Origin of the sequence: Aerococcus sp. UMB1112A (assembly GCF_030230715.1) — a bacterium.
GTDB lineage: Bacteria > Bacillota > Bacilli > Lactobacillales > Aerococcaceae > Aerococcus.
This window is the reverse complement of record NZ_JASPDS010000016.1, coordinates 1-41,799: the sequence shown is the minus strand read 5'-3', so window position 1 is coordinate 41,799 and position 41,799 is coordinate 1. Positions and strand designations below refer to the sequence as shown.

Sequence of the window (41,799 nt, the reverse complement as noted above, 5' to 3'; positions counted from 1 at the left end):
GTTAAGTCTTTGACTTGTACCTTAGCAGGAACTTCATCCGTAGAACCGTCTGGGTAGGTTACAACAACAGTAGCTGGCTTGTCGCCTGGTGTCTTGGTGTCGACTGGTTCCTTGTAGGCTACCTTGGTACCTTGTGGAAGGTCTTTCAAGTTCGCGATGGAATCTTCGGCCTTAGGTGTTTCGCCAACTTTGACGGTTTGATCCTTAGCTTGTGGATTGTTCTTTTCTGCGTCAGTTAAGTCTTTGACTTGTACTTTAGCAGGAACTTCTTCACTTGAACCGTCTGGGTAGGTTACCACTACTGTCGCTGGTTTGTCACCTGGCGTCTTGGTATCAACTGGTTCCTTGTAAGCTACCTTAGTACCTTGTGGAAGGTCTTTCAAGTTCGCGATGGAATCTTCGGCCTTAGGTGTTTCGCCAACTTTGACGGTTTGATCCTTAGCTTGTGGATTGTTCTTTTCTGCGTCAGTTAAGTCTTTGACTTGTACCTTAGCAGGAACTTCATCCGTAGAACCGTCTGGGTAGGTTACGACAACTGTGGCTGGTTTTTCACCTGGCGTCTTGGTATCAACTGGTTCCTTGTAAGCTACCTTAGTACCTTGTGGAAGGTCTTTCAAGTTCGCAATGGATTCTTCGGCCTTAGGTGTTTCCCCTACTTTGACGGTTTGGTCCTTAGCTTGAGGCGTATTCTTCTCTGCATCGGTCTTCTTAGTAGCATTAGCTACAATAACCTCATCTTTGGTGATTGGGGTATTAGCTGCAACAGACCAGGTGATTGGTTCTTTGTAGTCCTTAGCCTTGGCTGGGTCGATGGTGGCAGCTGGGTACTTGTCGGCTGGAATGCCCTTGCCGTCTCTGACGTGGAGGACTTTTTCTGGAACTTGGGTGCCTTCGCCAGCCTTGAGGGTTACCTTGTGATAGCCTTGTGGCACTTCTGCGTTGGGATCAGTCGCTTCGATCACGTCAGGACGTTGGCCTACGTTGAAGGTAGCTTCTGCTTGGTCAGTGGTCTTGTCGCCGTAAGTGACAACGACTGGGACTTTAACCGCCTTGCCTTCGTCAGCAGCTGCAGGTGTGTAAGTCACAACCCCTGTCTTAGGATCGATCTTAGCGCCCTTAGGAGCACCCTTAGCTAAAGCGAAAGTTACGCCAGCTGGTGTGTCTACTGCTTTATTGGCGCTATCTTTAAATGTTGGTGCTTTCGAAGCAGCTTCTTGACCAACATTGGCTTCAGTTGGGGCATAGCTTGGTTCCAAAGCATCCTTATCTTGTTGTTTAACTGTGATTGGGGCCTTGGATTCCGCCTTGAGTTCGCCATTCTTACCTGGAACAGTGACTTCAACCTTCTTACCGTCATGGTCTTTCTTGGTTAAAGGTGTTTCTGGCGTGTAGTTTGGTACGTCTTTGAGGCCAAGTTTAATGCCATACTTGCCGAATTCTTCTGGGCCAACAACTTTTTCCACGCCATTAGCATCGGTTAATTTCACCTGGGTGCCGGCTGGGTCGAGCTTGTTGTCGCCTTCCTTGCCTTCAGTGTAGGCCTTCTTGGTTGGGTCTTGGACGATTTCAACCTTAGCGATTCCAACATTGGCTTCGTTGAAGGCTTTATCTTCGTAAACAGAGTGATATTCGCGGGTGTCGCCTTTAAGCCCTTGTTCGATTGGGGTATCCTTGGCTAATTCATTGTCAAAGATTGGTTCCCATGATGACCATTTCTTAGCTGGGTTGTCTGCAACTGGGTTAGTAGGTACAACCGCATCAAATTTCTCTTGGATAGCTGGGTCATTGAACTTGGTGCCCTTAAGAACGTCGAAGGCTTTCACCTTAGCGTTGTCCGCAAATTTACCAGTCACTGAACCATCTTTAGTATCCGCATTGAATTTCAGACGCACATAGCCTTCTGGAACTGGGGCGTTTGGATCAGTCACGTCCTTGATCTTGTCTTGGGCAGCTACATGGATTGGTGCAGTAGTATTATCCTTTGAGCCATCCTTGTAGGTGACAACGACTGGAACATCAACTGTCTTATCAGCGTCGCCGGCCTTAGGTGTGTATTTCACAACCCCTGTGTCAGGATCAATTGTTGCACCTGCTGGAGCGTTGTCGCCTAGAGCAAATTTAGCCCCGGCTGGTTTGGCGGTGTCCTTACCCGCCTTGTCGGTGAATTTAGGTGTTGAAGATGCTTCTTCGCCGACTTTGCCTGGGACTTCGGTGTAGACTGGGTCAAAATTGTCTTTTTCTTCAACTTTGTCGTACTCAGCTACGAAAGTCACAGGTTTACCAGCTTCAAGCGGTGTAGTGTAGTCTGCTAAATCTTTAGCGTAAACTTTAGTATTTTCGTTGTTTGAATTTTCCTTCCAACCCTTGAATGGTTTAGCTGGGTCATTTGGCGTCACATTTGGAACGACTAATGGCGCAGCAGAACCCTTAGAGTCTGCAATAGCTTCTTGGATGGTCTTGCCTTCCAAGATGTCATAGTAAACTTCTTGGTTATTGCCATCGAATTTACCACCATTACCTGGCAAGAAGCTGACACGAACGTAGCCTCTCTTCACTTCGTCATCTTTGTTTACTTTCTTAACTGGTGGACGGGCCATGAAGGAATCCGCATAAAGGGCTTCGGTCAACTTATTGGCCTGGTTGTTAGAAGCGAAAATAGCTGATGTATAGATCACATCATCTTCTAAATCATTTGGCACGGTAATTGGAATTGAACCGTATTCACCTTTCTCATCAGTAGTGAATTCTGTTGCAGTTCCGACTGGCTTACCGTTTCTAAACCATCTTTGCTTGTAAGGTTGGCTTGGGTGAAGGCCCTTAGTGGATGATTGAGCAGTGTCACCAGGACGAGCAAATTTCGCATTAGTATCGTAATTTGTTACATCATGAACTGGTTGAGCAGCCAACAGGGCAAATTGAATCCCGCTAATATCAGTCCCCGCATTTAATTGACCCCCGATAGAGTATGATGTTTGGAACATATTGTCTTCATACATCTTCATCCAGGTGTCGCGGTTACCGGATAATGGGTAAACATAAGAGTAGTCGTAGTTGATATGGCGTGCCTTCAAGTTCACGATACCATCCCATGGCCGTGAATCTTTATGGGTCACTTCTTCATCTTTGACAACTGTTCCATATTCCTCATCGCTTACTCTATTGGCAACAGCAGCGATAGGATTTTGACGGTCTCTTGAAACGCCGTAAAGCCCCTTGAATGGAATACGGAAATTACCATCTTTATCAACCTTACCAACAACCGTTTCAGCAATGGCTGACCCCTTGCCATATTGTTGTTCATATTCAGCAATGATTTGTTGTTGGGCTGCCTTGAATTGGTCATGGGTATAACCCTTGTTGGCTGTCTTCCAAGCATCGAATTGGCGAGCAACATGGTCGTTAACATATGAACCGACAACTTCCATACCAGTAGCCCAGATATCCCCGTTACCAGGTTGGCCGAGGTATTCGTTGGTTACCCCACCGTTTGTTTCGTTAACTTCATACCAAACCTTACCGCGCATTACCCCATAGTTACCGTCTTCTGGCCAGTAACCTTCAGGGGTATTGGCTCTTACCCATTGGTCTTCAGGTTTAGCTAACCAACCTTCAACGTTTGGTTTTCTTTGGTATTGGATAACCCCGTTAACAATCCGGTTGATACCAGCAGTGAAGTCCCAGTTTTCTTGGGTCCGGTCCAAACGAGTTTGGAAACGTGCCCCGTACATATCCCCGGACTTAACTACAGAATAACCTTCCATAGGTGACGCCCAAGTTCTTACCCCGAAGTTCGCATCGCCAGCTAATTTATACTGGGTCACCGAACCATCGGCTAAGATAACTGGACGGGATAAGTCAAAGATAAAGGATCCATCTGGTTTAACTACTGTATAGAAGATAGGGGAAACAACGCCCTTACCATCTTTCCATTGAAGATAAACTTTTTGGCCAGCAGCAGGTACATCGCCCTTATCTTTATCACCAAATGCCGGTTCATTTTCGATCCAGGCTTGACCACGGTAAATTTGGGTGGCTTCTGGATTTTGACCAGTGGCATCAATGGCGTCCGCTTCACTGGTTCCACCACCTGTAATGAGTTCAGTCCCGTTTGCAGCTTCGGCAGGGACATTGTCTGGAGTGTTGATTGGCAAGGTTAAAATATCATAACTCTTATCAGGATAAGTTACTTTCACATGAGCTTCCTTATCCCCTTTTTGAGGTTTTTTAACCCATTCATAAGTGGTTCCTTTAGGCAAGCTTGCCTTGTTAGAAACAGCTTCTTCAGGCTTCTTCTCTTCAATAGCACCAGCTTTTAAGCTAAAAGTTAAATCAGCTGTTGGAGCCGGTTCATTGGTATCTTTGGCTTTTTTATCTTCAGCAGCGAAGAATTTCAATTCGCCAGCTTTTTCGTTTTCGTCTGCGGCATAGTGACCAGCACGAGCTTCAGAGTTCTTATCAGCCTTAGTTTCTTTCTCAGCTTTCTTCTCTTCAGCTTTTTCAGCTTTTTGGCGCTTCTTCAGCCTTCTTGTCAGCTTCTACCCTTTCAGCTTTTGGTGCTTCTTCAGCCTTCTTCTCAGCTTCTGCTGGTTTTTCAGCTGGGGCTTCTTCGGCCTTCTTCTCAGCTTCTGCAACAGGAGCTGCTGGCTCTGCTGGCGTTTCGGCTACAGGAGCGGCAGTTGTTTCAGCTGGTGCTTCAACTGCTGCTGTATTCTTCTCAGCTTCGAGGGCTGCGGCTGCAGCGGCAGCTCGGCGCGCTTTTTCCTCTTCTGTTTCTTCCGGTTGTGTGAGGGCACTTGTATTGCCAGTTTCTGCGGCGGCTACTTCAACCACGGCAGCATCACTGGTAAACAGCAAACCGGCTGCAACCGCAACCGAGGCCACCCCGACGCTTAGTCGTTTGATGGAATAGCGGTAGAACTTGTCTGCCTGCTTTTCCTTTTTGACCTGATAGTTATTCTTACCTACCATATGTCTCCTCCTTATAAAATAAACACAATGCAATAATGAAATATTTGTTTAAATGGATTATATAGTTCTTAATAAATGAATAAAAATAGCACAAACTTATTTCATGAAATCTATTTCTTGATACATGGACCAAAGATTGATTATACAGGCTTTCATATCGGTTACAGAAATTGGCTTTTATGATGAATTAATATAAGACCAGTTTTTGTCCTTAATCAGAACACTATTGTACTTTTGTTTGTCATTTATTGCCTTCCTGATTCAATCTTTGAATCACCATTGATCAATAAGCCTTGTCTATCAAGGTTTTCGCTTTCCATCACTGGGGTTCTCTATTAAACAATCGAACATTATTGTGTTTTGTTATTATGCGGACCTATAATAAGCAAAAATCCGATTAAACTTTCCTCCTCTTCCTAAGCCCAACTAGCACTAGCCCCGATCCCGCATTATCGCTTGCCTTAATGCCGGTGGTCCAAGGGAAGCTGCATCTTCTCCTAGGTTAATGCAGTTTCTAGGCAAGATACTGCATCTTCTTCCGCGTTAATGCAGTTTCTAGGCGTGATACTGCATCTTCTCCTGCGTTAATTCAGTTTCTCTAGCCATTACTCCCTTTTTTTCTAACTTTTAGGATTTTTCATGATTCAAAAACTAAATCCTCACTATTTCACCTGAGAAAGTGACAGATTTTTGTGCTTATGTCGGTATCTCTCCCACTTACCGACAGAGCCCCTACCCTTATGTCAGTTTCTCCTTAAGATACGGACAAAACGCCTCTACTCTTGTCCGCTTCGCCACAAGATACGGACAAAACGCCATTTCGCTTGTCCGCACCACTACTCCTCTAGCTATCAGAGCCTCAACAATTGACCAATAAGCTACAAGACAGCCCCAGCCGTCTTGCTCCTCTTAATACACAAGGAAGGGAGGCACGCGCCTCCCCTCAACCCTATCAAAACAAAAAAGCACCCCGCTCCGTGCGAGGTGCTCAATCTGAAGGCTAGTCAGCAATCCCCATTGCGATTAGTCTTCTTTTTTCTTTTTGCCGAGGGCGAGTAAGCTGCCGACTCCGACGAGGGCGAGGGATAGGCCGCTCGTTAAACCTGCGATAGCGCCGGTTTGTGGGAGTTTGCTTTGGGCTTTGGCTGGAGCTTGTTGAGCTTTGCCTTGGTCCTTAGCGGCTGGCTTGAGTGCGACTTGACCTGGTTTAGCTGGGGTCTTGTCTTCTGTCTTACCAGGTTTTTCGACAGGGTCTTGAGCAGGTGCTGGCTCGTCCTTGGTTTCATCTTTGCCTTCTGGTTGAGGTTCAGGCGTTGGTCTTGGCGTAGGTGTCACGCCGCTGCCGCCCTTGCCTTCAACCGTCACAGTGACGGTGACGCTTTCGCTTGAACCATCAGGGTAGGTCACAATGATTGATTTTTCGATCGTGTCGCCTGGCTTGGCGTCGGCTGGGACTTCGACAACGACTGCGCCAGTTTCAGGGTCAACAGTGATGCCGGTTTCGCCTTGGCCTGGCTTGAAGCTGGTGCCGGCTGGTGGGTTCACGACTTTGCCGTCTTCATCTCTGAAAATTGGTTCGCCGACTTCCACCTTGGTGCCTGGTTGACCGGTACCTGGTTTGTATTCAGGCTCGTAGATGTCCTTGTCTTGCTTGGTCGCTGGGGTGTGTCCAGTAACCGTGGTTTCGACAGGGTCGCCGGTCCGAGTTTCCACACTGCCATCTGGATTGGTGTAGTCCTTAGATGGGATGATCGAAATCTTGTCGCCGCTGCCTTGGCGAGGAACTTCAATCGTGAAGTCGCCGTTTTCATCAGAAGTGCCGGTGCCGATGGTCTTGCCGTCCTTGTCTTTGACTTCAATAGTCGTGTTTGGAACGGTGGTCTTGCCGGTCACAGTGGTCTTGTCTGAACCAGGCTCGTTCTTGGCCCCTGGGTTAGTAATTTGTGGGGTTTCCTTAACGATGGTTTCAGCGCCACCACGCGGATTGCCTTGATCATCCTTGACTGGGGTAAAGTTGCCTTGGTCGTCCTTCTTGCCAGGAATGACAGTCACCTTGTCGCCAGGATTTTGCTTAGGTACGTCGACCTTAACATTACCCTTGTCATCGGAAGTGCCGGTGCCGATGGTATTTCCATCTTTATCCTTAACTTCGACTTCGGTGTTTGGCGTGGTCTTGCCAGTTACCGTGGTGGTGTCCTTGCCTGGTTCGTTTTCGGCGCCGGGCTCGGTCACACGTGGGAAGCTGTCTTGGTCTTTCGGATCGGTACCGCGGTCATTTTCCTCTTGGTCGGTCCAGCCGTCGTTGTCATCATCCTTGTCGCCTTGGTCGATGCCTGGGACGCTTGGATTGTTTGGATCTTGAGGCATGCCCGTATCCTTGTCAGGTTGACCGTCCTTGTCGGTATCGCGGTAAACAGTGATAGTCGATTCAGCTTTCACTGGGTTACCATCTGCATCGTTGACAGGCTTGCCGTCTTTATCTAGGACAGCAACTTCAACCGTAATGGTCCGGGTTTCTTCCTCTGGAGCCCAGTCGGTGATTTCAGGACGACCGGTCACTTGTCCGGATTCTGGGTCAACGGTCAGACCTGGATAAGTGTCTTGGCCATCGATGGTCACTTTGACGCTGCCGCCTTCTGGGACATTGTCCGCTTGAGGGGTCACTGGGGTAATGTCCTTACCTTCCAGGGCGTTTTGTGATTTTGGTGTGACTTCCACGCCGACAACGACTGGAGTATCTTCACTAACAGTGGTTTCGACAGGGTCACCGGTCCGAGTTTCTGTTGAGCCATCTGGATTGGTGTAGTCCTTAGATGGGATCACAGAAACCGTGTCTCCGCCTTCTTGACGAGGAACTTCAATGGTAAAGTCGCCATTCTCGTCCGAAGTGCCGGTGCCGATGGTCTTGCCGTCCTTGTCTTTGACTTCAATAGTCGTGTTTGGAACGGTGGTCTTGCCGGTCACAGTGGTCTTGTCTGAACCGGGTTCGTTCTTAGCCCCAGGATTGGTGATTTGTGGGGTTTCCTTGACGATGGTTTCAGCGCCACCACGAGGATTGCCTTGGTCATCCTTAATCGGAGTAAAGTTGCCTTGGTCGTCCTTCTTGCCTGGGGTAATAGTTACCTTATCACCAGGGTTTTGCTTAGGCACATCGATCTTAACATTACCCTTGTCATCGGAAGTGCCGGTACCGATAGTCTTGCCGTCTTTATCTTTGACTTCCACATCGGTGTTTGGCGTGGTCTTGCCGGTTACCGTGGTGGTGTCCTTGCCAGGTTCGTTTTCAGCGCCTGGTTCGGTCACTTCTGGGAAATCGTTTTGGTCTTTCGGATCGGTGCCGCGGTCTTTTTCATCCTGGTCAGTCCAGCCATCGTTGTCATCGTCCTTGTCACCTTGGTCGATGCCTGGGACGCTTGGATTGTTTGGATCTTGAGGCATGCCCGTATCCTTGTCAGGTTGGCCGTCCTTGTCGGTATCGCGGTAAACAGTAATAGTTGATTCAGCTTTCACTGGGTTACCGTCTGCGTCACGGACTGGATTACCGTCCTTGTCTTGGACTTCGGCCGTTACCGTAATGGTCCGGGTTTCTTCCTCAGGCGCCCAGTCGGTGATTTCCGGTTGGCCGGTCACTTGGCCGGTTTCTGGATCAACCGTCAGACCTGGATAGTTGTCTTGGCCATCGATGGTCACTTTGACGCTGCCGCCTTCTGGCAAGTTCTTAGCATCTGGTGTCACTGGGGTAATGTCCTTACCTTCCAGGGCGTTTTGTGATTTAGGGGTCACTTCCACGCTAGATTCTGCTGGTGTTTCAGCCGGATTTGGATTCGTTACGGTCACTTTAACGGTCCGTTGAACGGCTTCGTCAGTTGGTTGACCTTGATCATCTTTTTGTCCAGTACCAGTCGAAGTAATTTCAACAGGGATTTCCACAACTTTTTCGCTTTCGCCTGGTTGGAAGTCCACATTTGGTGTACCTACTAAATTACCGTCTTCATCAACAGAGAGACCGTCGACTGGAGCTGGTGTTGTTACCTTAGCACCTGGTTTGTTTGGTGTAACAACCTTGGTGTCAGCTGGGACTTCTTGACCGTTAGTGGCTGTGACGTCAGTCGTTTGCGCATCGAGGCCGTCCCATACTTTAGACGCGTCATCGTCGGTGTCTGGGATGCCGTCATTGTCGTCGTCTTTGTCGGTCTTATCCGCTTGGCCGTCACCGTCAGTGTCACGGAGAACGGTGACATTAATCGGCTCAGTCGCTTCATTGCCCGCTGGATCGACTGCCTTGACGGTCGCTGAGAAGTCACGGGACTCATCTTGGTCGTCTGCCCATTGAACCGTACCCGCTGGAACCGTCCCTTCGATCTGCTTGGTCTCAGGGTTGTAAGCCAAGCCCTCAGGTAGGCCGTCAACCGTCACTGTCGCTTCCGGATCATCGGTCGTTACAGAAACCGGGTCGATTGGCTGACCTTCTGTCGCTTGGATATCCTTGGCTGACACGGTGATGGATGGAGCGGTGGTGTCGGCTTCAGGGGCTGGACTTGCGCTCGCAGTGAAGCGTGATGGGCTATCAGCTGTTACGGTTTGAGCTGGATCATTGTCCCAGACAGGATTTTCATAGCCTGCTGCAGCGATAGGCGTTGGGATCTTATCAGCTGGAATGCTGGTGCCTTCCTTAACATGGTAAGTCTTGTCGCCGCCTTCAAAAGGTGTCACGCCTTGTCCTGCAAGGAGTTCAACCTTCTTGTAGCCTGCAGGAACAGGAGCATCTGGATCATTAGTCCGGTCGATAAATTCTGGGTCAGTCACATTGATGGTTGCATTGGCTTGGTCGGTTGATCCGTCTTGGTATTTCACCGTAACAGGAACCGTAATAGCCTTGCCAGGAACCTTGGCTGTTTCAGCCGGATCAACAGTTACCACACCTGTTTGTGGGTCCACATGAACCGCTACTTGTGTGCCATCCACATCCACTGTCTCAGGCGCGGTGTAGGCTGCATTAGAATCTAAGGCTGGTTGGGCAGCTTCATTCTTGGAATCGGTAAAGCTTGGGCTGGCGGTTTGAGCCTTGTCGCCTGGGACCACATCAACTGCTTCATAAGCTGGCGTATATTCAGAAGCCTGGCTATAAACGGTTACCGTAAAGGTCCGGTTGGTCGCATCCCCTGACTTGGCGTTCTTGGCATCCACGACAATGGTGTAGGTATGTTCTTCTTCACCTTCAGGCAAGATTGGGCTACCCGTCACTTGGCCAGTAGCAGGATCATAAGTTAAGCCTGCGCTCGCAAGATCTTGGTAAGTCACATTGCCTTGGTCATCCGTTGTTGCAATCCGAACACTCAATTCATTAGCGAGTGGTTCAGTTTCTGTTTGACCATCTGTATCGACAGTCGCGAAGTGAACTTGACCGTTCTCAACGCTAGCTGGGTTAGTTTGACCAGCGGCATCAACAAATTGATCAACCTTAACCCCTGTCATTTCTTGACCCTTGGCTACTCTTTGATCGCTGTCGATATCTTTGAGGTCAAGCACATCCACCTTAGCGGTAACTTCTGGGTTGCCTTCGCCGACTGTGGTGTAGTTGGCTGAGTGGGTCTTGCCCCCTGTGGTTAAAGTAATTAGAATTTCTTGGCCTTGAGTCAAGCTTTGGCCTTCAGGCATTGCGATCTTATATTCGCCGCTTTGTGGGTCAACTGCTGATGTTCCGAGTTCAGTCACACTACCGTCTGGGTTAACCAGTGCCGCTTGAACGCTTGGTGCATCCTCTTCGCTGAAGCCTGTGTTGACCACACCATGGATGCTAGTGTCTTTGTCGCGGGCAGATTGAACCAGGATATTGGCGTTGGTTCCTGTGAGCCCTTCATTGACGATCGCTTTCTCAACTGGAGAGAGGACTTGTTTTTCTTCTTCTGTTAAATTAGCCAAACGATCATTTTGGAATTCATCAGGACGGCCGTCGCCATCGATATCTGAAATCCGGTAGCCGACATTGGCGTTGGAGTTACGCACAACAGGACCTGAATCAAGGGTCAGATAACCTGTAAAGGCAAAGCTGGCATCTGGATAAGCCTTGAGGATATCTTCAGTCGTTACGCCATCACGGAGCTTGTAGACAATCCGAGCTGCCGCTGGGTCTAAGTGAGAGTTGTTAAAGTTGAAAATCCGGCTCACGGTATCGTTCTGTGGATCTAACTTGAAGACACCTTCACCCGTTTCACGGTTGAATTCGCTCTGGAAGTCATCATTCCGTGAGTCTAAACCATTGAAGAAGACTTTGGCTTGAGGAATATAGTTCTTGTCCAAGCCCACTGCTGAGTTGTTATAGAAGTCTTTTCCATTTGGCACATAGTAGAGTTCAGCTGACTCAATAAATGGTAGGAGTCGTTGGTCCACGGTGTAGTGGTAGTGGATTGGGTCGGTCGTCGCACCAGCTGTGTTCAGTGATGACCCACCTTGCTTAGCGAAGATTTGGTCAAAGACAAAGCCACGCATCTTGTCTCCGGTCAACCCTGTATATGGACTCACTTCGTCGCCTTCCTTGTAGCTGACTTCCCCACCAGAGAGACGGAACCAGTTATTGAAGGTTGGGTTCTTAGCCACATTATCGTTAGCCACTTTTTCGTCATATTGGGTTGGGTTAACCTTCATGAAGGTTGAAGAGTAAGAGCCTTCGATCATGGCCTTGTTGGCATTATTGTAGATGAAGGCTGTCGATCCAAAGTCCCCGTTAGTGACAGGACGTCCCAATTCTTGTTCAGCCTCATCAATAATGGACTTGATCGACGTATCTAAAGTTACCTTAGCGGGATAATTGTACTGGGCACCAACCGCCGTATTGGTCATCAAAGCTTCGCGGTCTGCTGCGCCACCCCAAGCACGCATTCTCCAAGAATTGGTCTTGTCGCCATTGCGGTTAACGATCCGTTCGAATTCAGTACCAGAACCATTCTCAACCTTGGTAATGTGCTTGGCCAAGTTATCAGAGAATTCAATGACATAGTCCCATTTTTTCAAGGTTTCTAATCTTGAACTTGGAATACCATGAAGCAAGCTAGAAATAGTCACATCAATTTCATTTTTGGCTTGAGCTTCTGGCGTAATGGCATCTGCTAATTGATGGACTAGGTTATTGAAGAAGCCTTCTGAATTCTCATTGCGAGAGTCTTCATTGCTTTGTGGGATGAAGCGTTCTTCAGAAACTTTTTGTCCGGATTCACCTGGACGCTTATTGACATCAACTAAACCAGAAATCAAGTTAGAAGTCGATGAACGTGGTAATTCAACAACCACTTTGACTTCTTTTTGGCCGACTTTAGAAGTATCTACGAAGAAGCCACGTGAAATCTTGTTGCCTTCAGCATCTAACTTATCATTGCCGTCTGCATCCTTCTCGAACAATTCCACCAAGGCAGCTTGGGTCGCTTCATCATCGGCGAAGCTAAACTTGGTACCTTCTGGAAGGTCTACAGCTTGGCCATCTGCTGTCTTGGTCAAGTTTTGGGCTAAATCTTTAGCTGTTACTTCTGTATTGAGCAGAACGGTCCGGTTTTGGCCCGCCAATTCATAGTTAATTTCAGGTTTAGCTGGTTTGGGTAGTTCATCCTCATTAGGATTAGTCCGTGAGCTATCATCCACACCAGGGTTGCCTTCGTTAGTGATTGGGCTTGGGTCGCCAGAAAAGTCACCGAAGTTATATCCAATGTTAGCTTCCGTGTTAGCGACATAGTTTCCCTTCTCGTCTAAGAAGAAACCGTTAAAGACATAGCGTTGGTCGAGGCTATTTGGCACAAGGTCCTTAATGTTCACGTCGTCTTTGAGATAGTAGACTACCCGAACAGATGAAGGGTTACCACCGGCTCCTTCGTTGAATTGAACCTTGTCGTTAGGATCTAAACGGAAACGTCCGGCACCAGTTCTTGGATTGTAATCTAAGAAGTATTGGTCAAATTTACCTTCTAGTCCGCCGCCATTAGCGATTGGTAGAGTCTTAGCTACCCCACCTTTTGCATGTAGGATTAGGCCATTATAGAAGACTTGAGACTTCGGATCGAATTCTCTTGACCTATCAGACAGTTGGTAAATCCCTACACCTTTAATATATGGCAGTAAACGTTCATCCGCTTGGAAATGGAAGCTTGCTGGTGAATTTGGGCTACTATTTGAAGATTTCTTGGTAAAGTATTGGTCAACCGCAATGCCTCGTATCTTGGCATTCTCATCGTATTGGCCAGTGTGAGGGTTGTAAGTGCCCCCTTCGACATACTGTCCCAAACCGTTAGAATTAGAATATTCGCCTTGAACTTCTTGGGCATGGCCAGCTGCTTGCAACTTATCTAAATTCGTGTCTTCAGTCTTAACGACTGCTGTATCTACAGTACCTTCAATAATTTTCTTCTCAACAGGATCGTAGATATAGGCATTGAAGAATAAGTTATTACGACGACGAGCATCTGGATAGGCACCAATAATATCAGCTAAGGATTTGTTAAACTTAATTTGAACCGTCGCTATTTTTGATAAGCCTGTTTGTGAAGAGGCAAAGATGGAATCATAGTTATTCCAGGCGTTCGGATTGCTTGAAGTCGATACCACATTAACATCAAAAGCATTCGCACGCCAAGTATTGGTTAACTTGCTTGGATCTTCGGCATCTTGCATCCGAGTGAAGGAGAAATCACGGTCAGATGTCTTATCGCTCTCAGAAGCAATATAACGAATATCGCTAATATGTTTAGCCAAACGTTCGTCAATTTCGTAACGAACTTCGTAACGGTCGACTGGCGGTACCGTTTCAAGGTAGACATGGTTTTCGATCTTAAGGGTGTCTTTAGATGTATTCTCTTCTTCAGTTAAGTCCTCAATATCAATCCCAAAGTCACGAATATTATTTTGCTTTAGGGTACCGTCAGGATTTTTTTGATCAAGAGCTGCATCTAAGTCATTTGAGTTCAAAGGTTGCCCTGTGCGTTCAGTCCCATCTTCATCTGTTGTGGGTGCGTTAGCAACTTCTGTCTGTTCTTCTAAAGCAGGTTTTTTAGGCGCTGGCTTCGTTGAAACTGCACCGTCAGAAGCCCCGTTATCTGATTGGCTTTCAATTTTTTCAGCAAGTTTAGGGTCTTGAACTTTCAAGTCCTTTTCCGTTTCGATGGTTTCAGCCACACCACCGTCTGCAGGAATCACTTGCTTGGTGACCGGGTCACTGGTCGTTTTTGGGTGTTTGGCTGATTTTCATTTTCTTTGGCTGTTTCATCAACCTTACCTTGTTCTTCAACAGTTAAGTTCAAATCGCCATTCACGGCGTCATTGGTCCCAGCAGCCCGAGCCACTTGGACATCCCCCGCAAAGAGCAGCCCCGCTGCCACCGCTACAGAAGCCACGCCGACACTCAAGCGCTTAATAGAATAACGATAGAACTTGTTACTCTGCTTCTCCTTCTTCACTTGATAGTTATTTTTTCCAACCATAGCTTTCCTCCTAATATTTAGTCAAAGCATAGAATCATTCACATCCAGTCATCTGTAACCTTCTCGCCTGAACAAAAACTTCCATGGTTTTAAAATTACCGATTCTTCAATACATATCCCTCAATCAATACTTTTTATAGATTTTGAATACATATAAAATTTCGATAGCGCTAGCGACTTGTTAGATTTTTCGTTCATCGGTCGATACAGCACAAATGACTACTGCTTTCCAAATGAAATCCATTTGATAAAACTATCGTACAGAAAAAATATTAAGATATCAACAAAAAAGACAAAGATGTATTGTTTTTAACTATTCCATTTAATTATTAAAACTATAAAACCAGAAAAAGCATCAAAAAGCCTGGTTTTGGCATGGTTTTACCGCTTTTCTCATCATTTCCTCACTAAACGGTAATACATATTTTGTTTATAATTATGCTTTTTATAATAAATAGAACAATTCAATAAACAAGCTTGCTTATTTTACTGAAGCTATCGTCAGCTAGTATAAGGGATTTAAAATAAGAAAAAAGCACCCCGCTTGTGCGAGGTGCTGAATTGGAAGGCTAACCGCTACTTACAAGGGATTAGTCTTCTTTTTTCTTTTTGCCGAGGGCGAGAACACTACCTGCGCCGATGAGGGCGAGGGCTAGGCCGCTAGTCAAACCTACGATAGCGCCGGTTTGTGGAAGAGCTGATTTCACAGTTTCCTTCTTAGCACTGGTACTTGGGGCTTGACTTGCTGCTTCAACAGTTGGCACTAAGTTCTTGATGACTTGGTGAGCGCCAGTCTGTTGATCTTTTTGACCTGCTGCTTGATCACGGCTTGGCTGTGTCGCTGGATCTTGGCCAGTGTCTTCGCGGCTTGGTGTTTGGTCTTGACCATCAGGACGAGTGTCTGGTGCTTGGCCATTCTGGTCTGAACCTGGACGACTTGGCGTGGTTGTTCCTGGTTTGTGGTCGCCTCCGTCTTGTCCTGGCTCTGTAGTACCTGGTTTTTGGCCACCGTCTCCTGGTTTATCGCTTGGCTCATCTCCTGGTTGGTGTGAAGGATCATTACCTGGTTCTGGCTTAACTTGGTCATTATCATCAATCTCAAGCACAGGAAGATTGACTTCATGTTTGCCACCTGGAAGATCAGGATCTTCGATTGTAACAGTAATTGGACCGACAATATCTTCAGTTGGGTGAAGGTGGATATCAGTGAAGCGGCCCTCTGTATGCAATGATACTTGTACAGGCTTGCCGTTTGCATCCTTTGCATCTATCTTGGTGTCTTCGTCTTGATTTACCACGATGATGCCGGTTGATTGTTGACCTGCTTTAGGATCGATTACATTGACAATACTGTCATCAACGCTCGTCCGTTCAGTCGCTGGTTTGTTATCCGATCCATTATCGTCATGATTCTTCGTATGGCCGTTAACCGTAACTGGAATGGTTGCCTTACCTCTAGGTAGATCTTCATCTTCGATGACTACCTTGATTGGACCGTCTACGTCAGTACCTGGGGTGACTTCAACTTCGCCGGTTTCTGGGTTGATTTCGGCTAGGATGTCCTTGCCGTCTTTGTCCTTGGCAGACACGCTTGTCTTGTCATCAGGGTTAGTGACGATGATGCCAGTCCCTTGTTTTTCGTCTGTTGGATCAACTGATCCTACAGATCCGCCAACTTCGGTCTTAGCTGCCGAATCGGTATCACCAGGGAAGTCCGTTCCATCTTTCGGATCAGTGCCGCGGTCTTTTTCCTCTTGGTCAGTCCAGCCGTCATTGTCGTCATCCTTGTCACCGGGAACGCCTGGTGCGAATGGATTGTTCGGATCCCTTGCATGCCAGAGTCCTTGTCTACATTGCCGTCACCATCGGTATCGCGGTAAACAGTGATGGTTGCTTGGGTCTTCACAGGATTTCCTTCTGCGTCAGTGACAGTTTTTCCGTCCTTGTCCACAACTTCAGCAGTTACCGTGATGACTTGGGTTTCTTGGTCCCCTTGCCAGCTTGCTTCGAGGTTGCCATAAACATTCCCGCTGAGGCCGTCATCTGAAGGGGAGAAGTAAAGGCCTTGAGTACCTGGTTGGTAGTCGAAGCTAACCTTCACCGAGCCGCCTTCTGGAACATTCTCAGAAGTCACCTTGATTGGGGTGATGTTGTCATGTTGCCAGTCCCCAATGTTTTGAGACTTCGGCGTCATTTCTACTCTGGTCTGTTCAGTCGCAGGTTTCTCATCAGATCCGTTGTCGTCATGATTTTTCGTGTGGCCGTTGACTTGAACTGGAATCGTAGCCTTACCATTTGGCAAGTCTTCGTCGCTGATAACTACATCGATTGGGCCGTCTACGTCTTCACCTGGAGTGACCTCGACTTCGCCTGTTTCTGGGTTGATTTCAGCAGGAATTTCCTTGCCGTCTTTGTCCTTGGCAGACACGCTTGTCTTGTCATCAGGGTTAGTGACGATGATGCCAGTCCCTTGTTTTTCGTCTGTTGGATCAACTGATCCTACAGATCCGCCAACCTCTGTCTTAGGTGTTTCTGGTTCATTAACAGTTACTGGAACTTTCACTGTATCTTTCGAACCATCGGGATAGGTGACGGTAACGTCAACCTGAGTCGCCCCTGGAGTTTGACCATCTGGTAATTGACTTGGGTTGTCCACTGTAACAGTTGGTTTGTCAGCGGTTGCTGGATAGTCTGGAACAGTGACTGCACCCTTCACATCGTCTTCACTTGCAGCTTGGCCATGTTCCTTGGTCACTTCTTCTGCACTTGGTTCATATTTATCTGCTACTGATTGTTCTTTAACAATTACTGGAACCTGAACCTTGTCTTCGGAGCCATCTGGATAAGTCACAGTAACATCGACGTCAGTTGTACCTGGGGTTTGACCATCTGGCAATTGACTTGGGTCATCTACTTTAACAGTTGGCTGGTCGCCTTCTGCTGGGAAGTCTGGAACGCTTACGGCATTCTTAATTTCTTCCTCTGAAGGAGCTTGACCATGTTCCTTAGTTACTGTCTCTGCAGTTGGATCGTACTTGTCTGCGTCCGTTTCTGTTGCTTCTTCAACCGTTACTGGAACCGTTAACTTGTCTTCGGAACCATCAGGATAGGTCACAGTTACAGGTACGTCTGTTGTGCTTGGCGTTTGACCATCTGGCAATTGACTTGGGTCATCTACTTTAACAGTTGGTTGGTCGCCTTCTGTTGGGAAGTCTGGGACAGTTACGGCGTTTGTAACGTCGTCCTCTGTCGCTGCTTCACCATTTGGCTTCGTGACGGTTTCTGCTGTTGGATCGTACTTGTCTGCGTCCGTTTCTGTTGCTTCTTCAACCGTTACTGGAACCGTTAACTTGTCTTCGGAACCATCAGGATAGGTCACAGTTACGGGTACGTCTGTTGTCCCTGGCGTTTGACCATTTGGCAATTGACTTGGGTCATCTACTTTAACAGTTGGCTGGTCGCCTTCTGTTGGGAAGTTTGGAACGCTTACGGCATTCTTAACTTCTTCTTCAGTAGGTGCTTGACCGTGGTCTTTAGTAACGGTTTCTGCCGTTGGATCGTACTTGTCTGCGTCGGTTGTTGTCTTTTCACGAACAACAACGGGGACATTGACAACTTCTGAGCTGCCATCTGCATAAGTGACTTTGACCCTTGCATTTTGAGGGATGTCGTTACCTTCTTCATCCTTAGCTGTAACTTGGCTCACATCGGGTTCTTCTTCCCATGAGAAGCTTGTGCCTTCAGGTAAATCAGCCTTGTTACTGATACCATCTTCTGCTGCTGGTACTGTGCCAACTTCAGTTTCGATTAATTGTGTTTCTGGATCATTCGTAGCAGCCAGGCTTAATTCATAATAGGCATCGAAGTAAGCATTCCCATAAGAACCGACTAAGCGCTTGGTAGCTTCCCCATTATCGGCATAAGGTGTTTGGCCATTTAGTGGACCACCTGGTGTATCCACAAAGTCTTGTTCTACCCAAGTTTCAAATAACAGTTTATTATTATTGTTTCGGGTATATTCGGCCATAGCTTGAGCAACATCACGAGTGGTATAACCTTCTGCCAACGGATAAACAATCGCATAGGTTCTCGGTTGGCCTAAAGTCCCTTCTAAAATTTTGTTATTAATGTTTTTACGAGCATTATTAAGTGCGTCAATTTGAGCTCTACGGTTGTTAGGATCTGCATGAGTTATCGAGATAGAAGGAGTTTTACGAGAATCTACCAGACCAGAATCATCCATAACCAATGGAATCGGATCGATTGGAGCATTAGTTGAGGTACGGAATAAGTTTGGATTTGAGACATCGTTCATTACCCCAATTTTCACACTATTCTTGTCGATATAAGGTACTAAGGCCTTAGGAATTTGTTCCATGAAGTAATGAACATTTGAGTAACTTGATTCACTAAAGTTCTGGTCAGGTTGAACTGTATGGCGTGAAACAATAGAATTAGTGGCTTCATCAAAGTATACGCTGTGACTCATCCCTTTTTCATAAAACTTACCATCCGCAAATCGAGACTCCCCGACCGCTCCAATTGTGCGATGCGGAGCAAAAAGCTCTGGATTTTCTTCAGGATCTGGATTATTCGGGTTGTTTCGTAGAATAAAGCCATTATCTAAAGTTCTACCCTCGATCAAATTAAAGTCATTACCAGCACCTTGACCAGTAACCATACCTACAGTAAATGGTAATGGAGTGTCAGCAAGACCTAGGTTTTCAAAGGTTGTACCTTCTTTAAGTGTAATACGAACATCGACATCTGAAATAGAACCAGTAATACCTGCTTGGAGGTTCGCATTGGTTAATGGCATTGTCCAATCACGGCCACTAGTCGCACTAGCCCAAGTTGTTGACCCAAGCGGTCCATTCCCCCGGGTTGTTTCCACAGAGGCAATGTTTTGATAGAAGTCTGGATTTTCAAAAGAAATCACATAACGGCCTGGATAAGTAGTCCCTTCTACAGCTCCCCAGCGGCTAGCCGCACTAGCGAAAGGCCAGAAGCGAATAGCCAAATCTGCAGTGTTTTCAGTTGTATCCATAACTTCTGCTGTATTATAACGGATAGGACCCGCATCGCCTGCCTCATATTCTGTCTTACCGAAAGTTTCTTCTTTGAATGGAATTTCTTGGTTAATGGCAGCATCTAAATTTTCTTTATTCGGTGCTGGATTATCAGCTGCCGCACGAGTAGATGTATCAGTTGCCTCTTCATCAGATGCCGCATAAGTTGTGACCTTGACTTCCTCATCATCTGGGGTCGTTTCGGCAACTGTTTCTTCGGCTACTGGTGCCTCTTCTTCAGCAGACACTTCTTCAGCTACAGGCGCAGTCTCTTCTGCAGGAGCTTCTTCCGCCACAGCAGTTTCTTCTTCAGTTATAGGCGCTGCTTCCTCCTCAGCCGGAACTTCTTCCTCTGGGAGAGCCTGCAATTCTTCGCTTGTGTTAGCTTCTTCTGCCGCCGCTGCCTCAACAACCACAGCATCTCCAGCAAAAAGAAGCCCGGCTGCTACAGCAACTGAGGCCACACCAACACTTAAGCGCTTAATGGAGTAGCGGTAAAATTTATTAGACTGCTTCTCCTTCTTCACTTGGTAGTTATTTTTTCCAACCATAGTCTTCCTCCTATAATTAGTTAAAACATAAAGCTACTTTCATAAAGCTTTATCTAAAAGTAAAATTCTTTAAACACAAGAAAGCATTCCATTTCAAAAAGCTTAATAAATAAAAACTGAACACTGGTTCGGTCCAACTATATAGCTTGTATTTATCTAGCAGTTCAATAAATATGCTATTAAAATTCATTGAAATCAGATTGTTCTCCTCTGTCTCAATTATTAACTTTTAGAAAAACTTTATCAAATGGTCATCATTTGACAAGTCTATCATATAAGAATTCTTTAAAGATAGCAAAGGAAAACTAAAAATGTATTAACAGCTTCTATTTTATTGTACTTATAAAGCCTATTAATAGACAAAGAGGAGTTTAATTCAACATTTCGCTCCTATCTCCATTTGTTTTCTAACCGTTTTATAATGTTAGCGTGTACATAAATTGCATTTATTTCGATAGGAGGGTCTCCTAGATTATAGGCATAGAGCAATCCTGACTCGAATAAAAACAAGATGATCTCCACAGTCAGCCCAGCTCTGAGCGAAAAAAATACCCCCAGGAGCTAGGAACTCCCGGGGGTATTGCCTTAGTTATAAACGCCATCATCGCATTCATGGACATGAAGAGATTCGACCTCTCCTCTTTTGACATTGGACTCATCGACTAATTGGTTGTGGACTTTCGAATATAGACTTAATTCAAGTGATTTTTCAGCTTTAATCTTGGTCAGGTCTAATAAATTTCAGGGTGTAGATAAGCACTTAATGAATATTTTAATCGTTGAGCCTTATTTATGATATCATTTGGTATGGGCTAACTCCCTAGAGGGGAGGTGTTAGTTATGTCAATTAATGCCATCATCGTGTTGATTGTCGCACCACTAATTGTGGGAATACTCATCGAGTTATTTTCTTGGTGGTTGAACAAGAAGTGACAATCGACTAGCCCAATTTCGACCACACACGCTTAGCCCACATCTGAGCGAAAAAAATACCCCCAGGAGCCACAACTCCCGGGGGTATTGTGTTAGTTATGAACGCCATCATCGCGTTCCACACATTTATTATAACACATAAACTCAAAAGAGGAAGCCATCAAGCTCCTCTTTTTTAATATTAATGTCATTCAGCTTGATGTACAGGAATGGAGCCTTGGAATTGGGTATCAGCATGGTGTGAGAAAATTTGGGACTTGTTCGCTAGCAATTTGCTTTTAACGGCTCTCTCTGCAAATAGAACATAACAATTTGCATACAGGAGCTCTGAACGCAAATAAGGAGTGGCTATTTGCATGTGGGAAGTCCGAGCGCAAATAGAAAATATCTATTTGCATGCAGGAAGCTCAAAAGCAAATAGAAGGCAGCAAATTGCACATAGGAGCTTTAAACGCAAATTGAAGCCGGCAATTTCCTGAAAGCAGTCCACAGCCTACAAATCCAACCCTAATTGAACCTCTAAATATTCAAGGCCCAAACTCAAAACGAAACGGATGCTCATCAGCATCACTCTAATCAAAAGCACAATAAAAACCAGGCACAAATACCTGGTCTTTATCTGAGCAGCAAGCCCATCCATTAGCATTGAGATAGCTAACTCAAATTCAATTGTCATGTGATTTAAATTCATGAGCGAAACGGATGCTCCCTAGCACCATTTACTCATCTTATCTCAGTCAGGCTGAGGCTAGCAAGCCACACTCAGAGGATCCGTTTGTGTGTTGGTTGCTGACAATCCACACTCGGAGTTTCCGCTTGTGGATTAGCTACTAACAAGCCACACTTGGGCTTTCTGTTTGTGTGTCGGCTGCTATCAACCCACACTTGAAGGGTCTGTTTGAGGGTTAGGGAACTGTTCGAACTTAACCGCGCTCCTTCACACCCTGTCTAGTCGGGTTCGACTTGGCAGGCTTGGCGTGATTTCACAAGTCAGAAACGAGCGAATGCTTCGCTCTTTTTCTGACTTGCTCCAATCATCCAAGCCTAAACGCCAAGTCTCACACCCTTTCTTAAAACCGATATTTCAATTCCGGCAGTCCATCATCCTCCGGCATCCGCTCTTTCAATTCATCCAGCACCTGGTCAAATTCGGTATTGATCTCCTGGCGCGGTGACTCTTCTACCTCGCGGACAAATTTCAGCTTGCGGATCTTTTGGATGGTGTCGTCAATCGATTCGATTGGGCTGTAGACGACAGCGTACTTGAGCTTATAGGAAATATAATAGACATAGCCATATTTCTGTAAAGGGCGGGTGTGCTTGGTGGAATGGAGCCAGACAATGAGTCCCGCCCGGTCTTGCCGTTGTTCATATTCTGCCATTGGCGTCACCTCCCTGCTGACTCGTCTAGGCTTTTTCAATTTCGATCAATAGGTCGTTGGAGTCTACCTGGTCGCCTGCTTGGACGTGGATGGCTTTGATTACCCCGTCGATTGGTGCCTTAACGGTGGTTTCCATCTTCATGGCTTCCGTTACCAGGATGGTTTGACCGACCTTGACGCTGTCCCCTTTTTCGCAGGACACTTTCACAATGGTCCCTGGCATGGTCGCACCGATGTGGCCGCGGTTGGATGGGTCGGCTTTTGGACGGAGGGCTACGGTGGACTTGATGGTCGTATCCTTAACCGTGATTTCCCGGCGTTGGCCGTTGAGGTCGAAGTAGACGATGCGCTCACCTAGGTGGTTAGGAGCGCCGACTTGGATGAGCTTAATCCGTAAGACCTTACCCTTTTGGATCTCAACCGAGACGGTTTCACCGGGCTGCATGCCGCGGAAGAAGGTTGGAGTATCAATGTTAGATAGGTCGGAGTAGTTGTCCAACTTCTTGCAGTAGTCGACGAAGACTTTTGGATACATGAGATAGGCCAGTAAGTCTTGGTTCGTGATCTCAATGTCCACTTGTTCGGCTAATTCTTCCCGCACAGCGTCGAAGTTCACAGGATCTAAGAGGGCACCGGGCCGTTCAGTCGTTGCTGGGGCGCCCTTGAGGATGATGTCTTGGACATCTTTAGGGAAGCCGCCCACGGGCTGGCCCAGGTCACCTTGGAAGAACTTGATAACGGAGTCTGGGAAGTCCAGGCTCTTGCCGCGTTCGAAGAAGTCGTCGATGGAGAGCTTGTTTTGGACCATGAAGAGGGCCATGTCGCCCACCACCTTAGAAGATGGGGTCACCTTGACAATATCGCCGAAGAGCATGTTGACATCGTGGTACATGACCTTGATTTCTTCCCAGCGGTCTTCCAGGCCGACCCCGATGGCTTGTTGCTGGAGGTTGGTGTATTGGCCACCTGGCATCTCGGTCTTGTAGATCTCGGTTTCTGGCACCTTGAGCCCGGAAGCAAAATCATTGTAGTAGGCCCGGACGCCTGACCAGTAGTGGTTCATCTTCTGGGCATTGCCCACGTTGAGTTCTGGACGGCGGTCGTCGTGTTCTAGGGCATAGTAGAGGGTGGTCATACTTGGCTGGCTAGTGGTGGAGGAGAAGGCGGAAGTGGCCACGTCCACAATATCGACACCCGCACGAGCTGCTTCAGCATAGGTGATAATCCCATTGCCTGCGGTGTCGTGGGTGTGGAGGTGGATAGGCACGTCCACTGCTGCCTTGAGTTCAGAGATCAGGGCATAGGCGGCTTGGGGTTTCAAGAGCCCAGCCATGTCCTTGATGGCGATAATATCGGCCCCAGCGCTGACCAGGTCCTTGGCGAAGTTGACATAGTAGTCGGTGGAATACTTCTGCCGGTCGGGATTGAGGACGTCGCCGGTATAGCACATGGCCGCTTCGGCGATCTTACCCGTGTCCTTGACGAACTGGAGCGGTTTTTCGATCTGTTTGATCCAGTTCAAGCTGTCGAAGATCCGGAAGACGTCGATGCCAGATTCCGCAGACTGCTTGATAAAGGCTTCCAGCACATTGTCCGGATAAGCCGTGTAACCCACCGCATTGGACCCTCTAAAGAGCATCTGCAGGAGGGTATTTGGCATAGCGGCCCGGAATTTCTCCAAGCGTTCCCAAGGGTCTTCGGTCAGGAAGCGGTAGGCCGTATCGAAGGTGGCTCCGCCCCAGACTTCCATGGAGAAGAAGTTTGGATTGGCTGCTTCCATGGCTTGGGCTGCCTTGACCATGTCCCGGGTCCGCATCCGGGTCGCAATCAGCGACTGGTGGGCATCCCGCATGGTGGTGTCGGTCAGGAGGAGTTCTTTCTTCTCCGTCACGAAATCTTGGACGGCCTTGACCCCGTCCTTATCTAAGATCTGCTTGGCAGTTGGGCCATGGCTGTCGACTGCTTCCAAGCTATTTGGCACTTGGGCCTTGGTGTAGTGGGGTTTTTCCCCACGTTTGAGGCCGGGGAAGCCGTTGATAGTTGTTTCTGCGATATAGCGGAGGATCTTGTTCCCTCTATCCCGGTTCTTTTCTTTAGGGAATTCGAAGAGGGATGGGGTGTTGTCGATGAAGAGGGTCGTCGCTTGGCCAGTCTGGAATTCCTCGTGGCGGACCACGTTCAAGAGGAAGGGAATATTGTTCTTGACGCCGCGGATCCGGTACTCACGCAGGGCCCGGGTCATCTTGGCCACAGTTTCCTCGAAGGTCATGGCATGGGCGATCAGCTTGGTCACCATGGAATCATAGTAAGGCGAGACTTCCGCATTCTGGTAGCCGTTCCCCGCATCCAGACGCAGGCCGAAACCACCTGGTGAACGATAGGTATTGATCTTACCCGTATCTGGGAAGAAGTTGTTGGCTGGGTCTTCGGTCGTGATCCGGCACTGGATGGCATAGCCCATCAGCGGCAGGTCTTCTTGCTTAGGCAGGCCAATCGCTTCAAAAGATTCCCCGTCCGCAATCCGGATCTGGGCCTTGACAATATCGACCCCAGTGATCTCTTCGGAAATGGTGTGTTCCACTTGGACCCGAGGATTGACTTCGATGAAGTAGAAGTCGTGGCCATCTAATAAGAATTCCACTGTCCCAGCATTCTGATAGCCAACATGGGACATGAGTCGGACCGCTTCATCGCAGACCTCGTGGCGGACTTCCATGGGCAGACCCACTGTTGGCGCCACTTCAACCACTTTTTGGTGGCGGCGTTGGACGGAGCAGTCACGTTCCCAGAGGTGCATAACATGGCCGTGCTGGTCGCCTAGGATTTGGACTTCGATGTGTTTAGGATTGGCAATGTATTTCTCGGCATACATGACGCCCGAGCCAAACGCCTTGAGCGCTTCGTTGGAGGCTGTTTCGAATTGTTCTTCCAGTTCATCTTCTGAGCGAACCACCCGCATGCCGCGGCCCCCGCCCCCATTGGCTGCCTTGACCATGATCGGATAGCCCGCTTCCTTGGCGAAAGCACGGACTTCTTCGACAGATTCCACTGGACCTGGTGTCCCTGGAATTTCGCGGATACCGGCATCACGGGCGGCAATTTTTGCCTTAACCTTGTCCCCAAACATATCCAGGGTTTCGACTTTCGGTCCGATGAAGATAATGCCTTCTTCCTGGCAGCGGCGGGCAAAGTCCACATTCTCAGACAGGAAGCCGTAGCCAGGGTGGATGGCGTCGGCGCCGGTGTCTTTGGCGATGCGGATAATGTCTTCAATGTCGAGATAGGCTTCAACTGGTTTCTTGCCTTCCCCAACCAGGTAGGATTCGTCCGCCTTGAAGCGGTGGACTGAATTCTCATCTTCCTTGGCAAAGATTGCGACCGTCTCGATGCCTAATTCAAAACAGGCCCGGAAGACACGGATAGCGATTTCGCCACGGTTGGCGACTAGGACTTTTTTAATCATAATTACACTCCCCTTTGATGACATGCAGTGGCTACTTGGATATAAACTTGGGATAATATGCTAAACTCTTTTTAAACAACAAATTTTTGCCAAAAACCTGTTCCAAAAGTCAGCCCTGACCTCCACTTCACAAACTATGTCTGATTGTTTACCAACAATCAGACATAGTTTGCTCCAGTGATTCAGGGCTAAACAACTTTTGTCACACTCTATTTTGATCGGCTCTTACGGCTGAGAGGGCCAGGCCCACCATGATGGCCGAGGTGAGGATGGAGGACCCGCCGTATGAGATGAAGGGGAAGGTAATCCCCGTGATCGGCAGGAGCCCCGTCACCCCGCCCAGGTTGATCACAGCCTGGATCAGGAAATAAGAGGCCAGCCCAATTAAGAGCATTTGGATATAGACGCTTCGGGCTTTCTGGGCCCGGTAGTAGAGGTAGAGGGTGAGGTAGAAGTAGAGGCCCAGGATAAAGATTAGGCCAACTAGCCCCAACTCCTCGCCCACGATGGCCATGATGAAGTCGTTGTGGGCTTCAGGCAGGTAGCCCAACTTCTGGACCGAATTCCCCAGGCCTCGGCCGAAGAGACCGCCCCCCTTGAGGGCATAGTAGGAATTGACCAATTGGTGGCCGATTCCCTGGGCCTCGGGGAAGGGATTCACGAAGCTGAGCAGGCGTTGGACTTGGTAGTTATCCGAGGTCCAGCCCAAGTGGTTGGCCAGGCGAGCGCCTAAAACCAAGACGGCATAGCCTGCGACCGCCAGACCGCTCAGCACTTTGACGACCTTAGACGATATCCCCGATCCCAGCACCATGAGACTGGCAATAACAAGCAGCAGGCCGAAGCCCCCGATATCAGGCAGGAGGACGGCAATGCCCAGCCAGAGCAGGATGGCGCCAGGTACTAAGGGATGGCGGCCGAGGACTCGGAAGAAGCCCTTCCAACCCGGGTTCTGGCCGAAGTCTTTTTGGTAGCGGCTGAAATAGTCCGCTAAGAGTAGGATCAAGACCGGCTTGGCGAATTCAATCGGTTGGATGGAGATCACATAGAGGTCGATCCAACCCTTGGCCCCGTTGATCTCTTCTCCAAAGAAGAGGACGAAGACCAAGGCCAGGCTGATAACCGCAATGGCCAGCTTCTTGAAAGCTTGGCTGCGAAAAACCGTCACCCGGAGCCGGTAGATCAGCATGGCGACGACGAAACCGACGCCCATGAAGACCAGCTGGCGGACCACATAGTAGGAGACATCATTGCCCTCCGAGATGGCCCGGTAGGATGAAGCCGTAAAGACCATGATCAAGCCGATAATCGAGAGCACCATATAGGGCAGGAAGATCGATAGATTCATCTCCCGGTAGGCCCTCCTCAGCGCCGAAGCGAGCTTTTGCGTCTTAGACTTAGGAGTCTTTTCTGTTGGCACGGTGGTCCCCCTCTACATGGTAGAACTGCCCCTCTTCGAAGATCTCCGTATAAACCTGGTTCAGGGTATTCTCCAATTCTTGAATAATTTGATGGCCCTTATCTTTCGAAAGTGCACCAATCGCAATCGCATAGGCGACTTGCTTGGAGAAGCCATACATCTGAGTATCCACAATCTCCTCAAAGGCCGGACACTGGGCAAAACATAAGTGTTCCTTTTGACTGAGGATTAAGTGAGAGATGCGTTGGGCTTCATGAAGCAAGATCTCTTCCGCTTGCTTCCGATCGATATCCATTCGCTATCCCCTCCTTCTTTATATTAAGCATATACACATGAAATTATACCATAACTTGATGAGAAGCTTGTTAGTTTTCGGGATTTTATTCGCTTGAGAATAAATGTGACTATCTATTAAGCCAGGATTTGGCTGCTGTGAGCGAGATAAGGACATATCCGGATCGTTTTGGCGCTTGCGAAAGGAGATACCGACATATCTCAAACGTTTTGGCGCTTGCGAAACGACTTACCGACATATCTCGAGGGTTTTGGCGCTTGCGAAACGAGATACCGACATATCTCGGACGTTTTGGCGCTTACGGAACGACTTACCGACATATCTCGGACGTTTTGGCGCTTACGGAACGACTTACCGACATATCTCAAACGTTTTGGCGCTTACGAAAGGAGATACCGACAAAAGATCCAGTGATTGTCCGTTATGGGCACCAGGATTGCCGTATCTTGGAGAAATTGCATCTTCTCGCACGACAATTCAGTTTCTCGGCGACTTACTGCATCTTCCTTCGAGACAATGCAGTTTCTAATCCCAGAATTCAGTCCCCCTCTAGTCCCAGAAGCCCTAGCCGTCTTGATCCTTCTAAAATTCAAAGATCGAATTCAACAGCGCAGCGCATGCTCACCAGCACAATTCCCAAATAAAAAGCAGGAAGTAGAGCTCATCCCTCCACTTCCTACCGGTTCTTGCTTAATTTTCTGCTTTTTTCTTACGTTTGTTGTAGCGGGCGCGTTCGCTCTTGTTAAGGATGCGTTTGCGGACGCGGACAGTTTCTGGGGTCACTTCACAGAGTTCGTCGTCATCCATGAATTCCAGCGATTGTTCCAAGTTCAGGACGCGCGGTTCCTTGATGGTCGCGGTTTGGTCCTTGGTGGCTGAACGCACGTTGGTCAGGTTCTTGGCCCGGACGATGTTGACGTCGATGTCTTCTTCCCGGGCATTTTCCCCGACAACCATGCCTTCGTAAACTTCAGTCCCTGGGTGGACGAAAATGGTCCCGCGGTCTTCCACGTTCATGATACCGTAAGTGGTAGCTTTGCCGGTTTCCGTAGAGACCAGAGAGCCATTGCGGCGGCCGCCGATTTCGGCATTAATCAGGGGTTGGTAGGAATCGAAGCTATGGTTCATGATCCCGTAACCGTGCGTCATGGTCACGAATTGGGTGCCATAGCCGATCATCCCCCGGGCAGGCACCAAGTAGTTCAAGCGCACCGTCCCGCGACCTTCGTTGACCATGTCCAACATTTGCCCCTTACGTTGGTTCAAGGAATCAATCACGCTCCCTTGGTATTCTTCAGGGGTGTCGATTTGTACCGATTCAAAAGGCTCTTGCTTGATGCCGTCGATCTCCCGGATAATGACTTCCGGACGTGACACTTGGAGTTCGAAACCTTCCCGGCGCATGTTTTCAATCAAGATGGACAGGTGGAGTTCCCCCCGGCCAGAAACGATCCATTGGTCAGGCTCAGGCGTATCTTCCACGCGCAGAGACACGTCGGTATGGAGCTCATACTTCAAGCGTTCTTCGATCTGACGGGCGGTCACAAATTTCCCTTCCCGACCCGCAAAAGGCGAGTTGTTGGTCATGAAGGTCATTTGTAGAGTAGGCTCATCGATCCGTAGTGGCGGGAAGGCTTCCTGTACCTCAGTATCCGTCACGGTTTCACCCACATAGATGTCTTCCATCCCGGATACCGCAATCAGGTCGCCAGCTTCGGCATGGTCGATTTCTACCCGGTCTAAACCAAGGAAGCCTAACAATTTCGTGACCCGGAAGTTCTTCTTGGTCCCGTCCAACTTGTTCAAGGTCACTTGGTCGCCCACACTGATGGAGCCGCGGAAGATCCGGCCAATCCCGATACGGCCTACATAGTCGTTATAGTCCAGCATGCAGACTTGGAATTGCAGGGGTTCATCCTTGTTATCTTCAGGGGCTGGCACGTTTTCGATGATGGCGTCAAAGATTGGTGCCATCGTCTTTTCTTGCTTAGCAGGGTCTGCCGAATAGCTAGACGTTCCGTTCATAGCTGAAGCGTAAACCACTGGGAATTCGATTTGGTCTTCGTCCGCACCAAGTTCGATAAAGAGGTCAAGAACTTCATCCACCACTTCCATTGGCCGAGCAGCTGGCTTGTCGATCTTGTTTACCACCACAATCGGGGTCTTGCCTGCTTCGAAGGCTTTTTGGAGGACAAAACGAGTCTGTGGCATGGTTCCTTCATAGGCATCCACAACCAGAACAACCCCGTCAACCATGGTCATGATCCGTTCCACTTCACCCCCGAAGTCCGCGTGCCCTGGGGTGTCCATGATATTCACTCGGGTACCCTTGTAGTTAACCGCTGTGTTCTTAGAGAGGATGGTAATCCCACGTTCCCGTTCCAGGTCATTGGAATCCATGGCCCGTTCATCTAAGTGGGCCCGCTCATCTAAGGTATCTGAATTTTCAAGTAGCTGGTTAACCAAGGTCGTTTTCCCGTGGTCAACGTGGGCTATAATGGCGACATTCCGAATATCTTCGCGTTTTGTCATTGATGTCTTAACTCCTTTTTCTTTTGCTTCTATTATTTAACTGGTCAAAAAATGTTTTATACTTTAATATTAGTGATTTAGGAAACTTTCTATGTAATCTACTCTTGAGCAGTAGTGGAGCGTTGAAATTGGTCGTTAGCCATGAAAAAGCAAGCGATGTGAATTAGGGATAGTAGGCGTTAGCCGTACTAGCCCTTTGAAGCTCGCTAGGTGAGGGACCCTGGCCCGAACCGGTGCCATGGCTTTTTAACGACCAAATTCAGAAGCGTAACGAATGCTCACTTGCACAATCATAATCACAAGTTCATAAAGCTCCAAAAAATCTGCTTTTTCATTTTATCACTATTACTAGGCCTTGCCTAGGAATTATTGGGGATTTTTACATTTTATCCCAGGCGGCTTCAACAGCTAGGTACTTGACAAATTGTTGGTAGGCGCTGGGGTAACCGATCACACCTGAGCCCTTGTGGAGAAGGTCTAACTTGCTGCCATCGAACTGACTAAAGCTAAGCCCTGCCTCGCGGGCAATAACAGCACCAGCGGCCACATCCCAGGGGGCTAGCTTAGGTGAGAAGTAGAGTAAAAGGTCCCCGCGCAGAACATAGAGAACCTGCAGGCCGGCCGAGCCGTAGATCCTAAAACCTAGCGCCTGGTCGATGAAGTCCTGGATGCGGTGGGTATTGTGGAGGGCGTAGCTGCCGTTGCCTGCAATCAGACCCTCGCGCAGGGGCTTGTCGTCAAAAGGCTTCTCGAAAGGCTGGCCATTCCAAGTCACCCCCTGCCCCTGCCAGGCAGACACATAGTCATCCGCCATCACATCATAGATCACGCCAAACTGGCCTTCCCCATCCACATAACGCCCCAGCATAATGGCGAAGTGGCGGCCTTGACCATAGAAATTCGCGGTCCCGTCGATAGGGTCAATAATCCACACGGTCCCCTCCAGGCTATCCGACTGCTGGCCCTCCCCCTCTTCGCCAATAATTCGATCATCCGGGAAATGGGACTGGATCTGCTCGCGCAAGTAGCGCTCCGTCTCCTGGTCCAGGTTAGTCACAATATCCTGGTGGCTGGACTTCTCATTTACTGTCAGCGGCTGGTCCATTGCCTGGCGGATATGGTCAGCCGCCGCCATCACCCAACTGTGAACTAATTCTTCAATTGCTTGTCTATCCATTCAACTTCCTCCTTAAGGCATGGTCACGCGGCCGGCCTCTGTTGCCCTAGCCTTCTGCATGGTCCGATACACACTATAAGACGACACCTTCTCGAAGGCATTGCCCAGCTGCTTCTCCTCCATCTTCGACGGCACCACTTCCTTGAAAGCCCGGTAAGCCGCCAGCAAGTTTGTGCGGTCAACGCCTCCCTCATAGGCCAATTCCACCGCATGGAAAAATTCCACCACTACCGTCATCTCCTCAGTCGACCAAGACATATCCAGTGGGTAAGCATAAGCCATCCTAATCGCCTCCTTCAGCGTTCACTTTGCTTCTATTATAGCAGAAAATAGACCCTGGTGGCAGCAAGCGGCTTAGTCTGGGAGGAGAAGAAGGTTTGGAACTTGGCTGGGGATAAAAATATAGTAGGCGCTAGCCGTACTAGCCCAAACCTGCTCCAAAAGTCAACCCTGACTCCACTTCACAAAATCTAGGCGAGCCTTTAGCAAGGCTCTTCTAGATTTTGCTCCAGTGGTTCAGGCTTAACCGACTTTTGTCGCACTCTAATTCTTTGAAGCTTGCTAGGTGAGAGACCTTGGCCCGAACCGGTGCTATGCTTTAGCCGTTGGAGCGCTAGCGACTTACGGATAAAGTACAAGACGGCTTTAGCCGTGTTGATCATCTGAACATTCAACGATCAAATTCAAGACGAAACGCATGCTGACAGTACAACCATAAGCCCCATTAAAAAAGAGCCCGAGATCAGGCTCTTTTTTGTGTATAGAATCAATTTTTTGTCTGCTTAATCGGATTAAGCGTGGATAGCTTGGCCTAAAAGACCTTCTGCACAGTCCTTGATCGCTTCATTCAAGGTTGGGTGACCGTGAACCGTCAAGGCAATATCTTCAGCTGTCATGCCAGATTCAATGGCTAAGCCAATTTCAGCAGCTGCATCCGATGCGTTAGGTCCAACCACTTGGCCACCAACGATAATGTTGTTGTCCTTAGTAGCGACTAAGCGAACGAAACCATCTGCGTTAGCCATAGATACGGCACGTCCGTTCCCACCGAATGGGAATTTGAAGGAGTGGACTTCCAAGCCTTTTTCTTTAGCGTCAGCTTCGGTTAAGCCGTAGCTAGCTAATTCAGGGTCAGTGTAAGCAATTGAAGGCATTGACTTGTAGTCAACAATTGCATTTTCCCCTGCGATAGCTTCTGCAGCTACGATCCCTTCGTAAGAAGCTTTGTGGGCAAGGGCTAGGCCTGGCACGATGTCACCAATAGCGTAAATGTTCTTCACGCTTGTGCGGCCTTGTTCATCAACCTTGACTAAGCCGCGGTCGTCCATTTCAACGCCTGCAGCTTGTAAGCCGATTTCAGCCGTATTTGGGCGACGACCAACAGATACGAGAACTTTAGAAACGGTAATTTCTTTTTCTTTACCTTTTTCTTCGTATTTAACGGTAACAGAGTCGCCGTTGTCTGTTGCTTCTTTAGCCATGCCATTAGTAATAACGGTCATGCCTTTTTTCTTCATGTCTTTTTGAACCACTTTCACCATGTCTTTTTCAAAACCTGGTAAGAGTTGTGGAGACCCTTCAAGGATGGTGACTTCAGAACCGAGGTTAGCGTAGGCAGAACCTAATTCAGAACCTACCACACCGCCACCGATCACTAAGAGTTTTTCTGGAACTTCTTCGAAGGCTAAAGCGCCTGTTGAGTCAACGATGTTACCGCCAAACTTGAAGCCTGGGATTTCGATTGGTGTTGACCCAGTAGCAACGATCAAGTTGTTGTAAGTGTACAATTGATGTTCGTCGCCTTCACCGGTAACGGTTAATTCTTTATCGTTGTTGATATAAGCTTCGCCCCATACAACGTCGATCTTGTTCTTCTTGAAGAGGAAGCCAATCCCGTCAGTCATTTTCTTAACGACTTGGTTGTCTTTCCAATCTTGAGTCTTAGTAAAGTCTAAGTTTGTTCCTTCAGTTGTCACACCGAAAACTTCTGCGCCTTCTAAGGCAGAATGGTAAGCATGACCTGCTTGGATCAAGGCTTTAGAAGGAATACAGCCGACGTTCAAGCAAACCCCACCGAGGAATTCGCGTTCAATTACTGTAACCTTTTGGCCTTTTTGGGCAGCACGGATTGCTGCCACATAGCCACCAGGGCCTGAACCGATAACGACTGTATCTAATTCAATTGCCATTGCTCCTACTACCATATTTTATCAACCTATCCTTCCATTAATAGCAATTCTGGTTCTGACAATAAGCGAGCGACTTCGTTCAAGCAGCGTTGACCGACAGCCCCATCGACAATACGGTGGTCGAAGGTTAATGACAGTTTCAGAACGCAGCCAACTACTAATTCGCCTTCATCGTTGACAACAGGTTCTTGCTTGATGGCACCGAAACCTAAGATGGCAACTTCTGGGAAGTTAAGGATTGGAGTGAAGAATTCACCACCAGCTGAACCGATGTTAGAAATTGTAATGGTACCGTCGCCCATTTCTTCGTTGGTTAATTCGCCAGCATGAGCTTTGGCAGCTTTTTCGTTGATTTCGTTAGCAATTTCAAACATTGATTTTTGGTTAGCATTCTTAACGTTTGGAACGAATAGGCCATTGTCAGTGTCTGTTGCGATCCCTACGTTATAGTATTTCTTAAGGATATATTCGCGGTTTTCTTCGTCGATTGATGCGTTAAGCATTGGGTATTTCTTAACAGCAGCAACTAAGGCTTTAACCACATATGGTAAGAAGGTTAACTTCACATCACGTTCTGCAGCGATGCCCTTGAATTTCTTACGGTGATCCCAAAGTTTAGACACTTCAACGTCCATGAAGAGGGATACTTGAGGTGCGGTAAACTTAGAAGTGGTCATGGATTCAGAGATAATCCGACGCATTGGTGAGATCTTCACGCGTTCAACTAAGTCTTCGTTAGAAACAGTTGGAGCTGGAGCTGGTGATTTCTTAGCTGCTTTTTCTTCTTGAGCTGGAGCGGCTTCTTGGCCAGCTTCTTGGCTGCTTGAAGCTTGAGCGTTTGGATCGAAGTTGTCAATATCATCACGGGTAATTTGACCGTTCTTGCCGCTGCCGTTCACTAAGCTGATGTCAACGCCTTTTTCGCGTGCATATTTACGAACAGAAGGCATGGCTTGGATCACGCGGTTTGGATCAGCTGTAGCTGGTGCTGAAGCTGCGCCACCTGTTGCGTCATCATTACCTTCGTCAGCCTTAGCTTCTTGAGCAGGTTGTGAAGGTGTTGAAGTATCTTCTGCGCCATCATCTTCGCCATTGTGTTCTGGTGAGTCGATTTCAGCTAAAACATCGCCTACATTTGCGATAGTCCCAGCTTCCACTAAGATCTTCTTAACCGTACCAGCAACTGGTGAAGCCACTTCTTCGACAGACTTGTCGTTTTGGATTTCAACGAGGGAATCTTCTTCAGTGATTTCGTCACCTTCAGAAACTAACCAAGAAACGATTTCGCCTTCTGCCATACCTTCACCAACGTCTGGTAAGCGGAATTTGTAGTAAGAGCCGCCACCATTGCTTGCTGGTGCTGGATCTTCAGCTTTTTCTTCTTGGGCTGGAGACTCAGGTGTTGAAGCAGGTGCTGCTTCAGCTTCGTTGTCTTCTAAGCCTTCGCCTTCGAATGCGATCAATGGTTCACCAACCATTGCCAAGTCGCCTTCTTCATAGTAAAGCTTGGTTACTTTCCCTGTTACAGGAGAGGTAATTTCTTCAACGGATTTATCGTTTTGGATCTCAACGAGTGTATCTTCTTCTTGGACTTCGTCGCCGACTTTGACGTCCCATGCAACGATTTCGCCTTCTGCCATACCTTCGCCGACATCGGGCATATTAAAAATGTAAGCCATAGTTTGAGTTCTTCCCTTCTATCTCTCAATACCTGTCTAAACTATCCTGAAATGATAAAGCTCAGAGCGGTTAAGTTGCCCTAACCGCTACCAAGCGTCCTTAATCAATTAGAATTCAGTTGCTTTCTTCACTGCTTCTTGGATATCTTCAGCATTTGGTAACCAAACGTTTTCAGCTAAACCAAATGGGAAGACAGTATCTGCAGCAGATACGAATTGGATAGGTGCTTCTAAGCTCAAGATATTGCGTTGTGAAATTTCAGCAATCACTTGGTTACCCACGCCTGCTTGACGTTGAGCTTCTTGAACCATTACCACACGGCCTGTCTTGTCAACAGAAGCCCCGATGGTTTCCATATCTAGAGGTTGAACGGTACGTAAGTCGATAACTTCAGCTGAGATGCCGTCTTTTTCAAGGGCTTCAGCAGCCTTCAATGCTTCACGCACCATGTAGCCGTAAGCAATGACAGTCACATCATTACCTTCGCGGGCAACATTGGCCTTGTTCAATTCAATTTCATATTGTTCTTCTGGAACTTCTTCACGGAATGACCGGTAAAGTTTCATGTGTTCTAAGAAGACAACTGGGTCATTGTCGCGGATAGAAGCGGTCAAGAGACCTTTTGCTTCGTATGGGCTTGATGGGATAACCACTTTAAGACCTGGAGATTGGGCCATTAAGCCTTCAAGGGAGTCCGCGTGCATTTCAGGTGTGTGAACGCCCCCGCCGAATGGTGAACGAACGGTAATAGGCATATGGCGGGTGCTACCCATACGGTAACGGGTACGTGCCATTTGACCAGAGATGGAGTCCATAACTTCGAATACGAAACCGAAGAATTGGATTTCCATAACAGGACGGAAGCCTTGAAGAGCTAAACCAATGGCTAAACCACCAATACCTGATTCGGATAGAGGTGTATCGCTGACACGGTCTTCACCATACTTGTCGTATAAGCCTGTGGTGGCACGGAATACACCGCCGTTTTTACCCACATCTTCACCAAAGATTAAGACTTTTTCATCGCGTGCCATTTCTTGGTCTAACGCTTCTGTAACGGCTTCAACCATTGTTTTGTTGCGGTTGTTCTTTTTAGCCATGCTTATTCACTCTCCTTTGCTTCATATTGTTCGATTTGTTCTTTAATGTTTTGACCAGGGTTTTCGAACATGTTCTTCAAGAAATCAGAAACTTTTTGTTGTGGGGCAGCTTCTGCCTTTTGAATCGCTTCTTTGATTTCTTCTTTCACTTGGTCAACATATTCAGTTTCCATGTCTTCATTCCATAGACCCTTGTCTTCCATGAACTTACGCATACGTAAGAGAGGTTCACGGCCGGTCCATAGTTCGATATCTTCATCAGTCCGGTAAAGTTTAGGGTTGTCACCTGATGTTGAGTGAGCACCTAAACGGTTGGTGATGGTTTCAATCAAGACAGGACCATTACCAGCAGCGGCATATTCACGTGCTTGTTTAGCTACAGCGTAAACAGCTAGGGCGTCGTTACCGTCAACTTGTACCCCTGGGATACCTGCTGCCACAGCTTTTTGAGCTAAGGTCTTAGCAGCGGATTGTTTTTCGCGTGGGGTTGAGATTGCGAAACCGTTGTTTTGGATGAAGAATACGATTGGTGCTTTGTAGCGGCTTGCATAGTTCCAGCCTTCATAAGAGTCACCTTGGGATGAACCACCGTCACCAGTGTAGACATAAGTCACATTGTCGGAACCATTTAATTTTTGGCCAACAGCATTACCCATAGCTTGGATTAATTGAGCACCGATAATGATTTGTGGTGGCATCGCATGTAGGTCTTCAGGGTAGTCGTTCCCTTCAACGTGTCCACGTGACCAGAGGAAGCCCTTGTAGATAGGCAAGCCTTTAGCGATTAATTGAGGAACGTCACGATAGCCTGGGAATAACCAGTCACCTTCTTCGAAAGCATAAGAGCTCGCCATTTGGGAAGCTTCTTGCCCATAGGTAGGTGCGTAGAAACCTAAACGTCCTTGCTTAGCGAGAGCCATAGAACGTTCGTGAAGCGTCCGAGAGAACACCATCCGTTTCATTAATTCAACTAATTCATCGTCTGATAAATCAGGCATAATCTCTTCATTAACGACTTTCCCTTCTTCGTCTAAGATACGAACCATTGGGAAAAGCTCGTCAATTGCTTCCAACTGCGCAGCATAATCTACTGGTTGTTTAGCCATTTATAATCATTCCTCTCTTATAATTGAAATTCTTTCAGTAATAAATCAAGTGCATTCAATTCTGTATCAATTAAATGCAGCCCTCTGTTATAAAGTATCATTTTAGCGTATAAAAAGCAAGTCTTATAGCTTGTCCAAGCAAAAGTTCTTTTATAGTACAGAAAAATTAATGAAAAGGCTGTCTTTTCTATACTTTGAGCCTTTTTTCACAAAGTTTGTTCTTATGACAAGCCTATGATCTCAGGCCTTTAAATGCGATTTTTGTTCTTATTCGTAAATTAAATCATTTAACTGTACCAATCATTTTGGATCATCTGTTATAGTCTCATCTAGGACAAGGAGCAAAGTAGCCTGTTTTAAGCGTTTACACGGCCTAATCCTTTGAAAGCTTTTTCGCGAGCTGTTTTTTTCGCCTTAAATATTAAGCAAAAGCGCTAAACATTTCCCGGCTTTAACGGTATAATGAGGGGAAGACATTTACTAGACTAGAAAGGATGTTATATCAATATGATTACAATGGATGATATTATCCGGGACGGCCACCCCACCCTGCGCAAAACCGCTGAGAAAGTGACCTTCCCTCTGACTGACGAGGACCGCGCCTTCGCCCAAGACTTAATGGACTACCTGCACAACAGCCAAGATGAAGAAATCGCTGAAAAGTACGGCCTCCGTGCAGGCGTAGGCCTGGCTGCTCCCCAAGTCAATGTCTCCAAGCAAATGACCGCCGTCCTGATCCCTGACCTGGAAGACCCAGACGGCAAGATTATAATGGAAGAAGTCGTCTGCAACCCGCGCATCCTCAGCCACTCCCTAGAAAAAGTGGCCCTACCGAGCGGCGAAGGCTGCCTGTCCGTCGACCAAGACGTCCCTGGCTATGTGCCTCGCTATGCGCGCATCACCCTCCGCTACCAAGACTTGGAAGGCAATGAGCACAAAAAACGCTTCAAAGGCTACCCCGCCATCGTCCTCCAACACGAAATCGACCACCTCAACGGCATCCTCTACTACGACCACATCAACCAAGACAACCCCTTCTCCCTCGACGAGAACTCATTTGTATTGGGAGAAGAATTTTAAGGATGAAGGATCAACAAGCTAGCCAGACCCTGGCTAGCTTGTTTTCTTTATGGTGAGGGTGTGGGAGCTTGCCTAGTAGAGGTTCAACTTGTTAATGGAAGCCGCATTCGCAAGTTGCCGACAGCCTACTTGCTAATGGAGGCCTGATTTACAAGTTATCGGCTTCCTAGTTGCTAACAGAGTCCTCACTCGCAAGTACCGGCAACTCACTCGCTAACAGAGGCAGCTAGTTTTTTTCAAACTTGCTTGATCGCTTTTTGGTATATAGGTGTAAGATATTTCGGATTAAAAATATTTTACAATTGTAAGCCTTTATTTTATGGTGGAAATGTAGGATGTAAGAATGAAATTATCCTATGTAAACTAAGGAGGAATGTTTGATGTCTTATAATCGTTTTGTTGATAAAGTGGTTATCGTTACCGGGGCAGCCTCTGGTATTGGTGAAGATGCTGCCAAGTCTTTCGCTGCCGAATCTGCTAAAGTCGTTGTGGCTGATATTAATGAAAAAGAAGGCCAGCGCGTTGTTGACGAGATCCAGGCAGCTGGGGGCGAGGCTATTTTTATCCAAGCTGACTCTGGCCAAGAGACTGACAACCGCGAATTAATTCAAAAGACTGTTGACCACTTCGGCAAGCTAGATGTCATGGTAGCCAATGCGGGAATTAATATTGAAGCGAAGATTGCCGACCTCTCAGTCGAAGATTACAAAAAAGTGCGGGCCATTAACCTCGATGGGGCCTTCTACGCGAATAAATTTGCTGTCGAACAATTTCTAAGCCAAGGTGGCGGGGGTGCTATCGTTAATATTGGCTCCATTCACTCCCACGTGGCACGTCAAGGCTTAACGGCCTACGCCACCACTAAGGGCGGTATCCAAATGTTGACCAAGCAGGTGGGAACCGATTACTTGGAAGAAGGGATCCGCTGCAACATGGTCTGCCCTGGTTATATCAATACACCTCTGACAGAAACCGTTGCTCCCGAAATTCGTGAAAAATTAGCGAGCTTGCATCCGATTAACCGCATGGGAGAAGTCGATGAAGTTTCTGCTGCTATCCTCTTCCTCGCTTCTGACGATGCGTCCTTTATCTCAGGGACCGACATCAAGGTCGATGGCGGTTATACGGCCGTTTAATGAAATAACAAAATATAGACTGTTTAAGAATCACTTCACTTCGATACAAGAAAAGGCTGGAACTGCAAAAGCTCCAGCCTTTTTATTGATTTAACCTAGCGACCGATTATGTGGCCAAGCGAGGACAAGGGATAAGATGAGAATGACCAAGTAAATGAGGTTCAGCGGCCAGGTCTTGTCTTGGCCAAAGATCGCTAAGAGTCGGTCTTCAATGCCAAAACTCGCAAAATACAGGGCGGCCAATATGACGGTGAGGATGGTCTGGCGGTAGAGAGGACGCGGCTTAGCCCCTCTCCGATTGATGAAGTGCCAGGCGGTCAGGGCCAGACTCAGTAAGGTCCAAACCCCCACAAAGAGCCCTGACCCGAGAGCCAAGCTGAAGGCCAGTCCAACAACCATATCCATGAAGCCCTCTTCTCCTATGATAGAAGCGACAGCTGGTAGGCCAGCGAAGGTCAGGCTAAGAAGTCCAAAGTAAATTAGCGGTAAGAAATTGCATACTTTCAAAGCTTTGAGTGTCTTCATACAAAAGAACCTCCTTGTGCTGAGTGCTTATTTTCTTTCCTTTATGGCTTGGGCCAAGATCTGGGCGGCGATGCCGTACTTGGACTGCTTGGCCACTGCCAGGACGTCCGTCGGGGTCACGATCTGGACCGCATTGTCCTCGCTCGCAAAACCAATGCCAGCCTGGCTGACATCGTTGGCGACAATCATATGGGCGCCCTTCTTCTCAAGTTTTTGCCGGGCATAGTCCACGACATGCTGGGTCTCCGCCGCAAAGCCAATGACATAGGCCTTGTCTTTAGGCAGGCTGGCCAGGATATCTGGGTTTTCTGCCAATTCTAAGCGTAGGCCCTGGTCTTGGTCTTGCTTTTTAATCTTTTGGTCAGCGGCTTGGGCGGCCCGGTAGTCGCTCACAGCCGCTGCCATCACGAGGATGTCCGCGCTCTGGATCTCCTCATGCATAGCCGTGTAGAGCTCTTGGGCGGTCGTGACCTGGCGGCATTCGATCCCCGGCAGGACTGGCAGCGTTTGAGCCGAGGGAGTCTGGACCAGGGTCACCTGAGCGCCAGCCAGGAGGGCCACATGGGCGAGGGCTGTTCCCATCTTCCCCGACGAGCGATTGGATAGGTAGCGGACCGGGTCAATCGGTTCCTCCGTTCCCCCGGCGCTGATGACTAGACGTTGGCCAGTCAGGTCCAGGGGCTGGTCGAGATTTTGGCAGGCAAAGAAGGCCTCAATTCCGGCATAAATTTCTTCAATCTCCGGCATCCGCCCCTTGCCCTCATAGCCCTCAGCCAGGAAGCCAAAGCCAGGTTCCAGGACGTAATGCCCATCTGCTCTCAGGCGGGCCACATTTCTTTGGACCGCCGGATTGGCCCACATCTTATGATTCATAGCTGGCACGAAGACGATCGATCCTTGGTTGGCCAATAGACTGCTCAGTGCCTCGTTGTCCGCCAACCCCTGAGCCATTTTCCCCAGGCTGTTGGCAGTCGCCGGCACCACCACGCTCAAGTCCGCCCAGTCCGCCAAGGCAATATGGGCCACCGGATCAGGATAGGCCGCCCCTTCTCTTAAGACTGGATACTTGGTCAGAACTTCCAAGGTCTCCGCCGTCACGAAGCGTTCTGCAGCCGGCGTCAGGGCCACCCGCACCGAAGCCCCCGCCTTGATCAAGCGCCGCACCAAGCCCGGCACCTTATAAGCCGCAATCCCCCCGGTCACAACCACTGCAATCTGTTTACCTGTTAACACACAACCCCTCCATCTTCATTGGATAATTTGCTTAAAGTATAGCACAGATCCCTTCCAGCCCCAATAAAAAACGGCGCTGCCCTGCTTGATCTTAGTCTTCATGTTAGGTGCATATTTTTTGACAAAAAGGACGCTGCTGGCTAGAAACCGGCACTATCTCCTTTGTTAATACCGTTTAGAAACGCGATTCGCCATCATTTCACTTGCTAATGCCGTTTGGAGATGTTTAGCCCTCTGGATTGGCTAACTGAAAGATGGGATACTGCATCTTCTCTTGCGATGTGGCAGTTTCTGACTGAGATACTGCATCTTCTCTTGCGATGTGGCAGTTTCTGGCTAAGATACTGTATCTTCTCTTGCGATGTGGCAGTTTCTGGCCGAGATACTGCATCTTCTCTTGCGATGTGGCAGTTTCTGGCCAGGATACTGCATCTTCTCTTGCGATGTGGCAGTTTCTGGCTAAGATACTGTATCTTCTCTTGCGATGTGGCAGTTTCTG

At 48.0% G+C, this 41,799-nt stretch carries 23 protein-coding genes; 3 read left to right on the top strand and 20 right to left on the bottom strand.

Features of this window, described 5'->3' with window-relative positions:
* From QP860_RS08500 to QP860_RS08475, 6 genes are all read right to left on the bottom strand, one after another.
* The coding region (locus tag QP860_RS08500) for a Rib/alpha-like domain-containing protein (protein WP_284912563.1) at window positions 1-4,394 on the bottom strand (4,394 nt) is incomplete at its 3' end.
* Between the two features lie 103 nt (window positions 4,395-4,497).
* Entirely contained in the window at window positions 4,498-4,968 is a 471-nt protein-coding gene (locus QP860_RS08495; protein ID WP_284912562.1) for a YSIRK-type signal peptide-containing protein, read from the bottom strand.
* Window positions 4,969-5,991: 1,023 nt separating this feature from the next.
* Window positions 5,992-14,124 carry an Ig-like domain-containing protein gene (locus QP860_RS08490; protein WP_284912560.1) on the bottom strand — a complete coding sequence of 2,711 codons (8,133 nt, stop codon included), beginning with the start codon at window positions 14,122-14,124 and terminating at the stop codon, window positions 5,992-5,994.
* Between the two features lie 17 nt (window positions 14,125-14,141).
* Entirely contained in the window at window positions 14,142-14,429 is a 288-nt protein-coding gene (locus QP860_RS08485) for a YSIRK-type signal peptide-containing protein (RefSeq protein ID WP_284912559.1), read from the bottom strand.
* A 590-nt stretch (window positions 14,430-15,019) separates the two neighbouring features.
* A complete protein-coding gene (locus tag QP860_RS08480; RefSeq protein ID WP_284912558.1) occupies window positions 15,020-16,018 on the bottom strand; it encodes an LPXTG cell wall anchor domain-containing protein in 999 nt (332 codons plus the stop codon).
* A 71-nt stretch (window positions 16,019-16,089) separates the two neighbouring features.
* Window positions 16,090-20,049 (bottom strand): Rib/alpha-like domain-containing protein, encoded by a 3,960-nt coding sequence (locus QP860_RS08475; protein ID WP_284912556.1) that lies wholly within the window; start codon window positions 20,047-20,049, stop codon window positions 16,090-16,092.
* An 840-nt stretch (window positions 20,050-20,889) separates the two neighbouring features.
* Between QP860_RS08475 and QP860_RS10560 the strand changes: the two genes are divergently transcribed.
* Window positions 20,890-20,982 (top strand): type I toxin-antitoxin system Fst family toxin, encoded by a 93-nt coding sequence (locus tag QP860_RS10560; protein ID WP_141737858.1) that lies wholly within the window; start codon window positions 20,890-20,892, stop codon window positions 20,980-20,982.
* Window positions 20,983-22,052: 1,070 nt separating this feature from the next.
* On the opposite strand, the gene QP860_RS08470 is transcribed toward QP860_RS10560, so the two are convergent.
* The 11 genes from QP860_RS08470 to pdhA form a co-directional block, all read right to left on the bottom strand.
* Window positions 22,053-22,364: a YlbG family protein gene (locus tag QP860_RS08470; RefSeq protein ID WP_070619257.1), complete on the bottom strand. Its 312-nt coding sequence runs from the start codon at window positions 22,362-22,364 to the stop codon at window positions 22,053-22,055.
* A 25-nt stretch (window positions 22,365-22,389) separates the two neighbouring features.
* The gene (locus QP860_RS08465; RefSeq protein WP_210382803.1) at window positions 22,390-25,827 is read right to left on the bottom strand and encodes a pyruvate carboxylase; all 3,438 of its coding nucleotides are present in this window, start codon (window positions 25,825-25,827) and stop codon (window positions 22,390-22,392) included.
* Between the two features lie 202 nt (window positions 25,828-26,029).
* Complete coding sequence (locus tag QP860_RS08460; protein ID WP_141744605.1) at window positions 26,030-27,247, bottom strand: FtsW/RodA/SpoVE family cell cycle protein; 1,218 nt, start codon at window positions 27,245-27,247, stop codon at window positions 26,030-26,032.
* Window positions 27,225-27,542 carry a DUF1507 family protein gene (locus QP860_RS08455; RefSeq protein WP_070619251.1) on the bottom strand — a complete coding sequence of 106 codons (318 nt, stop codon included), beginning with the start codon at window positions 27,540-27,542 and terminating at the stop codon, window positions 27,225-27,227. Before QP860_RS08455 ends, QP860_RS08460 begins: the two co-directional genes overlap by 23 nt.
* A 690-nt stretch (window positions 27,543-28,232) precedes the next feature.
* Window positions 28,233-30,074, bottom strand: coding sequence for a translational GTPase TypA (typA, locus tag QP860_RS08450; protein WP_067972449.1), 1,842 nt, complete (start codon window positions 30,072-30,074; stop codon window positions 28,233-28,235).
* A 379-nt stretch (window positions 30,075-30,453) separates the two neighbouring features.
* On the bottom strand, window positions 30,454-31,251 hold the full coding sequence (locus QP860_RS08445; RefSeq protein WP_070619248.1) for an inositol monophosphatase family protein: 798 nt from the start codon (window positions 31,249-31,251) through the stop codon (window positions 30,454-30,456).
* A 12-nt stretch (window positions 31,252-31,263) separates the two neighbouring features.
* Window positions 31,264-31,533 carry a UPF0223 family protein gene (locus QP860_RS08440; protein ID WP_070619246.1) on the bottom strand — a complete coding sequence of 90 codons (270 nt, stop codon included), beginning with the start codon at window positions 31,531-31,533 and terminating at the stop codon, window positions 31,264-31,266.
* A gap of 509 nt (window positions 31,534-32,042) precedes the next feature.
* Entirely contained in the window at window positions 32,043-33,455 is a 1,413-nt protein-coding gene (gene lpdA, locus QP860_RS08435; protein ID WP_070619243.1) for a dihydrolipoyl dehydrogenase, read from the bottom strand.
* An 11-nt stretch (window positions 33,456-33,466) separates the two neighbouring features.
* Window positions 33,467-35,119: a dihydrolipoyllysine-residue acetyltransferase gene (locus QP860_RS08430; RefSeq protein ID WP_284912555.1), complete on the bottom strand. Its 1,653-nt coding sequence runs from the start codon at window positions 35,117-35,119 to the stop codon at window positions 33,467-33,469.
* 108 nt (window positions 35,120-35,227) lie between these two features.
* Window positions 35,228-36,220 carry an alpha-ketoacid dehydrogenase subunit beta gene (locus QP860_RS08425; RefSeq protein ID WP_070619237.1) on the bottom strand — a complete coding sequence of 331 codons (993 nt, stop codon included), beginning with the start codon at window positions 36,218-36,220 and terminating at the stop codon, window positions 35,228-35,230.
* 2 nt (window positions 36,221-36,222) lie between these two features.
* On the bottom strand, window positions 36,223-37,326 hold the full coding sequence (pdhA, locus tag QP860_RS08420; RefSeq protein WP_070619234.1) for a pyruvate dehydrogenase (acetyl-transferring) E1 component subunit alpha: 1,104 nt from the start codon (window positions 37,324-37,326) through the stop codon (window positions 36,223-36,225).
* Window positions 37,327-37,833: 507 nt separating this feature from the next.
* On the opposite strand from pdhA, the gene def reads away from it, so the two are divergent.
* Together def and QP860_RS08410 are read left to right on the top strand one after the other, a co-directional pair.
* On the top strand, window positions 37,834-38,406 hold the full coding sequence (def, locus tag QP860_RS08415; RefSeq protein WP_070619231.1) for a peptide deformylase: 573 nt from the start codon (window positions 37,834-37,836) through the stop codon (window positions 38,404-38,406).
* 380 nt (window positions 38,407-38,786) lie between these two features.
* Window positions 38,787-39,542: an SDR family NAD(P)-dependent oxidoreductase gene (locus QP860_RS08410; protein WP_070619228.1), complete on the top strand. Its 756-nt coding sequence runs from the start codon at window positions 38,787-38,789 to the stop codon at window positions 39,540-39,542.
* Window positions 39,543-39,632: 90 nt separating this feature from the next.
* Here the strand turns inward: QP860_RS08410 and QP860_RS08405 are convergent, their stop codons facing one another.
* The 3 genes from QP860_RS08405 to QP860_RS08395 form a co-directional block, all read right to left on the bottom strand.
* The gene (locus tag QP860_RS08405; protein WP_284912554.1) at window positions 39,633-40,067 is read right to left on the bottom strand and encodes a hypothetical protein; all 435 of its coding nucleotides are present in this window, start codon (window positions 40,065-40,067) and stop codon (window positions 39,633-39,635) included.
* A gap of 27 nt (window positions 40,068-40,094) precedes the next feature.
* Entirely contained in the window at window positions 40,095-41,300 is a 1,206-nt protein-coding gene (gene coaBC / locus QP860_RS08400) for a bifunctional phosphopantothenoylcysteine decarboxylase/phosphopantothenate--cysteine ligase CoaBC (RefSeq protein ID WP_070619221.1), read from the bottom strand.
* Window positions 41,301-41,526: 226 nt separating this feature from the next.
* On the bottom strand, window positions 41,527-41,799 hold a 273-nt coding region (locus tag QP860_RS08395), incomplete at its 5' end, for a hypothetical protein (protein WP_284912553.1).

Excerpts from the sequence above, each read along its gene's own strand:
- QP860_RS08485 (WP_284912559.1), bottom strand. The coding sequence starts at position 14,429 with ATGGTTGGAAAAAATAACTATCAAGTGAAGAAGGAGAAGCAGAGTAAC.
- QP860_RS08410 (WP_070619228.1), top strand. The coding sequence starts at position 38,787 with ATGTCTTATAATCGTTTTGTTGATAAAGTGGTTATCGTTACCGGGGCA.
- QP860_RS10560 (WP_141737858.1), top strand. The coding sequence starts at position 20,890 with ATGTCAATTAATGCCATCATCGTGTTGATTGTCGCACCACTAATTGTG.
- QP860_RS08495 (WP_284912562.1), bottom strand. The coding sequence starts at position 4,968 with ATGGTAGGTAAGAATAACTATCAGGTCAAAAAGGAAAAGCAGGCAGAC.
- QP860_RS08425 (WP_070619237.1), bottom strand. The coding sequence starts at position 36,220 with ATGGCTAAAAAGAACAACCGCAACAAAACAATGGTTGAAGCCGTTACA.
- QP860_RS08445 (WP_070619248.1), bottom strand. The coding sequence starts at position 31,251 with ATGGATAGACAAGCAATTGAAGAATTAGTTCACAGTTGGGTGATGGCG.
- typA (WP_067972449.1), bottom strand. The coding sequence starts at position 30,074 with ATGACAAAACGCGAAGATATTCGGAATGTCGCCATTATAGCCCACGTT.
- lpdA (WP_070619243.1), bottom strand. The coding sequence starts at position 33,455 with ATGGTAGTAGGAGCAATGGCAATTGAATTAGATACAGTCGTTATCGGT.
- QP860_RS08430 (WP_284912555.1), bottom strand. The coding sequence starts at position 35,119 with ATGGCTTACATTTTTAATATGCCCGATGTCGGCGAAGGTATGGCAGAA.
- QP860_RS08405 (WP_284912554.1), bottom strand. The coding sequence starts at position 40,067 with ATGAAGACACTCAAAGCTTTGAAAGTATGCAATTTCTTACCGCTAATT.
- QP860_RS08470 (WP_070619257.1), bottom strand. The coding sequence starts at position 22,364 with ATGGCAGAATATGAACAACGGCAAGACCGGGCGGGACTCATTGTCTGG.
- QP860_RS08440 (WP_070619246.1), bottom strand. The coding sequence starts at position 31,533 with ATGGCTTATGCTTACCCACTGGATATGTCTTGGTCGACTGAGGAGATG.
- pdhA (WP_070619234.1), bottom strand. The coding sequence starts at position 37,326 with ATGGCTAAACAACCAGTAGATTATGCTGCGCAGTTGGAAGCAATTGAC.
- QP860_RS08465 (WP_210382803.1), bottom strand. The coding sequence starts at position 25,827 with ATGATTAAAAAAGTCCTAGTCGCCAACCGTGGCGAAATCGCTATCCGT.
- QP860_RS08455 (WP_070619251.1), bottom strand. The coding sequence starts at position 27,542 with ATGGATATCGATCGGAAGCAAGCGGAAGAGATCTTGCTTCATGAAGCC.
- QP860_RS08475 (WP_284912556.1), bottom strand. The coding sequence starts at position 20,049 with ATGGTTGGAAAAAATAACTACCAAGTGAAGAAGGAGAAGCAGTCTAAT.
- def (WP_070619231.1), top strand. The coding sequence starts at position 37,834 with ATGATTACAATGGATGATATTATCCGGGACGGCCACCCCACCCTGCGC.